Genomic DNA, 55,892 nt, shown 5'->3' on the forward strand with positions numbered 1-55,892 from the left:
GCTGGACCTGATACCCGTCCGCGAAGGACGGCGTGGGCTGCTCTCCTGCAGCCAGAGCCTCGACGAGGTCCTTGACCTGGTGCGAGAAGCCGTGCTCATATCCCAGCATGTGCCCTGGCGGCCACCATGCCTCGAGGTACGGGTGCTCCGCTTCGGTGACGTACATCCGTGTGAAACCCCGCTGATCGCTCGGCGCCGTCGCGTCGTAGTACTGCAGCGCGTTCATGTCCTCGAGGTCGAACAGGATCGCGCCCTTGTCGCCGGCGACCTCGATGCGCAGGGCGTTCTTGCGACCCGTCGCGAGGCGTGTCGCCTCGAACGTGCCGAGGGCCCCTGAGTCGAAGCGGCCGTAGAACGCCGCGAAGTCGTCGACGGTGACCGCACCGCGCCCGGACCCGGCAGTGCCGGACAGGCCCTGGCCTGCGGCGAGCACGGGACGTTCGGTGACGAACGTCTCCATCACGCCGGAGACCGCATCGAGGCTGAGCCCCGTGATGAACTGCGCGAGATCCACGGCGTGCGCGCCGATGTCGCCCAGTGCGCCCGAGCCCGCCTTGGACTTGTCCAGGCGCCACGTCAGCGGCGCCTCGGGATCCGCGAGCCAGTCCTGCAGGTACTGCGCGCGCACCTGGCGGATCTCGCCCACGGCGCCGCGCGCGACGAGGTCGCGGGCGAACGTCGCCGCAGGCACACGGCGGTAGGTGAAACCGACCATCGCGGACACTCCGCGCTGAGCGGCGGCAGCCGCGGCCTCGGACATCTCACGTGCCTCGTCCACGGTGTTGGCGAGCGGCTTCTCGCACAGCACGTGCTTGCCCGCGGCGAGCGCGGCGATCGCCATGTCGTGGTGCAGGTGGCCGGGCGTGACGATGTCGACCACGTCGATGTCGTCACGTGCAAGGACGGCGTCGAAGTCCTGCGAGGCCTCCGCCCAGCCCCACTTCTCCGCGAGGGCGGCGTTCTTGTCAGGGTCTCGACCGACCATCACGGCCATCTCGACCGGGACGGGAAGATCGAAGAATCGAGGGGCGGTCCTCCACCCCTGGGAGTGTGCGGCGCCCATGAATCCATTGCCGATCATGGCGACGCGCAGTGGCGCGGGCATCTGGCTCTCGCTTTCTGTGGTGAAGGAGCGGTCGTGAGACGGGGTGGCGATGCGGCGGCCGCGCGCAAGGACGCGGCCACCGCATCGTCGGTGGGATCAACCCGTCAGGACTCGAAGCCGATCGGCAGGTACTCGTCGACGTTGTCGGCAGTCACCACGGGGGCATCGAGGACGATGCGGTGCGGCACGCCGGGCGAGGCGAGGCCGGGCATGTTGCCGCCCTGCGCCACGAGGCGGGCCAGCGCGATGCCGTCCGCAGCCTGCGTCGATGGGTAGATGACGGTCGCCTTCAGGACCGAGTCCCCGGCCTTGATGGCCTCCATGGCGTTCAGCGAGCCTGCGCCGCCGACCATGAAGAATTCGTCGCGGTTGGCCTCCTCGATCGCCGCCAGGACGCCGATGCCCTGGTCGTCGTCGTGGTTCCAGATCGCGTCGATCTGCGGGTTGGCGGAGAGCAGCTGCTCGGTCACCGCCTGGCCACCGGCGATCGTGAAGTCTGCGGCCACGCGAGCCGAGACGGAGAGGCCGCACTCGGACAGAGCGTCGTTGAAGCCGCGCGTGCGGTCCTGCGTCAGCGGCAGCGAGTCGATGCCTGCGATCTCGGCGACCACCGCGTCGGGCTGGCCCTCGAGCTCGCCACAGATGTACTCGCCTGCGGCGACGCCCATGCCGTAGTTGTCGCCGAGGATCGTGACGCGGGCGGCATCGGTCGACGAGAACTCGCGGTCGACGTTGATCACGGGGATGCCCGCGTTCATCGCGTTGATCGCGGCCTCGGTGAGAGCGGCGCCGTCCGTGGGCAGCAGCACGATCGCGTCGACGCCCTCGTTGACGAACGTCTCGACCTGGCTGATCTGCAGGTTGGCGTCGTTCGTGCCCTCGGCGACGCGGAGCTCCACGTCGTCATACATGTCCGCCTGCGCGAGCGCCGCGGAGTTGATGGCGCCGAGCCAGCCGTGGTCGGCGGCGGGACCGGAGAAGCCGATCACGACCGTCTCGCCGCTGCCTCCGTCACCCGTGGGCGCCGAGGTCTCCTCGCCACCGTTCTCGCCGTCGTCGCCCGTGTCAGAGCTGCAGCCTGCGAGCAGCGCGATACCAGCGAGCGCTGCGCCCGTGGCGGCCAGCATGCGCTGGCGACGCGTCCGGAATGCGTACATGGGGGTTCCTCCTCATATGGTCACTGTCGTCATTGCCAGTGAGCTGAGTCACGCCTGCCGTGATCGCGCTGCGAATCGGCTCGTTGTCCACACTGACACCGTCAACGTAGCAGAGTGTGGCGACCGTTGCACGACTTTTGCATGGGCATCGTCATAACGGTTTGACATCGGGAGATGCCCACTCGCGCGCGCGGTACAGAGACGTGCCCACCCCAATAGGGACACACATCGCACCCGACTTCACGCCCTGTGGGTGCCACTGGGCCTGTGTTATGTTCATCGCGTGATCGAAGACGACCACCCCGTGTCATTACTCGAGGTCCGGGGCCTCGCGAAGAGTTTCGGCAGCGCTCGGGCGCTCAAAGGTGTCGACCTTGACGTCGTCGCCGGCGAGGTCCATTGCGTACTCGGACAGAACGGCGCCGGCAAGTCCACGCTGATCAAGACCCTCTCGGGAGCGCATCAGCCGGACGCAGGCGAGATCCGCTGGAACGGCCAACCCGTCGAGATCGACGGCCCCGTCGCCGCGCTCGAGCTCGGCATCGCCACCATGTACCAGGAACTCGACGTGGTCGACGGCCTGTCCATCGCCGAGAACATCTACCTAGGCCACGAGCTCGCCCGCGGCGGCGTGCTGAGCCGGCGCGAAGCCGCCAAGCGCACTCGTGAGCTCATGCAGCGGCTCGGCCACCCGGACCTCTCCCCCTCGCGCGAAGTCGGCACCCTCTCGCCAGCGAACAAGCAGATCGTGTCGATGGCCCGCGCGCTCTCTCACGACATCAAGCTGATGATCATGGACGAGCCCAGTGCCGTGCTCGACTCCGAGGAGGTCAACAACCTCTTCCGCGTGGTCGAGGACCTCACGCGACAGGGCATCGCCGTGATCTACATCTCGCACCGACTCGAGGAGATCGAGCGCATCGGCACGCGCATCACAGTGCTCAAGGACGGCGCCTCCGTGGGCTCCAACCTGCCCGTCGAGAGCACGCCCACGCGCGAGCTCATCCCGCTGATGACCGGATCCGACGTGGAGCACGCGTTCCCCGCACTCGCACCCGTCAGCGCCGACGCTCCCGTGGTGCTCAAGGTCGAAGACCTCTCGCTCGCGGGAGTCTTCACGGGAGTCAACCTCGAGATCCATGCGGGCGAGATCGTGGGCCTCGCAGGCCTCGTGGGCTCCGGACGCTCCGAGATCGTCGAGACCATCTACGGCCACCGCAAGGCGACGACAGGAACGGTCAAGGTGCACGGCAGGCCGCTCAAGCCGGGCTCGGTCGCCGCGGCGGTGAACGCCGACATGGGGCTGTCCCCCGAGGAGCGCAAGAGCCAAGGACTGCTGCTCGAGGAGCCGATCTACCGCAACGCGACCCTCTCGACGTTCACGCGCTTCGCCAACGCCGGCCTGCTCGACGAGGCAGCCGAGAAGCGCGCCGCCGAGGAGCAGATGAAGGCGCTCGAGCTGCGCCCCGCCGAGCCGCTGCGCATCACGCGCACGCTCTCCGGCGGCAACCAGCAGAAGATCATGCTCGCGCGCTGGCTCATCCACGGCACGCAGGTGCTCATCCTCGACGAGCCCACCCGCGGCGTGGACGTCGGCGCGCGCGTCGAGATCTACGGGCTGATCCGCGACCTCGCCGCCGCCGGCACCGCGATCCTCGTGGTCTCCTCCGAGATCGAAGAGGTGCTGGGACTGGCCCACCGCGCCCTTGTCATCGCCGACGGGCAGGTGCTCGCCGAGCGTCCCACCGACGAAATCGACGAGCACGGCGTGCTCGACCTGGTCATGAAGGGAAGTGCCGCGTGAGCGAGCAGACCACCACCCCCGACGCGAGCGCCGCTCCTGCAACGCAGCACGAGCCCACCGCGTCGGACGCCCCCAACCCTGTGAGGCGGTTCCTCGCGAGCCCCGCCGGCCGCAGCGTCGGGCTCTTCATCGCGGTGCTTCTCCTGGTGCTGATCGGCGCCGTCACCGCGGGCGAGAACTTCATGAACATCGACAACATGCTCGTCATCCTGCGCTATGCGTCGGTGATCGGCGTCGTCTCGATCGGAATGACCTTCGTCATCACCTCCGGCGGCATCGACCTGTCGGTGGGCTCCGTGCTCGGCCTCGCCTCCGTGGTCGCGACGCTGGGCGCGATCCAGACCGCCGCCGAGGGCTTCTGGCCGCTCATGGTGTTCGTCGCCGTCGCAGTCGGCGTGCTCGCGGGCCTCACGAACGGCCTCATCATCGCCTACGGCAAGGTCGTGGCATTCATCGCGACGGTCGCCATGCTCGCGTCGGCACGCGGGCTGGCGGAGCTGATCTCGCAGCGCCAATCGCAGATCGTCGACAACGACGGTTTCCAGGACTTCTTCCGCTACGACCCGCTCGGCGTCTCGTGGGTCGTGTGGATCTTCGCGATCATCTCGCTCGCAGGGTGGTTCGTGCTCAACCGCACCACGTTCGGGCGCCGCACGGTGGCGATCGGCGGCAACGAGACCGCCGCTCGCCTCGCCGGCGTGAACGTCAAGCGCCACACCGTGTACCTCTACATGCTGGCAGGCGGGTGCGCAGGCATCGCGGCGACGATGCTCCTGTCGCGCGCCCCCGCAGGCACCTCGACCCACGGCCAGCTGTACGAGCTGGACGCGATCGCCGCAGTCGTCGTCGGCGGCACCCTGCTGGTCGGCGGACGCGGCACCATCGGTGGCACCGTGCTGGGAGTGCTGCTGTTCTCGACGCTCACCAACGTGTTCACCCAGAACAACCTGTCGAGCTCCGTGCAGCTCGTCGCCAAGGGCGTCATCATCGTCGCGGCGGTCATGCTCCAGCAGCGATTCGCCAACCGCACCCCTGCAGGCGGAGCCCGCCTCAAGCAGACCGACGCCGCGAAGGCGCAGGCACAGACCCCCGCCTGATCGCCCCACCGACGACTCGGGCCCGCGCACCTGGTGCGCGGGCCCGAGTCGTGTCACGGGTGACTCAGGGCCTACGCCCGAGGACCAGACCCCGGGTGCTCGACCTGCGGGTCATCGAGGTCCTCGCCCGCGTGGGCCGGCGCCTCAGGATGGGGCACTGACGGGTCGTCGAACGCCACCGGCGTGTCCCCCGCCGGGGCGTGCACCGGATCGAGCGGCGGCTCAACGTCCTCGATGGGGGCCGCGAACTGCGCCTCGTAGAGCCGCGCGTACGCGCCCTTGGCCTCGAGAAGCTCGTCGTGAGTGCCCTGCTCGACGATCGCGCCGTGCTCCATGACGAGGATGAGATCGGCATCCCGGATCGTCGACAGGCGGTGCGCGATCACGAACGCCGTGCGGTCACGTCGCAGCTCCTCCATCGCATGCTGCACCAGCAGCTCGGTACGCGTGTCGACCGAGCTGGTCGCCTCATCGAGGATGAGCACCTGGGGCTTCGCCACGAAGGCGCGCGCGATCGTGATGAGCTGCCTCTCACCCACGGACACGTTGGTCGCGTCGTCGTCGAGCACGGTGTCATAGCCGTCAGGGAGCGAGTGAACGAAGCGGTCCACGTAGGCGGCCTTCGCCGCCGCGAGGATCTCCTCGTCCGTGGCGTCGTCACGGCCGTAGGCGATGTTGTCGCGGATCGTGCCCCCGAACAGCCACGCATCCTGCAGCACCATGCCGGTGCGCGAGCGCAGGTCGTCACGCGTCATCTTCGCGATGTCCACGCCGTCGAGCGTGATGCGGCCCCCGTTGAGCTCGTAGAAGCGCATCACGAGGTTCACGAGGGTCGTCTTGCCGGCTCCGGTGGGCCCCACGATCGCGACCGTGCGGCCCGGCTCCACCGTGAGCTCCAGGTTGTCGATCAGTGGCTTGTCCTCCACATAGCGGAAGGACACGTCCTCGAACACCAGTCGCCCGTGGTTGTCGTCCGGCGTGAGCGCCGGGTCCTCGTCGGGCGTCTGCTCCTCGGCGTCGAGCAACTCGAAGACGCGCTCGGCGCTCGCCACACCGGACTGCAGCAGGTTGGCCATCGAACCGAGCTGCGTGAGCGGCTGCTGGAACTGGCGCGAGTACTGGATGAAGGCCTGCACGTCGCCGATCGGGAGCGCGCCGTTGGTGACCATCACGCCACCCACGACCGCGACCGCCACGTACACGAGGTTCCCCACGAACATCGTGGAGGGCATGATGATGCCGGACACGAACTGCGCGCCGAAGCTCGCCTCGTAGAGCTCCTCGTTCTTGCGCGCGAACTCCTCCTGCGTCTCACGCTGGCGCCCGAAGACCTTGACCAGCGCGTGGCCCGTGTAGCCCTCCTCGATCTGGCCGTTGAGCGCGCCCGTGTGCTTCCACTGCTCCACGAACTTGGGCTGCGAACGCTTGGCGACCTGCATCACGATCGTGAGCGTCAGCGGGATGGAGACGATGGCCACGAGCGCGAGCCACGGCGAGATGACCACCATCATGACCAGCACGCCGATCACCGTCAGCAACGACGTGAACAGCTGGCTGAGCGTCTGCTGCAGCGACTGCGAGATGTTGTCGATGTCGTTGGTCACGCGCGACAGCAGCTCGCCGCGCTGGTGGCGGTCCACGTACTTGAGCGGGAGCCGGTGGATCTTCGCCTCGACGCGCTCGCGCAGCCGATACACGGTGCGCTGTGTGATTCCGTTGAGGATGTAGCCCTGCGCGAACTGCAGTGCGGCCGCGACCAGGTAGATCGCGACGAGCCACCCGAGGATCGTGTGCACGCGCGGGAAGTCCACGCCCGTGCCGCCAAGCAGGCCCTCGAAGACGATCGTGGTCGCATTGCCGAGCAGCTTGGGCCCGGTGACGTTCAACGCGACCGATGCGGCGCCCAGGATGATGACGAACACGACGAGGGACTTCTCGGGTCGCAGCAGGCCTGAGAGTCGCCGGACGGAGCCCTTGAAGTCGGAGGGCTTCTCCACGGGCGCGCCCATGCCGTGGCCCATGGGGCCGGGGCCGCCGCGCGGCTGGCGGGTCGGGGTGCGGGACTCGGTGCTCATGCCGCCTCCACTCGCAGCTGCGTGCTGACGATCTCCTGGTACGTCTCGGACGAGTCGAGCAGCTCGTCATGGGTGCCGCGCGCGATGATGCGACCGTGCTCGAGGACCAGGATCTGGTCTGCGTCGATGATCGAGGACACGCGTTGCGCGACCACGAGGACGGTCGTCTCCGTGAACTCTCGCGCGAGCGCCGCCCGCAGCGCCGCATCGGTCGCCGTGTCGAGCGCTGAGAACGAGTCGTCGAACACCAGGATGTCCGGCTGTCGCACCAGAGCTCTCGCGATCGCGAGTCTCTGCCGTTGACCGCCCGAGACCGAGGTGCCGCCCTGCGCCACCTCCGTGTCGAGGCCGTCGGGCATCGCGCGCACGAAGTCGGCTCCCTGAGCCACCTCGAGCGCGTGCCACAGCTCCTCGTCGGTCGCGTCAGGAGCGCCGTAGCGCAGGTTCGACGCGACGGTGCCGGAGAAGAGGTACGGCCGCTGCGGGACGATGCCCAGCCGCGCCCACAACGCTTCCATGCCGGCCTCCTGGACTTCCACGCCGCTGACGCGCACGCTTCCGGCCGTCGCGTCGTACAGGCGCGGTATCAGGCCCACCAGAGTCGACTTGCCGGCACCGGTCGAACCGATCACGGCCGTCGTCGTGCCCGGCTCCGCGGTGAACGTGATGTCCGAGAGGACCGGCTGCTCCGCGCCCGGATAGGAGAAGTCCACGTGCACGAACTCGAGCCTGCCGCGGCTCGGGAAGTCCACGACGGGGCTGTCGCTCTCCCGCACCGTCGACTCCGTCTCCAGGACCTCGCCGATGCGGTCCGCAGACACCGTCGCGCGCGGCAGCATGACGAATAGGAACGTCGCCATCATGACCGCCATGAGGATCTGGATCAGATAGGTGAGGAACGCCGTGAGCGCACCTACCTGCATCTGCCCTGCGTTCACGCGATCCGCGCCGAACCAGATGACCGCGACCGAGCTGAGGTTGAGCACCACGAAGACGATGGGGAACATCGCGGCCATGAGGCGGCCGGCCTTGAGCGCGGACTCCGTGACGTCCTCGTTCGCCTTGGCGAAGCGTCGCGTCTCCACGGGCTCGCGCACGAACGCTCGGACCACTCGAATGCCCGTGAGCTGCTCGCGCAGCACCTGATTCACGCGGTCGATGCGCTTCTGCATGCGCTGGAAGTGCGGAACCATGCGGGTGACGATCGCCATCACCGCCGCGAGAAGCACCGGGATCGCGACGACCATGATCCAGGACAGCCCGGCGTCCTGGTGGACCGCCATGATGACGCCGCCGATCGCCATGAACGGAGCGCTGACGAGCATGGTCGCGCCCATCAGCACGAGCATCTGCACCTGCTGCACGTCGTTGGTGGTGCGCGTGATGAGCGAGGGCGCCCCGAAGCGCTGCACCTCGGCCTCGGAGAAGTCACCCGCACGCATGAAGATGCGGTGCCTGAGGTCACGGCCGACGCGCATGGCGAGCTTGGCGCCGAAGTACACCGCAGCGATCGCGCAGCCGACCTGGAGCAGCGTGAGCGCGAGCATGATGCCGCCCACGCTCCAGATGTGCTCGAGATCGCCCACGGCCACACCGTTGTCGATGATGTCCGCGTTGAGGCTCGGCAGGTACAGGTTCGCGATCGACTGCGCGAGCTGGAATACCACGATGCCCGTGAGCAGGCCCAGGTACGGCCTGATGGAGCTGGTGAGGATCTTCCAGAGCATGTGTCAGTCCCCTTCCCGGGAGATTCCACGGAGGATGAAGTCGGTGAGCTCCTGCGGCGAGATGTCGCTTCCGGAGCGAAGGAACGGCATCGAGGTGCCGAAGACGAGGATTCGCAGGTAGTCGACGGCAACCGCCGGCTCGACGCGCAGCTCATCCCGGTGGGGCTCGAGGAGAGCTTCGACCACCCCCGTCGCCTCGCCCAGCGGCGGACCGCCGTTGTGTCCCGCATGGTGTCGCGCATGGTCGCGCGGCCCGAGCGCGGACATGAACCCCACCACGCCGCGCATGCGCGCGTGCAGTGCGGCGACGATTCGCTCGACCTTCGATGCGAGCGGGAGGTCAGGCTCGATCGCCCCGATGAGCGCGAGTGTGCCAGCGGGATCCATGACCCTGACCACCGCAGCGTCGATGAGCGCGTTCTTGTCCTCGAACACGCGGAAGATGGTGCCCTCCGCGATCCCGGCGACCTCGGCGATCTCGCGCGTGGTCACCTCGGCGCCGTGCTCGAGGATGAGCGGAATCGCGGCATCGACGATCTGCGCGCGCCGGTCCTCGGGCGACATGCGCGGGGCGCGGCCCGACTGCTTGTCACCGGCGAGACGCGTCGGGAGACCTTCCGCTCCCGCTGCGTCGACGACCGTCTTCTGTTCCACCCGCACACCATAAGTGAGTGAGTGCTCACTTAGCAATTCGTGTGCGTCTCCGCCTTCCCCCACCGGGTCGAACACGACTCAGGGCAGCCGCCGCGCCCAGGTGACAGACCCGTCATCCTCCGCGACCGCCTCGAAACCCACGCGGGGGTAGAAGGCCTGCGCACCCTCATTGGCGCGCTCGGCGACGAGGTGCACCCCCGCGACACCCGCGTCGGACAGGTGCGCGCACGCCGCCTCAATGAGACGCCGCCCCGCACCCTGGCCCTGCTGATCGGGGAGCAGGTCGATGTGAAGATGCGCCGGGTACTCGTCGACTGCGGGACCGAGCATGCGCGCGGGATCCGCTGCGGCGTCGTGCAGCCCGACGTCGTCCGCGCTCCGGCCCAGGTGACGCGGACCCACCCGCGTCCACCAGTCCTCGACGAACCACCGCTGGAAGGCGACCGTGTCCGACGTGCCGAGCACGTAGCCGTGCGGCTCGCCGTCCACGTCCCACACCAGACAGAAGCCCCCTGGGCCTTCGAGGTACGGCGTCGCATACACGTCGGCAAGCGCCGTGTCGTCGCCGAACACGCCCGTGGCGTCGCCCCCGCGGCGCCCCGTGAGCAGGCAGATGCGCGCGATCCGATCCCTATCGGCCTCGACGGCAGCACGTATGCTCATGCGCGCGACGCTACCCGACTGCGCCGCATCCTCGCCGGGGCCTCGTTCCGCCCCCCACACACCCGACAGATTGCGCTCGCCGTCGCGACTGCGAGACTCTCTGGCCTCAGATTGCATTCCGGGGCGTCGTCCACCGGGAGAGCGAGCACGCCCACTGTCCACAGCTCCCCCGAGGCGATGCGCGCGACCGCGCAGGATCGCGTTGCATCCGTCCCATGGCAGCGCCCCACCTCTCACCGCGTGTTCCCCCAGCGATCGCAACCTCGGTGCAGACTTTCACCTCTGAAGAGCTCCACCGTGAGATGACGCCCAGAGCTCTACGCACTGCGGTGGCGCACGGCGAGCTCGTGCGCGTGCTGCCGAATCGATACGCACCGGCAGCGCACGCCGAGTCAACGGTCGTGCGCGCTCACGCGGCGTGCATGTCGACCCGCGGCGTGCTCACCGGCAATACCGCGCTCGCCGCGTGGGGCGTGGCCACGAGCGAAGATCATGAGGTACTCGTCTCCGCCGCCCCCGGCACTCGCCCGCCCCACGCCGCATGGCTGCGCGCGATCAGAAACGGGCCCGCCCACGCGGCAGCATGGTGGCGTGGCGTGCCGGTGGCGTCGCCCGACATCGCAGCGGTCGACGCCTACGCCACGGCACGCGACCCATCGATCGAACCGTTGCTCGCAGTGCTTCGCGCAGGGCTCGCGACCCCGGACGACGTGGCCCGCGTCATCGGCGTACGCACCCAGATGCAGGGTCGCGCGCAAGCCTTCGAGGCGGTCGACGCGTTCCGACGTGGGCTGCACAGCTTCCTCGAGATCGCAGCCGATCGACGCGTGTTCACGGGGCCCGTCTTCGCACAGATGGTCCGGCAGCATCGAGTCCGTGCTGGCGGGAGGCTCTACCGCATCGATGCCTACGAGCCAGAGTCCATGACCGCCTTCGAGACCGACGGAACAGCATTCCATGGCAGTGCCGAGGCACGCCTGCGAGACTCCCGGCGCGATGCGGAGCTCGCGGCACTCGGGATACTCACGGTGCGCTTCCCGTATCCCGACGTGATGAGCAGGCCCGAGTGGTGCAATACGATCGCGCGCCGCGTGATCGAACGGAGGTTGCGCGGATCGGGATCGGCGACCGGTGCAATCTGTTGATCGAACTGCGGCAGTTGCAGACCGCCAGCGCAATCTGTCGGGTGTGGCGGGTGGGGGTGGAGTGGGGCCTCAGACCCCGACTGGCTCGCCAAGCGCGCCAGCCACGCGGCCCGCGGTGCGCACGCAGCGCCACACCTCGCCGCCGACGCCTTCGAGCGAGGCGGGAGTCCCCGTCTCGAGTCCGGCGGCATCCAGGCCTGTGCCGATCACCAGCACCGACGGTCCCGCGCCCGACACGACGGCAGCGAGCCCGCGTCCGCGAAGCTCCTTGAGCAACGCCTGCGCGGACGGCATCACCGCAGCACGGTAGTCCTGGTGCAGCCTGTCCTCCGTGGCCGCGAGCAGGAACTCCGGTCGACCCGCCAGGGCATGCACCAGCAGGGACGCACGCCCGACGTTGAAGGCAGCATGCACGTGCGGCACCTGGGCGGGCAGCACCGCGCGCGCCTCCCGGGTCGGGAGCGTCGCGGCGGGGACGAGCACTGCGGTCTCGATCTCGTCGGCGACCTCAAGCGCGGCCGCGTGCGGCACGCCGTCGTCCATCCATGCCACGGTCGCGCCGCCGTAAATCGCGGGGGCTGCGTTGTCGGGGTGGCCTTCGAAGGCCGTGGCGAGCCGCAGCGCCTCGGCGCGGTCGAGCGCCTCGGGCTCGGCGATCATGGCGCGGGCGGCGGTGATGCCCGCGACCACGGCGGCCGCGGAGGAGCCGAGCCCCCGCCCGTGCGGGATGCGGTTGACGGCACGGATCTCGAGCCCGGTCTGCGAAGCCCCGACGTGGTCGAGCGCCGCGCGGATGGCCTGGACTACCAGGTGCGATTCGTCGCGAGGAAGCGAGTCCTCACCCTCGCCCTCGATCTCGAGGGACACGGACGTGGACGCCACTGCGCGGACCTCGAGCTCGTCGAACAGGCCCAGCGCCATGCCGAGCGAGTCGAACCCGGGGCCAAGGTTCCCCGCCGTCGCGGGAACGGTCACGTGGACGTGGTCGGACGCGAGACGCATGGCTAGAGCCCCAGCGCCGCCGCCGCGGCCTCGGTGTCGACGGGGATCACGGTCGGCTCGACCTCGTGGCCCGCGAGCGCGGTCGCGGTGTCCTTGAGTCCATTGCCGGTGACGGTGCACGTGATGGTGGCGCCCTTCGGCACCTCGCCCAGCGCCGCAGCAGCGAGAAGCCCTGCGATGGGCGCGGCAGAGGCGGGCTCGACGAACACGCCGACGTCGGCAGCGAGGCGCGCCTGCGCGTTGAGGATCTGCGCGTCGGAGACGGCACGGATCCAGCCGCCGGACTCGTCGCGCGCGGCGACGGCGAGGTCCCACGACGCGGGCTTGCCGATGCGGATCGCGGTCGCCACGGTCTCGGGGTCCTTGATGGGGTGGCCTGCCACGAACGGCGCAGCGCCGGCGGCCTGCACGCCCCAGATCTTCGGGGTCCGGGTCGCAATCCCGGCGGATGCGTACTCCTGGAAGCCCATCCAGTAGGCCGAGATGTTGCCTGCGTTACCCACGGGGAGCATGTGGATGTCGGGCGCGTCGCCGAGCTGGTCCACGATCTCGAACGCCGCCGTCTTCTGCCCCTGCAGGCGGTAGGGGTTCACCGAGTTCACGAGCGCGATCGGGTACTTCTCCGAGAGGTCGCGCACGATGTCGAGGCACTCGTCGAAGTTGCCGTCGACCTGCACCAGGTCGGCGCCGTGCACGATGGCCTGCGCCATCTTGCCTGCGGCGATCTTTCCCTGCGGGATCATCACGACGCACCGCAGTCCCGCGTGCGCGGCGTAGGCGGCCGCGGAGGCGGAGGTGTTGCCGGTCGAGGCGCACACGACGGTGTGATCGCCGTCCTTCACGACCTGGGTCATCGCGGAGGTCATGCCACGGTCCTTGAACGAGCCCGTGGGGTTCATGCCCTCGACCTTGACGTACACGTCCGCGCCCACCTCGGCGGAGATGGACGGCGCCGGCACGAGCGGCGTGCCGCCCTCGCCGAGCGTAATGACGCGATCCTCCGAAGAGAACGGCAGGTGGTCGATGTACTCGCGGACGATGCCGCGCCAGACGTGGGCCATCACTCCCCCTCGATGCGCAGGACGGACAGGACGCCGTCGACGACGTCGGAGGACTCGAGCTCCGCGACGGTGGCGCGCAGGTCGCCCTCCGGCACGCGGTGCGTGGACAGAATGAGGCCCGCGTGGCTCTGGCCGGGCACCTGGCGCACGACCTCGATCCCGACGCCGTATGCCGCGAACGTCTCGGCGACCTTGGCGAGCACGCCGGGCTTGTCGATGACGCTCATGCGGATCGAGAAGCGCGTGCGCGCGGAGCCGATGGGCAGCACAGGCAGGTCGGCGTAGTTCGACTCGACGGGACCCTTGCCACCCTGGGCCTTGTGGCGGGCCACGGACACGACGTCGCCGAGCACGGCCGACGCGGTGGGCGTCCCCCCGGCCCCCTGCCCGTAGAACATCAGCTCGCCTGCGGACTGCGCCTCGATGAAGACCGCGTTGAAGCCGCCGTGGACTCCTGCGAGCGGGTGCGTCAGGGGCACGAGGGCGGGGTGGACGCGCACCGAGACGCCGGCGTCGGTGCGCTCGGCGATGGCGAGCAGCTTGATGACCTGCCCGGTCTCCTTCGCGGCGATCACGTCCGTCGCGGTGATCGCCTCGATGCCCTCGCAGTACACGTCGTCGATGTGGACGCGCTGGTGGAAGGCGAGCGACGCGAGGATTGCGGCCTTCGCGGCGGCGTCGTGGCCGCCGACGTCGGCGGTCGGGTCGGCCTCGGCGAAGCCGAGGTCCTGCGCCTGCTTGAGCGCGACGTCGTAGTCGAGGCCGCGGACCGTCATCTCGTCGAGCACGTAGTTGGTGGTGCCGTTGACGATGCCGAGGATCCGCGTGATGTGGTCGCCCGCGAGCGACTCGCGCACGGGCCGGACGAGCGGGATCGCGCCGGCGACGGCGGCCTCGTAGTAGAGGTCGGCGCCTGCGGCGTCGGCGGCCTCGTACAGCTCGGGGCCGTGGCTGGCGAGCAGCGCCTTGTTGGCGGTGACGACGGCAGATCCGCGCTCGAGCGCGCGCAGGATGAGCGTGCGGGCCGGCTCCTCGCCGCCCATCAGCTCGACGACCACGTCGGATCGGTCGACGAGCGCCTCGGCGTCCTCAGTCAGCAGCTCGTCCGGCACATAGGGGCCGCGGTCCTTGGACGCGTCGCGCACGTAGATGCCCGCGATCTGCACGGCGGCGCCGACGCGCGAGGCCAGGTCCTGGGCCTCCTCGGTGAGCAGTCGGACGACCTCGGTCCCGACGGTGCCGCACCCGAGGACGGCGATCTTGACGGGCTCGCTGGTGGTATTCGACACGGCCCCAGCCTAGCCGAGCGCTGTCGCGCTCCCGAGCGGCGGTGTCACGGCTCGAGCACGGTCGGCACACCGCGCTGCAGGTCCACGAGACGCTGTCCCACGCCACCGTCACGGAGGCCCGCCATGGAGGTCTCGCGGTCCTCGCTGAAGTGCGCCCAGTCCTCGACGTGCACGGGCACGACCAGCGCGTCGGGGAAGGCCTTCGCCACCGCCACGGCACGCGCCACGTCGAGCGTGAGAGGGTCGGGTCCGCGCGTGGCGACGCGCGCCGCTCCCATGCACAGAATCGCGAGGCGCACGTCGGGGTGCGCGGCGGCGACGGCGGATGCGACCGACACCTCCGAGTTGTCCCCCGAGAAGTACACCGCGGGACAGTCCGCCGCGCGCACGATGAATCCGATCACGGGCCCGGTCTGCTCGGCCACGCCCGGAGGGCCGTGCAACGCCGCCACTGCGGTGATGGTGACGGGGCCGTGGGCGATGGTGTCGCCCGGGTCGAGCCCCACGAGCCCCGGCACGCGCGCCGCTCCCGCAGTCGTGGTGAGGGCCAGCGCGGCTCCGAGCGCGACCTCGCGCCCCGCGTCGTCGAGGTTGTCAGGGTGGTGGTCGTGCGAGATCAGCGCGACGTCGATCGGCGGCAGGTCGCCTGGCTCGACGCCCGGCCCGTGCGTCTTCACGAGCCCACCGTGGTCGCCAGGCGGGTCGAAGGTCGGGTCGGTCACGAAGGTCAGGCCCGCGTACCGCATCAGCACGGTTGGGCCCCCGATGTAGGTGAGCTGGGGACAGTCCATCGGTCCAGAGTGGCACGGCATCCGCCCTACTCTGGACGCATGAGCCGTCCCGCCCGCATCCTCATGGTCTGCACCGGCAACATCTGCCGCTCCCCGTCGATGCACTACCTCGCGCAGCGAGAGTGGGGAGAGGCCGCCGACGTGCGGTCCGCTGGCACCTACGCCGAGATCGGCATGGATGTGCCGCACGAGATGCGGCGCAGCGCCCGGGACCGCGCGGGGCTCGACATCCCGCGTCACCGGCCCACGCAGCTCGACTCGGAGCTGCTCGCCCAGTCGGACCTGGTGCTCGTGGCCACGCAGCAGCACGCGCGGTGGATCGTGCAGTCCGAGGGCCTGCTTCCGGATCACGTGTTCGGCCTCAAGGAGGCAGCCGAGCTCGCAGGCCGCGCCCAGTCGCCTGCGGGTGACACCGCTGCGGACCGGCTCGTCGCCGCGGCCGCGACCCTGCACGCCGAACGCCTCTCGCGGGAGGCGCCGCTGCGCAGCCTCGACGACCCGTGGGCGCGCCCGCAGCAGGTCTATGACCGCGTGATGGATGAGATCGGCGAGGCGATCGACGCGCTGACGGCCTGGGTTCGCCTGTAGCCCGCCCGACGCGCGACTCACCCTGGTCGCGCGTCTCGCCCCAGCGTCGGGCATGCCCGACGCGGACGTCACCTCGCGTCGTACGCCGCCCTGGATTCGTCAAGAGTGGGCACGGCCGCCTGAAGCAGGTCGGCGAGCTCGCGAAGGCGACGTGCGATGTCGTCGCCGAGCGGGGTGAGCGCGTAGTCGACGCGCGGCGGTACCGAGCCGTGGTCGGTGCGCGTGAGGAGGCCCTCGCGCTCGAGTCCGTGGAGTGCCTGCGAGAGCATCTTCTCGCTCACGCCCTCGACGCGGCGGCGCAGTTCGCCGAAGCGATGCGGCCCCTCGGCGAGCGCGAGCAGCACAAGAGACGCCCACTTGCCGGTGATGGTCTCGAATGCGGCGCGCGAGCTGCAGGCGCTCGCGAACACGTCGGCGACGAGCGCGGCACTGGGGCCAAGCTCGGCACGGTCGACGGCATCGGTGGTCATGCGACCAGGATACGCGAACGCTGTGGAATGCATAGCGCTATCGAATAGTTAGTATGGGCGTCAGGGCGCTGAACACATCCGATCAGCGCACACGAGGGCCTCCGCCCGCCGATGAAGGGACACACCATGACCACCTACGCCGTGACCGGAGCCTCCGGCCAGCTCGGACGCAAGATCGTCCACGCCCTGCTCGATCTCCACCTCTCCCCGTTCGACGTCATCGCGCTCGCCCGCGACACCGACAAGGTCGAGGACCTCGCCGCACTCGGCGTCCGCACCCGCGTCGCGGACTACGACCAGCCCGAGACCCTCGAAGCCGCCCTCGAGGGCGTCGACCGCCTCGTGCTCGTGTCCGGATCCGAAGTCGGCAAGCGCGCCGCGCAGCACCAGGCCGTGATCGCCGCCGCGGAGAAGGCGGGAGTGCAGCGCATCGCCTACACCTCGATCCTCAAGGCCGACACCTCCACGCTGGGCCTCGCGCCGGAGCACGTCTCCACCGAGCAGGCGCTCGCGGCGTCCTCGATCGAGACAGTCCTGCTGCGCAACTCCTGGTACACCGAGAACTACACCGCGCAGATCCCCGGCTACCTCGAGCGCGGCGCGATCATCGGCGCCGCCGGAGACGCGGCCCTGTCGACCGCGACCCGCGACGACTTCGCCGAGGCGGCGGCCGCCGCCATCACCGCGGACGACGTGAAGCCTGTCTACGAGCTCGCCGGCACCACGTTCACCTTCCCCGAGCTCGCCACCGCGATCTCCGCCGCGACCGGCAAGGACGTCGCCTACACGAACGTGACGGTCGAGGAGCTCACCGCTGGCATGGTCGCTGCCGGGATGGACGAGGGCACTGCGGGTTTCTGGGCCTCGATCGACGCGAGCATCGCGCAGGGCGACCTGTACACCGAGTCGACCGACCTCGCCGAACTCATCGGTCGCGAGCCCACCTCGCTCGACGCGGCGATCAAGGCTGCGCTCTAGCAGCCGCGTGGCCTCCTGGCAGTCGTTGAGTGCCGGTATCGGATCACTTTCCGGCACTCAGCGACTGCTGGGGCGCACGCAATCAAGGCTGGAGCACGCGGATCAGGTCGCCGCGAAGCCCGTCCAGCGCCGACCCGAAGACGCCGCCGTGCACCACGTAGCCATCCGTGACGTGATAGACCGACTCCGCCAGCTCGCGCACGGGCCTGTCCGTTCGGACCAGACCCTGTTGCGCGAGCATGTGAATGAATACTTCGAGGTTGTCGATCCAACGCTCATAGAGGCCAGCGAGCGCCGCGAGCATCGGGGGCTTGTCACGCATCGCGAAGCGGAACTCTGACAGCAGCAGCGTGTCAGGAAGCCCCTCCCCCACGGTCAGCCAGCCAGCGGCGGCGGCGAGCCCCTCCTCGAGCGAGGCGAAGCCCCGCCCTGCGAGCTCGCGCCATGAACTCTCCATGAGGTCGCCGCGATAGCGCATCACCTCCAGGAAGTAGCCCTCCTTGGAGCCGAAGTGGAAGTACACGGCACCTTTGGTGTGAGTCGACCCCGCCACGATGTCGTCGACGCGCGTCGCGACGTAGCCCGTGAGTGGGAACCGCGCCGCGCCGAGAGCGAGCAGATCTGCACGGGTCGCCTCGCGGCGCTCATCGAACTTGGTGCGACGCGGCTCCTCGGTCATGGGCCCATCCTATGAGCGGAGGCTTGTCCGCCCTGATCGTCATCCAGTCGGGTTGCTTACATACTTGCCCGTACGTATTATCTCACCACGTGAGTCCGATCGCCCCCTCAGCCCACCTCTCCGCGTGGATCCGCACCGTCATCGCCATCACGCTGGCCGCAGTACTGTCTGCAGCGTCGGCAACGCACGCCCTCGCGGCCGGCCCCGGTGACCCGCCGGATGCGCCCAGCATCACCCTCGCCCTGCCAGTGGGGCCCTCGCTCGCGTCCGTCCAGTGGACGGCTGGCGCCTCGACGGGCGACGCTCCCCTCTCGGGCTACCGCGTCCAGCTCCGCGTCGCCGGGACCAGTGACTTCATAGATCACGTGGTCACCGACGGCGCCACCACTGCCGCGCTCTTCGCGTTGACGCCGGGCACCTCGTACGAGGCCCGCATCGTCGCGGTGAGCGAGATCGGCGACAGCCTCCCCTCCGCGACAGCGGCGTTCACGACCGATGCGACTTCCCCCATCGCCGCAGTGACCGACCTTGCGGCCACACCGGGTCCGGGTGAGGTCGCACTCACGTGGCGGCTCTCCTCCGCAGGCACCGCTCCCCAGGCCTACGTCATCGCGTATCGCAACGTCGGCGGCACGTGGACGCAGTGGTTCGGTGATTCCGTGGGCGAATCGGCAGTGGTGACCGATCTTGAGGTCGGAACGGAGTACGAGTTCCAGGTGGCCGGCATGGCGTTCGCGTCCTCGTATTACGCCTACGGTCAGGCGGATACTGCGAGCGCCGCCCCGTCGCTTTGCCGAACGCGCCTGTCGCCGCGCTGGAGACGGGCGTGGGCGAGGCTCACCTGTCGTGGTCGGTTCCGGACGGGAACGGCCTGGACATCGACGCCTACATCATCGAGCAGCTCGTCGCCGACGCGTGGGAGACGATCGATCGGATCCCGGCCACCGCCGCCGCGGGCACGAGCGTCGTCTACCGCGGGCTGACCAGCGGCGAGACCGTGACCTACCGCGTCTCCGCCGAGACCAGCGCCGGAGCGGGCGCGCCAAGCGAGGCAGTGTCCGGCGTGATCGCCTCGCCCGCCCCGAACGCTCCAGAGCTGCCAGAAACCGGCCCAGTCGGAGCCACGCTCACGTCGACGACGGGCGCCACCCTCGCCCTCCTAGGCGCCGCACTCCTCGGCGTTCGTGGCGCACGGGGGCGACAGCGACGCGTTGACCCCGCCCACCGCTGAGCACCGGAGCGCGCGACACCGGCGCTCGCGAGGGGTTCACGCGTCAGGCGCGACGTCCCAGCTGAGCAGGTCCTCGAGCGTGTCGCGCCGCACGTGCAGCGTCGCCTCACCGTCGCGCACCGACACCACGGCGGGGCGCAGCAGCGCGTTGTAGTTGTTCGACATCACACGGCCATAGGCACCCGTGGCCGGCACCGCAAGCAGGTCGCCGCGCGCGACGTCGGAAGGCAGGTCCACGGAGCGGACCACGATGTCGCCGCTCTCGCAGTGCTTTCCCACCACGCGGCTGAGCGCCGGCTCGGCCGACGATTCCCTCGCGGCGAGCGCCGCGGTGTAGTCCGCGCCGTACGTGATGGGCCGCATGTTGTCGCTCATGCCGCCGTCGACGGCCACATAGGTGCGAGTGCCGCCCTCGTCGAGCTCCACCCTCTTCACGACGCCGACGCGGTACAAGGTCATCCCTGCAGGTCCCGAGATCGCGCGGCCGGGCTCGATCGAGAACCGGGGCCACGACCCACCCGCTTCCGCGAGCGCGTCGGCTACGGCATCAGCGATCTCGAACGCCGCGGTGCGCGCTTCGAGAGCCTCCGCATCGGGCGTGTAGGCGATCGCGTAGCCGCCGCCCAGGTCCACCTCTGGCATCTCGACGCCGGTCTCCGCCGCGAAGGTCGCCCGCAGGCGCAGCATGCGCTCGGCCGACTCGCGGAACGCCTCGATCGACAGGATCTGCGACCCGATGTGGGTGTGAATGCCCTGCAGCTCCAGATGCTCCGCGGCGTGCACGCGTCGCAGCGCTTCGAGCGCCGCGCCGGTCGCGAGCGAGAGCCCGAACTTCTGATCCTCGTGCGCAGTCGCGATGTACTCGTGGCCGCCCGCGTGCACTCCAGTGGTGACGCGCACCATCACGGGAGCCACAGCCCCCAGCTCGCCCGCGATGGCGTCAAGCACGGCGATCTCGTCGAGCGAGTCCAGGACGATGCGCCCCACGCCGACCTCGAGCGCGCGCTGCATCTCCGCATCGGACTTGTTGTTGCCGTGCAGCGCGAGGCGCTCGGCTGGCATGCCTCCACGCAGCGCGATCTCGAGCTCACCGCCCGAGGCGACGTCCATGTTCACGTCCTCGTCGAGCATCCAGCGGGCGACGCGCGAGGACAGGAACGACTTGGAGGCGTAGAACACGTCGCACTTGGCGCCGTGACGTCCGAACGCCGCCGTGAAGTGGTCGCGGAAGGCGGAGACGCGCGCGCGCATGTCCACCTCGTCGATCACGTACAGCGGCGTGCCGAACTTGCCTGCGAGGTCGCGGACGTCGTAGCCCCCGACGACGATCGCTCCGTCCTCGCTGCGCGTCACCGTCGCGGACCACACGCTCATCGCTACATCCTCTCGGGGGCGCTCACGCCGAGCAGGTGGAGCCCGGTGCGCAGCACCATGCCCGTGGCGTCGTTGAGCCACAGGCGCGTGCGGTGAAGATCGGTGACCTCCTCGTCGCCGAGCGGCGTGACCCGCGTGCGGTCGTACCACTGGTTGAACGCGGAGGCGAGCTCCTCGAGGTAGCGGGCCACGCGGTGCTGCTCGCGGAACTCGACGGCCTGCGCGATGACGCGCGGGAAGTCGCCGAGCGCGCCGAGCAGCGCAGCCTCGCTCTCGTGCGTGAGGAGTGCGGCGTCGAAGCCGTCCTCGCGCGCGATGCCGTACTCCGCAGCGTTGCGCGCGACTCCCGCGGAGCGCGCGTGCGCGTACTGCACGTAGAACACGGGGTTCGCGTTGGTCGCGGAGGCGAGCAGGTCGAGGTCGATATCGATCGACTGGTCCGTGCTGGAGCGCGACAGCGCGTACCTCGCAGCATCGACGCCCACGGCGTCCACGAGGTCCTCCATGGTCACGACCGTGCCCGCACGCTTGGACATGCGCACCGGCTGGCCGTCCTTCACGAGGTTGACCATCTGGCCGATGATGACCTCGACGGACGCCGGATCGTAGCCGAGCGCCGCGGCCGCGGCCTTGAGCCGCGCGATGTAGCCGTGGTGGTCGGCGCCGAGCAGGTAGACGCACAGGTCCGCACCGCGCTCGTGCTTGTCGCGGATGTACGCGATGTCACCGGCGATGTACGCCGCGTTGCCGTCCGACTTGATGACGACGCGGTCCTTCTCGTCGCCGTGGTCGGTCGACTTCAGCCACCACGCGCCCTCGGACTCGTACAGGGCACCCGAGGCCTTGAGCTCATCGAGTGCACGCTCGACCTTGCCGCTGCTGTGCAGCGACTCCTCATGGAAGTAGACGTCGAACTCGACGCCGAAGTCCTTCAGCGAGTCCTTGATCTCGTTGAACATGAGGCGCACGCCGCGCTCGCGGAAGAACTCGATGGCTTCGTCGCGCGGGCGCTCGAGCGGGTCGCGGTCGCCCGCCTCCATGGCCTCGACCATGACCTCGTTCGCGATGTCCTGGATGTACTGGCCGCCGTAGCCGTTCTCGGGGGCGTCCTCACCCGCGACGACCGCATAGAGCGACTTCGCGAAGTTGTCGATCTGCGAGCCGTGGTCGTTGAAGTAGTACTCGCGGATCACGCGCGCGTCGTGGAACTCCATGAGACGCGCGAGCGAGTCGCCGACCGCGGCCCACCTGGTGCCGCCCAGGTGGATGGGACCCGTGGGGTTGGCGGAGACGAACTCGACGTTGACGACCTGGTCCTTGAGGCTGTCGCCGCGGCCGTACGCGCCGTTGGCGCGCACGATGGTGCGGGCCAGTTCCCCTGCCGCGCCCGCGGCCAGGCGGATGTTGATGAAGCCGGGACCCGCGACCTCGGCAGACTCGATGCCGTCGATCTCAGCGAGGCGTTCCACCAGCGTGGTCGCGAACTCGCGCGGGTTGGTGCCGGCCTTCTTCGCCAGCTGCATCGCGACGTTGGTGGCCCAGTCGCCGTGCTCGCGCTGGCGAGGTCGCTCCACCTTGACCTCGGGCACATCGAACGGGGACAGCTGGAAGTCGCTGTCGTCGATGCCGGCCAGGAGGGCGGCGCGGATGGTCTCGCTGAGCTGCTCGGGAGTCACCCGTCGAGTCTATCGGCGGTTGAGCGGGGGTACGCGCCCGACGCTGGGGCTGGCGGAAGCGGGGGCCCGGCCGACGATGGGGCCGGGCGGCGGGCGCTGCGGCGGCTACAGCGTCGGTCCTGTCCAGCGCACGGCAACGACGTCGCACTGGACGGGGAAGGACTCGGCGCAGGCCTCGGTCCAGACCTCCACCTCGGCGCCAAGCACGATCTCAGAGGCGTCGACGGACACGCCCTCGGGGCCGATCACCTCGACGCTGTCATCGACCCAGAACAGCGTGCCCAGGAAGTACTCATAGCCCGCATCGGGGACGAAGGACAGCACCGTCACACCGTCCGAGGTGGAGACCTCCCCCACGGTGCCGACCGCGTCGGGCTGGCGCGAGGGAAGCGCCGCCTCGCATCCGGCGAGCAGCGTCGCGCCGAGAGTGACGGCGGCAAGCGCCGCGAGGATGCGGGCGGGCGAGGTTCTCATGGCTCGACCATACGTCGTGGTGCGTCGCCGTTCGCGGCGGCGCGGACTGGCTAGGGTGAGGAGAATGAGCCCTGCGCCGACGGTGAGCGAACTCGAGGTCCCTGGCCCTGACGTACCAGTCCCGTGCCGCCTCTACTCTCCTCACGGTGAACCGGAGGGCTCCCTGGTGTGGGCGCACGGCGGCGCGTTCGCGTGGGGCGACCTCGACATGCCGGAGGCGCACGCGGTCTCGAGCTGGCTCGCCGCACATGGGTGGCTCGTGCTGTCAGTCGACTACCGGCTCGCGCCCGAGCCGCCGACGTCCGTCCCCTCGCGCCCGCCGGGCGGGCACCCCTTCCCGGCGGCCCATCGCGATGTGATCGCCGCGTTCGACTGGATGGTCGCGCGAGCGCGGGAGCACGGCATCGACCGGGTGTTCCTGGGCGGCGCGAGCGCGGGCGCCAATCTCGCCGCGGGAGCCGCGACGGCCCTGCGCGATCGGGGCGCGGCGACGCCCGCTGGGCTCGTGCTCGCCTATCCCCTGCTCCACGCGGCGATCCCCGCACCCGCACCCGCGACGGCGCCGGACCTCGAGGACATCCCTCGTGACCGCGCGTTCCCGCCTGAATTGGTCCGTGCGTTCAACCTCAACTACGTGGCCGACGACGAATCGCTGCTGACGGATCCGCGCGTGTACCCGGGCGAGGGCGACGTCGCGGGCCTGCCGCCGACGATCATCGTCAACTCGCAGTGGGACGATCTCAGGCCCTCGGGCGAGCGCTTCGCGGAGCAGCTCGAGGCAGCGGGAGTGCCCGTCGAGTGCTCGTTCGAGCCGGACACGTTCCACGGGCATCTCGATGTGCCGGAGGGCGAGGGGTTCGCACGGACGCTCGCGACGTTCCTGGTCTGGCTGCGCGCTGGCGCGTCGCGCTGACGCCACCTGAGGCCACCGATCAGGCGGCCCCAGGACTGATATCCTCTACCAGCCGCATCCGTGCGGCGGGCCCCCGTAGCTCAGCGGATAGAGCGCCGGTTTCCGGTACCGTAGGTCGCAGGTTCGACTCCTGTCGGGGGCACTTCGCGAGATATCGCGATGGCTCGCGCCACAGAGGCTCCTCCTGAGAGGGAGGAGCCTTTGGCGTCTCCGGGGACACGCCCGACGCGGCGGCCGCCCAGGTGCGCAAGGAGACGACGAAGGGGCGGGCCCGTGGGCCCGCCCCTATCGCCTCGCACCGACCGGGTGCGGCTCCCGGATCAGCCGAGCGTGATGGCCGATCCGGTGATCGTGAGGCCCATGTCAGCGCCGGTCACGGCGAACAGCAGGAACAGCGCGAGGGCACCGCCGATGAGCCCGAGGTTCTTGTTGAAGGAGATCTGCTCGGTCTGCTTGGCCTGGGCGTCCTCCTCCTTCCAGTGCGCGTGCATGAACAGGCTGATCGGGATCAGCGTCACGGCGATGAGGAGCGCACCGAGGTCGCCCCAGACGCCGAGCACGATCATGACGGCGCCGATGCCCATGGCCGCACCTGAGGCGATCACGCCCGCCTTGCCGCCGGGCGCGCCCTTGAAGGTGGCGTACTGCGCCATGGCGTTCGCCTGGGTGAGGTGGCCGATGGCCGAGAAGATGAAGATGAGCGCGAACAGGATGCGCGCGACGAGGAAGACGATGTCCATGACTGCTCCAGAGATATTGATGGTTCAAGTAACTCGAGGAACATTACTCAGCATTAGTTGAACTGTCAACGATGCATGCGGCGCGCGACGCAACCGACCCCTCGCCTCCCGGACATTTCGGACCCTACGATGGCGGCATGAGCGATCGGGGGGACCTGCGGTACGAGCCACGGCTCGGCCTCGCCTTGGGAGGCGGAGGCGCGCTCGGAGCCGCGCACGTGGGCGTGCTCCAGGTGCTCCACGAACGAGAGATCTGCCCCGACATCGTCGCCGGCACGTCCGCCGGCTCCGTGATCGGAGCCGCGTATGCCGCGGGCCTCGACCCCTACCGACTCGAAGAGCTCGTGCTCGCCGCTGACTGGGGCGACTTCGGCACCTTCTCCTTCAGTCCGGGCCTGGGCCTGCTGGACACCGAGGGCCTGCGCCGCACAGTCGAGCAGATCGCCGGCGGAGACACCCTCATCGAGGACCTGCCGATCCCCTACGCCGCCGTCGCGACCGATCTCACCACGGGAGCCGCCGTGCTCCTCGACCGCGGCTCCCTCACCGACGCGATGCGCGCCTCGATCGCGGTGCCCGGCCTGTTCCGGCCGCAGCGGCTCGACGGCCACGTGCTCGTGGACGGCGGCGTCGTCCAGAACCTCCCCCTCCAGGCGGCGTTCACGCTCGGTGCGCGGCACGTCATCGGCGTGCGTCTCGCGGCCGAGTGGGACGCCGTGCCGCAGTACCGCACAGGGCTCGAGGTGCACGAGTACGAGATCCGCGCGGACGTCACGGTGATCCGACCGCGCATCGGCCACCGCTCGCAATGGGTCGCGCGCGACATCCCTGGACTCATCGAGCTGGGACGCGAGGCGGCCGAGCTCGCCTTGGCCGACTACCCCGTGGTGCACCCGGCGCCGCGCAGCGAGGCACAGGCGGTCACCGCACGCGCGGCCGCAGACGAGGCCCGGGAGGCGCCCGCGAGCCCTCTGGATGCGGTGCGCAGGCAGTTGCGGGCGCGAGCCGCGTCAGCTCTGGGCGACGGCACACGCCGCGCGTCGGGTCTGACGTCGGAGGCGGCGGAACTGTTCAGGCGGCGAGATCGCCGAGATCGGAGCAGCTCAGGCGACTCTGGCGGCCCGAACGGACGCGACACCTTCGGCACCCACTGACGACGTGGGGTGCGGGCAGTGGGTCAGTCGCTCGTGCCGTCGGCACCGTAGAAGCCGGAGCCGTAGAGGTCCATCGCGTCGGTCGCGGGCTCGTACTCCCAGTGCCACGGCTCCCACTTGCGCGTCTTCGCCCAGGCCGGGTTCACCCAGCCCCAGGTCTCCGCGTTGTTGTCGAGCCACCGCTTCGCCGCGCCGGAGTCGTCCGTGCCGCACAGGTCGAACGCGAGGCCCCATCCATGGACGGACGTGCCGGGCGTTGCCGCGAGGTAGCCGCGCGACCGCTTGGTCGCATACTGCTTGGCGAGCGAGCGGTAGCCCTCGCCCACGCACATGTCGCGACCGAACGCGACCTTGAAGGCAGCGTTCATCTCGGCCCACGCGACCGCAGCGTCGGCGCGGAGCTCGACGCCGGGGGCCACGTCGCACAGGGCCGATGCGGCGAGCTTGCCGTTCGAGCCCGAGAGATCGCCGGTGGGGTCGCAGTCGGGGAGGTACTGGCTGACGGTGTAGCGGTCCGAGACGGCGATCGCGCTCGCCACCTCATCCACAGTAGGTGCCGCGAGCGACGACTCGACGAGCTGCGGGCCACGGCCGAGCAGCGCGTGCGCGGTCGACGGAGCCTCGCCGACGATCACGCCGGGCACCTCCTCGACCGCCGAGGCGTAGGGGATCACGTTGCCCATGATCGGGTACACCAGCATCGCGAGGCCGAAGCCAGCGAGCACGCCACCACGAGTGAGGAAGGTGCGACGGCGGTGCGAGGTGCGCACGCGGATCTCCTGCGTCTCCTGCAGGCGCTTGTGCCTGCGGTAGCGCGGACGACCGTGCTCGGAGCTGTGCCGCTGAGGCGTCGTGGACGTGTCAGTGCGCACGCTCACATCGTTTTCCACGGGGTATCCCTCAGTAGCCATCTAGATGAGCCCAACGATCAGCATCGGGCAGATGCTCCATGGTAACCGAATGGTAACGACGGTCAACCGCAGACGAGAGGAATCCCACACCCGCAGGAGCCCCGTCAGCTCCGTTCGCGCGCGATCGAGTCGCGCACCTCGCCCACGAGCTCCTCGATGATGTCCTCGAGGAACAGCAGCCCGGCGGTCACCCCGTCGCGCTTCACCGAGGCGACGTGGGCGCCCGTCGAACGCATGCGTGCGAGCACGTCCTCGATGTCCGCGTCGTGCTCCACGGACGGAAGATCGCGGACGCGCCAGGCCGGGATCGGGTCGTCCCGCTCGCCCGGGCGCGCATACAGCGCGTCCTTCATGTGGAGATAGCCGAGGCACACCCCGTCCTCCATCACCGGCAGACGCGAGAAGCCGCTCTCGGTCACGGCGCGCTCGAAATCATCGACGGTCACTCCGGACTGCACCGACGCCACCTGCGACATGGGCACCATGACGTCCGCCGCCACATGGTCCGAGAACTCGATCGCGCCCGTGAGCAGGCCCGCGGCGTCGGACAGCGTGCCCTCCTCGCTCGAGCGCTCCACGATCGAGTGGACCTCGTCCGCGGTGAAGGCGCTCGTGACCTCATCCCTGGGCTGGATCCCGATGAGCCGCAGCACGGCGTTGGCCATCCAGTTCAGCGCGACGATGATCGGCTTGACACCACGTGCGATCCACACGAGCGGTGGTCCGAACACGAGCGCCGCGCGGTCGGGGCTCGACACGGCGGCGTTCTTGGGCACCATCTCGCCGACGACCACATGCAGGCCGACGATCACAAACAGCGCGATGGCCACGGCGACGACGTGGGCGGTCCCCTCCGGAAGCCCCCACGCATGCAGTGTCGGCTCCATGGCGTGTGCGAGCGCCGGCTCGGCCACCACACCCAGGCTGACCGAGCACACGGTGATGCCGAGCTGAGCGGTCGCGAGCATGAGCGACACGTTCTCCATCGCCCACAGCACGGTCGCGGCGGCGCGCGAGCCCTGCTCCGCGCGCGGCTCGATGCTGGAGCGGCGCGCCGAGATGACGGCGAACTCGGCGCCCACGAAGAAGGCGTTGGCGGCGAGCAGGCCGACGATCAGCAAGACCATGCCGGCGCTCATGCGTCAGCCTCTTCCGCGAAGACGTCCAGCACGGAGACGCGCACGCGGTCCACGCGCCGTCCATCCATGCGCTCGACCCTGAGCTCCAGGCCCGCCTCGCGGACCTCGTCCCCGACGGCCGCGACGCGTCCGAGCCGGGACATGAGGAAGCCTCCGAGCGTCTCGTACGCGGGCGACTCGGGAAGCTCGAGCCCAGTCTTCTCCGCGATCTCGTCGGGGCGCAGGACTCCCGGCAGGATCCATGCGCCGCCCGCGGTTCGGTAGGCGTCGGCGCGGCGGCGGTCGTGCTCGTCAGCGACCTCGCCCACGAGCTCCTCGACGACGTCCTCGAGCGTCACGATGCCCGCCGTGCCGCCGTATTCGTCGACGACGATGGCGCACTGCGGTCCTGTCTCGCGCAGCTCGAGCAGCAGAGGCGCGAGCTCGAGCGTCTCTGGCACGCGTGGGATGTCGACCATGATCTGGCGCGCCGGCGTCGTGTCGCGCTCGTGCCCTGGCACGGCGATAGCCGCGCGCAGGTGCACCAGGCCGACCACGTCGTCGGGGCCGTCCGCGCACACCGGGAACCGTGAGTGCCCCGTCGCGCGCGCGAGCGACAGGACGTCGGAGACCGAGGCATCCAGCCCCACGATCTGCATGCGTGTGCGGTCCGTCATGACGTCGATCGCGGCGAGGTCCTCGAGCTCGATCGAGTTCTTGAGCAGCAGCGCCGTGCTCGGCGCGAGCGTGCCGGCCTCGGCGGAGCGCCGCACGAGCGCCGCGAGCTCCTGCCGCGAGCGCGCGCCCGAGAGCTCCTCCTTGGGCTCGATCCCCACGAGCCGCAGGATCGCGTTCGCGGCGCCGTTGAGCGCCGCGATCACGGGCCGCAGCGCAGTCGTGAAGCCTGCGTTGAGCGGTGCCGCGATGCGCGCCGTGGCCATGGGGTCCGCGAGCGCCGCGTTCTTGGGCACGAGCTCGCCGAAGACCATGGAGAACGCGTTGACGATGACGAGCGAGAGCGTCGCAGCGAGCGCCGCGACCGCACTGCGCGACAGCGGCGTCGAGGACAGCGGCAGGTCGAGCAGCCTCACCAGCGCAGGCTGGGCCGTGTAGCCCAGCAGGATGGTCGTGAGCGTGATGCCCACCTGGGCGCCGCTGAGCTGCGTCGAGAGCCGCTTGAGCGAGCGCCGGATGCGCTTGCCGCCGGGAGCTTCCTCGTCCACGTGCGCGGGATCGAGCGCGACGAGCGAGAACTCGGAGGCCACGAACACCGCGGTTCCGAGCGTGAGGAGGATGCCGACGCCGACGTAGATCCAGTCGGTCATCGGCGGCTGCTACTTCGGGGGCGACTGTCGCTTTCCATCGTGCCCACAGAATACATAGCGCGTGCACGACGCCGCGGGCGCGCGACGGCGATATCGTCGTCGGAGTCGACGATGAACGAAGGGGGAAACGTGGACGGTCCGCGGATCGCAGTGGAAGGTCTGACCAAGCGCTACGGCGGCGTCACGGCCGTGCAGGACGTGTCGTTCACGGCAGAGCCGGGCCGGGTCACGGGCTTCCTGGGACCCAATGGCGCGGGAAAGACGACCACGCTGCGCGCCCTCATGGGGCTCGTCAAGCCCACGTCGGGCCGCACGACCATCGGCGACGTGCCTTTCCCACGGATCCCCTCTCCCGCCACCGTGGTCGGCGCACAGCTCGAGGCCTCGTTCCACCCGGGTCGCACCGCGCGTGACCATCTGCGCACTCTCGCACCGCTCGCGGGCGTGCGCGAGGCGCGCTGCGACGAGGTGCTGCGCATGGTCGGGCTCGAGACCGCTGCCTCACGTCGCGTCGGCGGCTTCTCGCTGGGCATGCGCCAGCGGCTGGGGCTCGCGACGGCGCTGCTCGGCGACCCGCAGGCGCTCGTGCTCGATGAGCCCGCGAACGGTCTTGACCCCGCGGGCATCACCTGGATGCGCTCGTTCGTGCGCGCGTTCGCGGAGCGCGGCGGGACGGTGCTGCTCAGCTCGCACCTGCTGGGCGAGGTCGAGCAGACCGTGGACGACGTCGTGGTGATCGCCGCGGGGCGGATCCGTCACGCCTCGCCGCTAGCCGAGATGCGCGCGCTCGCCGCGCCGGAGGTCGAGGTGCGCTCGCCCGATGCGCAGGGACTGGCCGCGCTGGCGGCGCGCTGGGAGGGATCCCGGGCGGGCTCCGACGGCTCGGTGCACATCCTCGGCGCGACGGCCGCCGCGGTCGGGGCTGCCGCGCACGCGGCCGGCCTCGAGCTGCATGGACTGACCGAGCGCGGGGAGAGCCTCGAACGGCTGTTCCTCAGGCTCACGGAGGAACGGGCGCCCCTCGAGGGAACGGAGGCCGCCGCATGAGCGCCGTGATCCGCTCCGAGCTGCGCAAGGTCCTCACGACGCGTCTGTGGTGGATCCTGCTGATCCTCATGGCGGGCACGATCGCGTTCTTCGCGGGCGTCTTCGCGTTCGCGTTCGCGTTCGGCGACACCGGCACGGGCGTCGACGGGGAGCCCATCGCGATCGACCCCAAGTCGATGGCGATCACGGTGTACACCCTGGGCGTCTCGCTCGGATATGCGTTCCCGATGACCTTTGGCGCCCTCATGGTGACGGGCGAGTTCCGCCACCGCACGTTCGCGACGACGCTCGCGCTGCAGCCGAGCCGCCTGCGGTTCGTGCTGGGCAAGGCCGTGGCGGCGCTGCCGTTCGCGCTCCTGTACGGCGCGGTCTCGGCGGCGTCCGCCGTGGCAGTGGGCGTCGCGGCACTGTCGCTCGCGGACCAGCCGACGCTGCTCGATGACGCGTCCGTGTGGCGCTCGATCGGCCTCTCGGTGGTCGCGATGTCCGCCTGGATGCTCGTGGGCGTCGGCTTCGGCACCGCTGTGCCGAACCAGGTGGCGGTGATCGTCATCCTGCTGGGGTGGACCCAGCTGGTAGAGCCGATCCTGCGCGTGGCGCTGGGCTTCCTCGAGCCGGTCTCCGGCCTCGCGAAGTTCCTGCCCGGCGCCGCAGGCGAGGCGCTCGTGGGCAACAGCTTCTACGCCGCGTCGGGCCTGTCCGACCTGCTCGCGCCGTGGGCGGGCCTCGTCGTGCTGCTCGGATACGGCGTCGTGGCCGCCGTGATCGGATGGCTCACGACGCTGCGTCGCGACCTCACCTGACGGACTCGTGACCGGACTTTGACCACCGCGTGACCAGCCGGGGAGAAAGCCCTGATCATGGCCGTAACGATTTCCCAAAAACCCGGGACGAAAGTACCGGGCACCTGTCTCGCGGGGGGAAGATAGGACCACCCAACGCATCGATGCGACCACGTGAGAAAGTGAGCGGCCCCGACGTGTCCCCCGACACCAGCGCGCCTGACACCGACCGTACCTCCATCGTCCGTTCCGCTGGCGCCCCGTCGGTCGCCTCCCTCGCACTGGGAGGCGCCGCGCAGGCCGAGCACACGGACCAGGCCCCGGCAACGCCGCCGGCGCCCGAGGCGGCGGCAGTCCCCCCGTCCCCCGCGCAGTCCCCCACCGCACCGGCCCCGGCGGCTGAGGCCCCCGCGACGCCAGCCCCCGCACCGGCAGTCAGTCAGCCCGACGCGGCGGCCGCCACCCCGGCGACGCCCACCCCAGCGTCGGGCACGTCCCCGGCGGAGCCCGCGACGGACCGCGAGCCAACCGCCACCCAGCCGATCGCGACCGCCCAGGCGCCCACGGCGCTGTACCTCCAGAGGGCCGAGCACGAGGAGCGCGTCTCGCGCGACGTGCACCCGGGCATGGAGCGCCTGCGCGGACCCGCCGCGCGCGTGGTCGCGAACATGGAGGCCTCGCTCGAGGTCCCGACCGCGACCTCGGTGCGCCCCATCCCGGCGAAGCTCCTGCAGGACAACCGCGTCGTCATCAACAACCACCTCGCCCGCACCCGCGGCGGCAAGGTCAGCTTCACGCACCTCGTGGGCTACGCACTCGTGGAGGCGCTCGACGAGCTGCCCGCGATGAACGCCGCGTATGCCAAGGACGACGACGGCAAGCCAATGCTCGTCAACCCCGAGCACGTGAACCTCGGGCTCGCGATCGACCTCGCCAAGCCGGACGGCTCGCGCCAGCTGCTCGTGCCGAACATCAAGGACGCCGACCAGATGGACTTCGCGAAGTTCTGGACGTCGTACGACGAGGTCGTGAAGCGCGCCCGCACCGGCGCGCTCCAGGCCGCCGACTTCCAGGGCACGACCATGACCCTGACGAACCCCGGCACGCTCGGCACCGTCCACTCGGTGCCGCGACTCATGGGCGGCCAGGGCGCCATCATCGGCGTCGGCGCGATGGACTACCCCGCCGAGTACCAGGGAGCCTCGCCCGAGACGATCGCGCGCATCGGCGTCTCGAAGATCATGACCCTCACGTCGACGTACGACCACCGCGTCATCCAGGGCGCGCAGTCAGGCGAGTACCTCGCGATCGTGCACCGCAAGCTGCTGGGCCTCGACGGCTTCTACGACCGCGTGTTCGCGGCCCTACGCGTGCCCTATGAGCCCGTGCGGTGGATCCAGGACGCCGCCACCAACGACGAGGCCGAGGCCGCCAAGCCCGCCAAGATCGCCGAGCTCATCCACGCGTACCGCTCGCGCGGGCATCTCATGGCCGACGTCGACCCGCTCAGCTCGCGCCCGCGCAAGCACCCCGACCTCGACGTGCAGACCCACGGCCTCACGCTGTGGGACCTGGACCGCGTGTTCCCCACCGGCGGCTTCGCGGGTCAGGACCGCTGGGTCATGCGAGACGTGCTCAACCGGCTGCGCGACGCGTACTGCCGCACCATCGGCCTCGAGTACATGCACATCGCGGACCGCGCACAGCGCCTGTGGTTCCAGGAGCGGCTCGAGCACGGCTTCACGCGCCCCGCGCGCGAGGAGCACCTGCACATCCTCAAGCGGCTGAACTCGGCCGAGGCGTTCGAGGCCTTCCTGCAGACCAAGTACGTCGGCCAGAAGCGCTTCTCGCTCGAGGGCGGCGAGTCGCTCATCCCGCTCCTCGACGCCGTGCTCGCATCCGCCGCGCGCGCGGGCGTCGCCGAGGTCTGCATCGGCATGGCCCACCGCGGCCGCCTCAACGTGCTCGCGAACCTCGCCGGCAAGTCGTACTCGCAGATCTTCTCCGAGTTCGACGGCACCGCAGTGCCCGGCTCGGTGCAGGGCTCGGGCGATGTGAAGTACCACCTCGGCACGGAGGGCGTGTTCACCGCCGACACGGGCGAACAGACCAACGTGTACCTCGCCGCCAACCCCTCGCACCTCGAGGCCGTGAACCCGGTGCTCGAGGGCATCGTGCGCGCCAAGCTCGACGCGATGGGAGCCGACCCGGCGACCGACGGCTACCCCGTGCTGCCCGTGCTGGTGCACGGCGACGCGGCCTTCGCCGGCCAGGGCATCGTGCAGGAGACGCTCAACCTGTCGCAGCTGCGCGGCTACCGCGTCGGCGGCACCGTGCACGTGATCATCAACAACCAGGTGGGATTCACGACCGGGCCGCAGGACTCCCGTTCGACGCGCTACGCCACGGACCTGGCCAAGGGGTTCCAGATCCCGATCTTCCACGTCAACGGCGACGACCCGGAGGCGTGCGTGCGTGCTGCCCGCCTCGCGTTCGAGTACCGCGAGGCGTTCAACCGTGACGTCATCGTCGACATGGTCTGCTACCGCCGTCGCGGCCACAACGAGGGCGACGACCCGTCGATGACCCAGCCCCGCATGTACGACCTCATCGAGGCGAAGCGCTCGGTGCGCCACCTCTACACCGAGTCCCTCATCCGCCGCGGCGACATCACCACCGACGAGGCCGACCAGGTGTCGAAGGACTATCTCGCGCAGCTGGAGCGTGTGTTCCTCGAGACGCGTGACGGCTTCCAGTCGGACACCGAGTCGATCTCCGGGCTCGAGCTGCCGTCCTCACAGTCGTCCGATGCGGGCGTCATGTTCGGCTGGCGCACCTCGGTGGCCGCGAGCCAGATCGAGCGCATCGGGCGCGCGCACACGCGCCCGCCCGAGGGCTTCACGATCCACCCCAAGCTCGCGCAGCTCATGGAGCGCCGCGAGACGATGACGCGCGAAGGCGGCATCGACTGGGGCTTCGGCGAGATCCTCGCGTTCGGCACCCTGCTCCAGGAGGGCGTGCCCGTGCGGCTGTCCGGCCAGGACAGCCGTCGTGCGACGTTCGTGCAGCGCCACGCCGTCCTGCACGACCGGTCCACAGGCGCCGAATGGACGCCGCTGCTGTACCTCGCCGCCGACCAGGCGCGCCTGCACATCTACGACTCGTCGCTGAGCGAGTACGCGTGCCTGGGCTTCGAGTACGGCTACTCGGTCGAGCGCCCCGACGCGCTAACCCTGTGGGAGGCGCAGTTCGGCGACTTCGTCAACGGCGCGCAAACCATCATCGACGAGTTCATCTCGTCGGCAGAGCAGAAGTGGGGCCAGTCCTCGTCTGTGGTGCTGCTGCTGCCGCACGGCTACGAGGGCCAGGGCCCCGACCACTCGTCGGCGCGCGTCGAGCGCTTCCTCCAGCTGTGCGCGGAGGAGAACATGATCGCGGCCATGCCGTCCACGCCGGCGAGCTACTTCCACCTGCTGCGACGTCAGGCCTACGACCGGCCCCGCCGCCCGCTCGTGGTGTTCACCCCCAAGTCGATGCTGCGCCTCAAGGCCGCGCAATCCTCGGTGGAGGAGTTCACGACCGGCACGTTCCAGGAGGCGATCCCTGACACGATCGATCCCGAGAACGTGACGCGCGTGCTGCTGTGCGCGGGCAAGGTCTACTACGACCTCGTCGCGCAGCGCGACCGCACCGGCGACACCACCACCGCGATCGTCCGGCTCGAGCAGCTGTACCCGCTCGCGGCCGACGCGATCAAGGAGGCGCTCGCGCCCTACGACGGCGCCGAGGTGATGTGGGTCCAGGAGGAGCCGCAGAACCAGGGCGCCTGGTCCAAGATCTCGCTGTCGCTTCCGCAGCTGATCGACCAGAATGTGGGCGTGGTGTCACGCCCGGCCTCGGCCTCCCCCGCCTCAGGCCTCAGCTCGCGCCACAAGGCCGAGCAGGAGGATCTGGTGATGAGGGCATTCGCGCGATGAGACACGTGTTCTTCGTCGGGGACGAGCTGGTGGCGGGTCAGGGCGACCCGAAGGCGCTGGGCTGGACGGGACGGGTCGCCGCGCGCACCCTGCCCCTCGCACCCGATCTGGCGTTCCACTCCCTGGCCGTCCCCGGCGAGACCACGGGCGAGCTGACGAGCCGCTGGGACGAGGAGGCGTTGCGCCGCCTCGGCGCCGACGGTGCGCCCGGCGCGCCCAAGCACGTGCTGTTCGCGATCGGGCGGCACGACATCCACCGCAGGGTCTCCGCGACCATGACGCGTCTCAACCTCGCCAACGCGATCGACCGCGCGCACGCGCTCGGATTCACCGTGATGCTCGCCGGGCCGCCGCCGGGCCGCGAGGAGGACAACGCGCGGATCGCCGAACTCGCCGCCCTGTGCGAGGACGCCGCCGCCCGCCGCACGGTCCCGTACATCGACATGTACGGCCCGCTCGCGCGCCACGACCAGTGGCTCACGGACATGGCGACCGGACGCGACTCACTGCCGCTGCAGGCCGGCTACGGCCTCATGGCCTGGCTAGTGCTGCACTCGTCGTGGCATGACTGGCTGGGGCTCGAGCAGCCCGAGCTCTGACGCCGCGCGCGGGGCTCCCGGCGCCCCGCGTCAGACGATGACGCCCGCGTTGCGGAGCGTGACCGAGAGGTCGTGGGGACGCGACGCGATCGAGATCGCATCGTCGTACGCGACCTCGCCATCCCGCACCAGCACGAACAGGTGCTGGTCGAACGTCTGCATCTTGTAGTACTCGCCCTCGGCGATGAGGTCCAGCAGCGGCGGCTGCGTCGACGGGTCGACGATCGCCTCAGCCGTGCGACCGTGGTTGATCATGACCTCGGCGACGAGCTTGCGGCCCGAGCCGTCCGCCTTCTTGACGAGTCGCTGCGACACGATGCCGCGCAGCGTCTGCGACAGCGTCGCGCGGATCTGCCCCTGCTCGTGCGGGGTGAAGAAGTCAACGATGCGGTTGATCGTGTCCTGCGCGTCGACCGTGTGCAGCGTCGCGAGCACCAGGTGGCCCGTCTCCGCCGCAGTCAGCGCCGCACGCACCGTCTCGATGTCACGCATCTCGCCCACGAGGATCACGTCGGGGTCCTGACGCATCGCGCCACGCAGCGCGTTGGTGAAGTCCATCGTGTCGGAGCGCACCTCGCGCTGCGAGATGATCGCCTTCTTGTCCTGGTGCAGCACCTCGATCGGGTCCTCGATCGTGATGATGTTGACTTCCTTGTTCTCGTTGATGAGGTCCACCATCGAGGCCAGCGTGGTCGTCTTTCCGGATCCCGTGGGCCCCGTCACCAGCACGAGGCCGCGCGGCTCCATCGCGAGGTCGCCGATGACCTCGGGCAGGCCCAGCTCCTCCATGGGCTGCGCGCCCACCGCGACGCGGCGGAACACGAGCGCATCCGTGCCACGCGCCACGTAGGCGTTCACGCGGAAACGGCCGACGCCCGAGAGCGAGAACGCGAAGTCAGCCTCGTGGATGTCGCGGAACTGCGCGACGAGCTCCTCCGGCAGCACCTGCGCAACCATGTTGCGCGTGTCCTCGGGCGTGAGCGGCGGCACCTGGAGCTTGCGCAGGCGGCCGTCGACGCGGATGCGAGGCGCGGAGCCGACCTTGCAGTGCAGGTCGGAGCCACCCGTCGACGCCAGGGCGTGGAGGAACGGGATCACGGAGACAGGCTGTTCGCTCACGAGTGCTCCTTCGGCAGAATGTGCGGCTTGCTTGAGACGATCATGCGCAGGCTAACGCCTCCCGAGCACCCGGAGCCACGCGGTGTGGCGCACTCCATGCCAGCTCGACCCCAGCGTCGGGCGCGTCGCCGCGCGAGCCCCTCGTGTGGGACAATGGCGGGTCGATTCGTGTACCCGCGTCCCGGAAAGGGGGAAGCCATGAGCAAGCGAGGCCGCAAGCGCAAGTCGCGCGCCGGTTCCAGCGCCAACCACGGCAAGCGCCCCAACGCCTGACCCGGCGTCAAGACGCGAAGAGCCCGCCTCCGGCATCTGCCGGGGCGGGCTCTGTCGTCTCCGCACGCCCGACGCGGGGGCCGGGGTGCGTACGTCACTCCGCGGTGCGGGCCTCCCGGATGGTCGCGAGCACCTTGGTACGCAGGTCGCCTGGCGCGACCTCGCCGCCGGCGCCGTGCACCATCCGCTTGATCTTCTCGTTGATGCGATGCTCGGCCTCGCACGGCGGGCACGTCTTGAGGTGCTCGCCGATGCGCACGAGCTCGTCATCCGGGAGCTCGTTGTCGATGTATTCGAAGAGACGGTCCAGCGCCTCTTCACACTCAGCCTTGTGCGCCATCGCACACCTCCTGGTCCTTCTTGGGGGTGGCGCCCTCACGGCGGTCGTACATGCCGCGGTCGGCGGCGTATTCGCGCAGCTTCTCGCGAAGCAGCTTGCGTCCTCGGTGGAGCCGCGACATCACGGTGCCCACGGGCGTGTCCATGATCTGCGCGATCTCCTTGTACGCGAACCCCTCCACGTCGGAGAGGTACACGGCCATGCGGAAGTCATCGGACAGCTCGGCGAGAGCGCGCTTGACCTCCGTATCCCCCATGGAATCGAGCGCGGCGTCCTCGGCAGAGGCCAAGCCCGACGACGTGTGCTCGGCGGCGGCGGCGAGCTGCCAGTCCTCCACCTGCTCAGCGTCGGAGCGCTTCGGCTCGCGCTGCTTCTTCCGGTACGTGTTGATGAACGCGTTGGTCTGGATCCGGTACAGCCACGCCTTGAGGTTGGTGCCCGGAGTGAACTTGTCCTGCGCCGCGAAGGCCTTGGCGTACGTCTCCTGCACCAGGTCCTCGGCGTCGGCGCCGTGGCGCGTCATGCGCAGGGCGGCGGCGTAGAGCTGGTCCATGTAGGACAGCGCTTCGGTCTCGAAGTCGAAATCGGTGTCGGTCATCGTCCCCGAGCCTAGCGGCGCTCGCACGCGCCCGCGCCCAGGCGAACTCGCGGGAGCCGTCAGCATCGTGGTCATGTGTGCCGGAACGCTCGCGTCTCGCGCGATATTCCCGGGCCCCGGACCGCTGAGGCCGCGCCCGACGCCGTGATCGACGCCCCCCTGCACGTCCTCGCCCCCTGCACAAGGCGCCGAGGCGTGGGTAGGCTGAGAGGCATGGTTCGCGCACTCGCCCGCCCGCTGCTCGCCACCTGGTTCGTCTACGGAGGTGTCGAGTCCATGCTCGAGCCCGAGCGCCGCGCCGAGCGCGCCGCGCCCGTGGTGGATCCCCTGCTCAAGCAGGCCGGGGTCGACGAGGTCACCACCACCGACCTCGTGAAGATCCACGGTGCCGCCACCGTCGCGGCCGCGACGGTGCTCGCGTTCTCGCGCACCCCTCGCACCGCCGGTCTCGCGCTCACCGGGCTCGCCGCCCTCACGGTCGCGGCCGGACGCCCCTTCTGGCTCGTGGAGGACGAGGAGGAGCGCGCGGCTGAGCGCGACCAGTTCCTCAAGAACCTCTCGCTCATGGGCGGAGCCATGCTCGCCGCGAGCGCTGGCCACTCGGCGCGCCACGTCGCGCGCAAGAAGAAGGCGAAGGCGAAGGCCGCGCAGAAGAAGGTGGACGCGAAGGCCAAGCAGGTCGAGGCGAAGGCCAAGAAGGCCGGAGCCCAGGCGAAGGCGACCGAGCAGAAGGTCATCGCGTTCGGCCGAAAGCGCGCCGCGTGAGCGCAGCCCCCGCCGTCGGGCTCGGACCCGGCGAGGTCTGGGAGGCTCCTGTCGCATCGGGCCCGCTCGACGCCACGGTCGAGGTGCCAGGCTCCAAGTCGCTGACCAACCGCTATCTCGTGCTTGCCGCGCTCGCGGAGGCACCGGTCAGAATCCGCGGCGGCCTCCGTTCGCGCGACTCTGCGCTCATGATCGACGCGCTGCGCGCGCTCGGCGTGACGGTCGACGACTCCGGCCCCGAGTGGCTCGTCACGCCCGCGGCGATCCGTGGCGGCACGCATATCGAGTGCGGACTGGCCGGCACCGTGATGCGCTTCGTGCCGCCGTTGGTGCTGCTGGCCGGGACTGCCGGCGACATGCGGCCCGTGACGTTCGATGGCGACGAGGGGGCGCGCGTGCGTCCCATGGGACCGCTGCTCGACGCGCTGCGCGCGCTCGGCGCCACGGTCGACGACGACGGCCGCGGCACCCTGCCGTTCACGCTCACGCCGCCCGCCTCCGTGCCAGGCGAGGTCGTGATCGACTCCAGCTCCTCGAGCCAGTTCGTGACGGCGCTGCTGCTCGTCGCGCCGCGCATGCCTCAGGGCCTCACCGTGCGCCACGTGGGCGAGACGCTGCCGAGCCTGCCCCACATCGACATGACGTGCGAGACGCTCCGCGGCGCTGGGATCCGCGTCGACCAGCCCGACGAGCGCACGTGGATCGTGCACCCCGGAGCTCTGCGCCTCACGGAGGTGCGCGTCGAGCCCGACCTGTCCAACGCCGGCCCGTTCATGGCGGCCGCCCTCGTCGCCGGCGGCGAGGTCCGCATCCCCGGATGGCCAGCCACCACGACTCAGCCAGGCGCCTACTACCCCGAGCTGCTGATGCACATGGGCGGCGAATGCGAACTCGCCGGCGACGTCATGCGCGTGCGCGGGACCGGTCGCCTCGACGGAATTGAGGCTGACCTCTCCCCTGCGGGCGAGATCACTCCGACGATCGCGGCACTGTGCGCGCTCGCGTCCGGCGCCTCCCAGCTGAACGGCATCGGGCATCTGCGCGGTCACGAGACCGACCGCCTCGCCGCGATCGCCGCCGAGGTGGAGCGCCTCGGCGGTCAGTGCCACGCGGGCGACGACTCCCTGAAGTTCGCCGGATACCCACCCACGGACCTGCACGGCGCGGCCATGGAGACGTACCACGACCACCGCATGGCGACCTTCGCGGCGATCGTCGGGCTGCGAGTGCCGGGCGTGCAGGTGCTCCACGTGGGAACCACGTCCAAGACCATGCCCGACTTCCCGACCATGTGGCGCGCGATGCTCGGGCTGAGCGGCGACGGCACGGCGACCGACGCTACGGCCGCCGACGTCACGGGGGCCTGACGCGCGTGGCGCGACGCGAGTACGACGAATCCGACGCCCGGGTCCGCCCGAGCAGGCGGGGCTCGCGACCGCGCACGAAGATCCGCCCCTCGCACGAGTCGGCGATCACCGCGGTGGTCACCACGATCGACCGCGGCCGCTACACGGTCGAACTGCTGGAGGACGGCGACTCTCCCGCCGGCACCGTGGTGACCGCGGTGAAGGCCCGCGAGCTCGGCCGGCGGGGCCTCGTCATCGGCGACCGCGTCGCCGTGGTGGGCGACACGTCGGGCAGGCCAGACACGCTCGCGCGGCTCGTCCGACGCGAGGAGCGCCGCACCGAACTGCGCCGCACCGCGGACGACGCCGACCCCACCGAGCGCGTGATCGTCGCGAACGCCGACTCGCTCGCGATCGTCACCGCGCTCGCCGATCCTGAGCCCAACCCCCGCATGATCGACCGCTGCCTGGTGGCGGCCTTCGACGCGGGCATGGACGCGGTCCTCGTGCTCACCAAGGCCGACCTCGCCGACGCGACACCGCTGCGCGACGCCTACGAGCCGCTCGGCGTGCACGTCGTCGAGACCCAGGTGCTGCGCGACGGCGGGGCCGAGGCAGATCCCGGGTTCCGCGAGCTGCGTGACGCCGTGGCGGGGCGCGACACAGTGCTCGTCGGCTACTCCGGCGTCGGCAAGTCCACCCTCGTCAATGCGCTCGTGCCCGACGCCGGTCGTGCCGTGGGCCGCGTCAACGACGTGACAGGGCGCGGACGCCACACCTCGACCTCCGCGATCCGCTACGGCCTGCCGGAGGGCGGCCACATCGTCGACACTCCCGGCGTACGCACCTTCGGCCTCGCGCACGTGGATCCGCAGCACTTCGTCGCCGCGTTCCCTGACGTCGCCGAGGCAGCCGAGCGCCTGTGCCCACGGGGGTGCACGCATGAGTCGGCCGACGCAGGCTGCGCGCTCGACGCCTGGGCCGAGACCCCCGAGCAGCATGCGCGGGTCGACTCGATCCGTCGCCTGCTCGCCTCGCGCGCCGCCGCCGCGGAGTGGTGAGTCGGCCTCTCGTCACACACCTCGCGCGTCACGGGGCACCCCCCGACCGCCGGTAGCCTGACGGCATGGAGCCCCAGGGTCGCTACGCCGCAGATCTCTCGCTCGCGCTGGACATCGCCGACGAGGTGGACCGCCTCACGCTCGGCAACTTCGCCTCCGAGGACCTCACGGTCGAGATGAAGCCCGACGACACGCCCGTCACGGCGGTCGACCGCGCCGCGGAACGGCTCGTGCGCGAACTGCTGGGGCAGGCGCGACCCGACGACGCGATGCTCGGCGAGGAGTACGGCGAGACCGGCACGGGACCGCGGCGATGGATCGTCGACCCGATCGATGGCACCAAGAACTTCATCCGGGACCTTCCCGTGTGGGCCACGCTCATCGCCCTCGTGGACGACGGGCACCCCGTCGTGGGCGTCGTCAGCGCTCCCGCGCTCGGCCGCCGCTGGTTCGCCGCCGCCGGAGACGGCGCCTGGACCGGCCAGGACGCACGCGCGGCGAAGCCCCTCTCGGTCTCGCGCACCGCGTCGCTCAACGATGCGTCGCTCTCGTACTCGTCGCTCGGGGGCTGGGAGGAGCGCGGCCTGCTGCCCGCGTTCCTCGACCTCACGCGCGAGGTGTGGCGCACGCGCGCGTTCGGGGACTTCTGGAGCTACATGATGGTCGCCGAAGGCCAGGTGGACGTCGCGTGCGAGCCCGAGCTCGCGCTGTACGACATGGCCGCTCTCGTACCTGTCGTCGAGGAGGCGGGCGGCCGTTTCACGTCGCTCGCTGGGGAACGGGGTCCCTGGGGGCCCGATGCGCTGGCCAGCAACGGCGCCCTGCACGACGCGGTGCTCGGGCGCCTTCGCGGCTAGGCGTCGCCTGTCAGGTGAGCGGGATCGACGGGATCTCGCTCACGTCGTACCAGAGCAGATCGCGCGAGCTGAGCGCATCCTCGGCGCCCGGGTGGCCCTGGTGCGCCGCGCTCACGTCCTGCTCCGCCGCGGGCTCGTCGACGAAGACGCACGCGATCGAGTCTGCGGCCACCTTGCCGCTCACGCGCACCGCCGCAGGATGGAGCTCCGGCATGGGCGTCACGTCCGGCCGCGGGTAGTCGACGACTGCGACAGCGCGCAGCCGCGAGTCCAGCTCGAGCGCGGACTCCATGCCTGCCGCGTACAGGGCCTCCTCCGCGACTTCGTCGGGATCGAGGGCCTCGGAGATCTCGAGAAGCCGCTCGGTGACCGCGAAGCCCTGCGCGGGCTCCCACGATCCTGAGGCGACTGTGCCGAGCTCGTCCACCATGACGGGGATGTACACGCGCATGCGCTCAGTCTGTCACCTGGAGTTCGGCCGCGCCCTGCGACGCGCGCGCTTCCAGACCCAGTCGGACTGCGCCCGCGAAGCCCGCGATCGCGCGACGAGCGGACGAGCGCGGCGCACGCTCCCTGAGCATGCGGCCCTCGAGGGTCGCAGCGTCGCACGCCTTGGGATCGAACGGCACCGGCCAGATCTCGTGCACCTCGGCGAACCGTGCGAGCGCATCGGCAAGGGCTGTCTCCGGGGACGGCCCCACGACCGCGCTGCGCACGCGGTTCACGACGACCCTCGGGGACGCCCCAGGCCTCACGGTCTCTAGAGTGGCGAGCCCGTGCACCAGGCGCTGCACCGACAGCGGCTCGGAGCCTCCGACGGCGACCACGACATCTGCGGCCGCGAGCGCGGACAGCGTCGCGCCGTTTCGCTGAGGCGCACGCGTGTCGTATGCGAGAGCCTCGTCCGACTCGAGCCCGAATCCGCAGTCGACCACGATCGCCTCGGCCTCGGAGCGCAGCACCTCCCACATGGGATCGAGAGCGGCGGCGGGCAGCTCTGGCCACCGCTCGGCTCGCGCGATGCCGGTCAATACACGTAGCCGCGGCGCGACTTCGAGCGCATGTCGACGCACGTGCTGCGGGCTCAGACCGCCCGAGAGCGCCGCACGCGCGAGAGCAGCAACGCCGGGCGCCTCGTCGAGCAGCCCGAAGGCCTGTGCGACCGCGCCTCCGTAGGTGTCCACGTCCACGCACAGGGTGTGCGTGCCTGCTGCGGCGAGCTCCGCTGCCAGGTTCGTCGCAACCGTGGTTCGCCCAGGGGCACCAGTCGGGCCCCACACCGCGATGACCGCGCCGGCACCTCCGACCTGCACCGGCTGCGGCTCCTCCGGCACGAGCGGCGCTCCCCGCTCCGCCCCTGCGAGCACGGTGGCCGCGATCCGCACGGGATCCGCGCCGAGCGGGATGAGCTCACCGAGCCCGAGGGCCCGCAGACGTTCCTGTGCCTCGGGCGATCCCGGGGCGCCCACGACGGCGGCGCCGGCCGCACCGAACTCGGCGACGACGGCGCGATCCAGCTGAGGATGGTCGGAGAGCACGACGACGGAGCCGTGCCCCGCATGAGCGACCGCCAGAGCCTCAGTCAGGTCCGCGCACCGACGTGAGACGAGGATGCCCGGATGACGGTCGAGCGCCGTGGCGATCGCCGCCTCGTGGGGCCCTCGTACCGCCAGGATGACGGCAAGCGAACTCATCCCGCGAGCCCGACGACCGAGAGTTCCCCCTCTGTGGCCAGCGCGTCGAGGAAGCCCTCCATCTCCGCCTCCGGGACCACGACATACACGGTCTCGGAACCCGTGGCGGTGAACGCGCCCGAGGACGTCTGGACCGCGTCGACCACGAGCGACTCGCCCACCAGCGTCGAGGTCGGCGCGCCGTCGGCCCCCTCGACAGTGAGCCACACGTCGACGATCGCGCCCCTCCCGATCCCCTCGGCGAGCGGCCTCGCCGTGGTCACGGCCACCGGTCTCCCATCGAAGGCCTCGGGAGCGACCAGCGCAGCCATCGGCACGAGCTCGCCCTCACCCACGCTCCGGGACAAGACCCTTCCCCACGGTGGTGCCGCGGGCGCGGCATAGACCCCGTCCGCCACCCGCACCTGGACCACCACCACGTCGGACTCGTCCAGCACCGTCCCCGCCGGGAGCGGCCCGCGGGCCGCGTAGAACGGCTCCGTGCGATCCGCACCGCGAACGATGCTTGCCACGGCCGCAACGGACAGGGCGATGAGCACCAACCCGATCAGCAGTCGTGGGTCCCTCCAACTGGGACGGGTCAGCCGTCCCGCGACAGGCGATGCCTGCGTCGTCATGCGAGCCCCCTCGTGATCAACTCGCCCCATGGTGCCGGGAACGCGCGCGCTCCGCCAGCCCCTGTGGATGGGGGCAGTTTCAGGGCCCGCCGTGTCACAATGGCGCCATGCCGTCGCGATTCCTCACCCTCGCCGATGTGCAGGAGGTCCTCAACATCTCCTCGCCCCAGGCGTACGCGCTCGTGCGCTCAGGAGACCTCCCCGCGATCCAGGTCGGCGGGCGCGGCCAGTGGCGCATCGAGGCGAGCGAGCTCGAGTCGTACATCGAGCGGCAGTACGAGGCCAACCGGGCGCGGATCGCAGCCGACCACCCCTGACACGTCAGTCGGCCGAACGCACCTGAACGATCGCGCCGAACGGGACCACGACGGGCGCCTCCCCGACCCGCAGCACCACCTCGACGTGATCGGCCGCCACGGAGCCGAGCAGACCCGCCAGCTGTCCCGCATCCGTATGGACCACCACGCGTCGACGGTCGCGGGACAGCACGCGAAGAGCCGATCCCAGCGATAGCCGCCTCTCGACCTCGCCCAACGGAACGAGCCGGCCCGACAGTCCCGCATATGAGCTGACGGCTGCGGTCGGCACCAGGTGCTGGCGCGCGTGCGCCGCCACGAGCAGCCACTCGACCGCGCCGTCGGCGAGCTCACCGGTCACGGCTTGGCCGTCGCGAAGCATCACTGTCACCTCCCGGCCTCGATCGGCGCGCAGCCGGGCCGCCAGCTCGACCCCGGCCCGCTCTGCCCGTGTCAGCTCTGCGACGTCCCACTCGAATGCGCGGGAGGACTCCGCGGCGATCTGCCCCTCGAGATCCGCGAACAGTTGACTCCACCTCATGCGCCCACGGTAGCGATCCGGTACGCGTTGACGGCCACGAGTCCACATTCTCGGAGACGGAGTCGACAATCCCTCACGATTCGGATATATCTGTCGTTGTCAAACTGCATCAAACGACATCGCGGGGGATTCGATGACTGTCAAGTGGAGCGGTGCGGGGGCACCGACGCTCGAGCATCGCAGGTACGCCACCCGTTCACCCGGGACCTACGAGCCACCCGCCAGGCGCGCCGTGACCCGGGTCGGGGCGCTGCTCGCGATCGCGTCCGCGCCGGCGGGCGCCATCGCACTGGCGTCACTCACCCGCGCTCGCGCCTCCGAGCTCGACGCGGCCACCTGGCTGCCAGAGGACCTCGTGATCGTCGGCATCTGCGCCGTCGGCGCTGCGCTGTGCGCCTACCTGACAGTGATCGCCGTCGCGATGGCGATCGGCACCACACGTGGAGCGCTGCCGCGATGGTCGGCGCGCCTCGCGCCCCACACGTGGCGGCGCGTGGTCGCGCTCGGCATCGGCGTCACCCTCAGCTCGACGGCACCCGCCGCGATTGCGGCACCTCCCGACGCGCACCCGGGCTGGGTGACCTCCGAATCGTCGTACGCGCTCGTGGATGCGCTCGTGGCAGGCACGCCAGGCGGCTCACTCGCCGTGAGCGACCAGGACGGCACGGTCGCTCAGACGACCCTGCCGGCTCCGGCCGAGGACCCCGTCGCGCACGCGGGATGGACCACGGCCGGCACCGGAGGCACCACTCAAGCGACGGCGGGCGCGCCGACCGCGGATGCACTGACGGCCGCAGCAGCGACTGCAGCACCCCGGGACGCATCGGCACCGCTGTCGTGGACCGTGCGATCCGGAGACTCGCTGTGGAGCATCACCTCAGACCACCTCGCAGCCGACGCCACCGACGCCGAGATCGCCGAGGCGTGGCCGCTCGTGTACGAGGCGAACCGCGCCGTGATCGGCGACGATCCCGGCCTCATCCACCCCGGTCAGGTGCTGACGATCCCTGTCGAGGTGGCGCGGTGAGCGCCGCAGCGGGCGCCCCTGTCAGCGCACCCGGGCGCCTCGCCGGCGCGACTCGTCCGGTCGCGGCAACGGGAGCCGGGCGACGCACCGCTCGCACTCCGTACTCCCGTGAGAGGCAGCCGCTCGGCGACCCCTCGCCGCTGGCGTGCACGATCGCGAAGGCCGCGCTCGAGGCCGTTCACGGGGCCGATACCCTGTCATCACTGGTGCGATGGGTCGAACCGGACCTCCGGGCACGGCTCGCGCGCCAGCACTCGGTCGCGCGACGAGCGGGCAGGCACGGCGCGACGGCCCGCGTGCTCCGCGCTCGCGTCTGCCGCGTCGCCGCCGACGCCGCAGAGGTGAGCGTGGTCGCCTCCGTCGACGGGCGCAGCCACGCCATCGCGATGCGCCTCGAAGACCAGCACGGCCGATGGGTCGCCACCGTCATCGACATCGGTTGAGTGCGCCTCGCCTACGACGCAGAAGAGCCCGGCCCCAGAGATCGACTATCTGGGGCCGGGCTCTTCTCACACGTCGAGACCTAGGCCTCGTTCTTCCCGTGGCACATCTTGTACTTCTTGCCGGAGCCACACGGGCACGGAGCGTTCTTGGCGGTTCCGGGGAACGTCGCGCCGTCCGACTCCGCCTTCTGCGCGCCGCCTGCGGCGCCACCCTTCGCGCCCGACTCCTTCACGACCTGCGCCGAACCGTCCTCCGACGGACCCGAGTACGTCAGCGCCGACATCGTCATCTGCATGCCGCCGCCCGAGCCGGTCGACGTGTTCGGGCCCGCCGCGCGCCGACGAGGGGCGGCCGCCTGTGCAGTCGCCTGCTGCTGCGCGGTAGCCGCGGCAGAGTCGGCCGTCACGGTGCCTGGCTGCTGACCGGACTCCGGCGTCGCCTCGCGCTTCTCGACGCGGTACAGCACCTGGATCGACTGACGCTTGATCGCGTCGGTCATGCCCTCGAACAGCAGGAAGCCCTCGCGCTGATACTCGATCAGAGGGTCGCGCTGGCCCATCGCACGCAGACCGATGCCCTCCTTGAGGTAGTCCATCTCATACAGGTGCTCGCGCCACTTGGCGTCCAGCACCTGCAGGACGACCTGACGCTCGACGGTGCGCATGAGCTCCGAGCCGAGCGCCTCCTCCTTCGCGGCGTACTGCACGCGCGCATCCGCGACGAGCTCGCGCAGCAGGAACTCGGTGGTGAGCTGGTGCAGGCCGCCCGCCTCCTCGAGGATCTCCTCGATCGTGAGCGAGACGGGGTACACGGCACGCAGGTCCTTCCACAGCGCCTCGAGGTCCCAATCGTCAGGCGCGCCCACGAGGGTCGCGGACCGCACGAACTCGGACACGACGTCCTCGACGAACGAGTCGACCTGCTCACCGAGGTCCTCGCCCGCCAGCACCTTGCGGCGCTCGTCGTAGATGACGGTGCGCTGCGCGTTGAGCACATCGTCGTACTTGAGGATGTTCTTGCGGATCTCCGCGTTGCGGCCCTCGATCTGCGCCTGGGCCGAGCGCACGCCGCGCGTGAGCACCTTGGACTCGATCGGCAGGTCGTCGGGGATCGCGGACGAGTTCATCATCGTTGCCGCGAGGCCCGACTGGAACATCCGCATCAGGTCGTCCTCGAGCGACAGGTAGAAGCGCGACTCGCCCGGGTCTCCCTGGCGTCCGGAGCGTCCGCGCAGCTGGTTGTCGATGCGGCGCGACTCGTGGCGCTCTGTGCCGAGCACGTAGAGCCCGCCTGCGGCGAGCACCTTGTCGTGCTCGTCCGCGACCGCGGCCTTCTGCTCCTCGAGGACGGCGTCCCACGCCGCCTCATAGGCCTCGGGGTCCTCCTGCGGGTCGAGCCCACGCTCGGCCATGACCTGCACGGCACGGAACTCGGGGTTGCCGCCCAGCATGATGTCGGTGCCTCGGCCGGCCATGTTGGTCGCGACGGTGACGGCACCCCAACGGCCCGCCTCGGCGACCACGGCGGCCTCCGCCTCGTGCTGCTTGGCATTGAGGACCTTGTGCTTGATGCCGCGCTTGCGCAGCTCCTTGCTCAACCGCTCGGACTTCTCCACGGACACGGTTCCGACCAGCACCGGCTGGCCGTTCGCGTTGCGCTCGAGGATGTCAGCGATGAGCGCCTCGAACTTCGCCGCCTCGGACTTGTACAGCAGGTCCGACTGATCGTCGCGGATCATCGGCTTGTTGGTGGGGATCGGGATAACCCCCATGCCGTACGTCGCGTGCAGTTCGGCGGCCTCGGTCTGCGCCGTTCCGGTCATGCCGGAGAGCTTCGTGTACTGACGGAAGTAGTTCTGGAGCGTGATCGAGGCGTAGGTCTGGTTCTCCGCCTTGATCTTGACGCCCTCCTTCGCCTCGATCGCCTGGTGCAGGCCTTCGGAGTAGCGGCGGCCCTTGAGCAGACGACCGGTGTGCTCGTCGACGATGTCGACCTCGCCGTTCGTGACGACGTAGTCGCGGTCGCGGCGGAACAGCTCCTTGGCCTTCACCGCATTGTTGAGGAACCCGATCAGCGGGGTGTTCGCGGGGTCGTAGAGGTTCTCGATGCCGAGCGCTGCCTCGACCTTCTCGATGCCGGGCTCGAGCATGCCGACGGCACGCTTCTTCTCCTCGACCTCGTAGTCCTCGTCCACGGTGAGCGAGTTCGCGATACGCGCGAACTCGACGTACCACTTGCCGTTGTCGCCCTGGGCGGGGCCGGAGATGATCAGCGGTGTGCGCGCCTCGTCGATGAGGATCGAGTCGACCTCGTCGACGATCGCATAGTGGTAGCCGCGGTGCACGAGCTGCTGAGGGTCGAGCGCCATGTTGTCGCGCAGGTGGTCGAAGCCGAACTCATTGTTGGTGCCGTACGTGATGTCGGCCTCGTACTGCTTCTTGCGCACATCGGGCGCCTGGCCCGAGAGGATGCAGCCGGTCTCCATCCCCAGGAAGCGGAAGACGCGCCCCATGAGATCGGACTGGTAGCTCGCGAGGTAGTCGTTGACGGTGACGATGTGCACGCCCTTGCCGTCGAGCGCGTTGAGATACGCGGGCAGCGTGGCGACCAGCGTCTTGCCCTCACCGGTCTTCATCTCCGCGATGTTGCCTCCGTGGAGCGCCGCGCCTCCCATGATCTGCACGTCGAAGTGGCGCAGGCCGAGCGTGCGCCGCGAGGCCTCGCGCACGGCGGCGAAGGCCTCGGGCATGAGCGAGTCGAGGCTCTCGCCGTCGGCGCGGCGCTGGCGGAAGTCATCGGTGAGCTCCCGCAGCTCATCGTCCGACATCTCGGAGTAGACGTCCTCAAGGCTGTTGGTGAGCACCACGGTGCGCTCGAGCCGCCGGACCTGGCGCCCTTCGCCGAAGCGGATGACGCGATCGATGATGCTCACGGATTAGCTCCCTGCTGTCTTCGTGTACCCCTGCAAGAGTAGTCGCTCAGTGGAGGGACTCCGGCTCGTCTCGCTGTGGGCGCAACAGCACCACGGCGGCACCCAGCACCGCGCCGCCGACGAGCCCCGTCCAGCCCAGCCGCTCAGCGAAGACGAGCGCCGCCAGCAGCGCCGCAACCAGTGGCTCGAGCAGCGCGACGATCGTGGCGACGAAGGCGGGCACGGTGCGCAGCCCGGAGAAGTACGCGAGGTACGCGAGAGCCGTCACCACCACGCCCAGTGCGAGCGTGAGGCCCCAGCCAGCCGCGTCGGTCGCCCACCCCAGTCCGGTGAACGCCGCCGCGGGGATGAGCATGAGTCCGCCGGCAGCGAATGCCACGCCGGTGTGCGTGACCGGGTCGTAGCCCGGGACCTGCTCGCGGTTGACGACCGTCACGGCTGCGAAGGTCGCGCCTGCGCCCAACGCGACGAGCGCCCCGCCAAACGCGTTCTCGCCAGCGTCAAGGCTGCCCGAGAGCAGCACCGCGAGCCCGCCAAGCGCGAGAGCGAGCGCGATCAGCGTCAGCCGTGGGGGCGTGCGGCGCGACGCGAGCCAGTCCCACACGGCGACGAACACAGGAGCCGAGCCGATGCCGATCAGGGTCGAGAGCCCCACGGAGGACAGCGCAATGCCAAGGAAGTAGAGCGATTCGAAGACCGCGGTGAGTGCTCCCGTGACGAGCGACAGCCGCCACATGGCAGGCGTGAGCGACCGCAGGCGCAGCCGACGGAGGGCCGCGAGCACCAGCAGGATCGCGAAGCCTGCGACAAGCATGCGCCACATCGCGATCGAGAGCGCGTGCATGCCGGTGCGGTCCCCGAGGAGGGTGCCCACGACACCGCCGCCGCCCCACAGGGCGGCGGCGGTGACCACGAGGAGGAAGTCCCGCGGTCGCATCGTTGCGACCGCGGGACTCGTACTGCTCAGGCGCTCTCCCGTGCGGCATCCGCGGGCGCCTCGGGGTCGAGGTGGATGACGCCGTAGGTCCAGCCGCGCCTGCGGTAGACCGCCGAGGGATGGCCGGACTCGGAGTCGAGGAACAAGTAGAAGTCGTGACCGACGAGCTCCATCTGGTCGATGGCCTCGGACACCGTCATGGGCGTGCCTGCATGGGTCTTGGAGCGGATGACGATCGGGGTGCCGTCGATCGGCACCTCGCGGGTCGCGCCAGCGGGTGCGCCCTCCCACTCCTCGACGCTCGTCGGCGCCTCGGAGGAGTCGTCGACGGGCGCGACCGCGCCGTCTGGGATGGGGGCCGTCACCGTGGGCTCGACCGCGTGGAGACCGACCTTCCCCTGGTGACGGTGCGCCTTGCGCTCGTGCAGCTTGCGCAGCTGCTCGACGAGCCTCGCGGCGGCGGCATCGAGCGCGGCGACGCGGTCGACCGCCGAAGCTTCCGCGCGGACCACGCGCTGCTGACCGCGCACGGTGATCTCGACGCGTTCGCTCTCTCCGGAGAGCTTGGGATTCCGCTCATGGACCACATGCACCTCCGCGCGCAGAGCGCGGGGCGCGAGCGCCTCGACCTTCTCCATCTTCTCGGCGATGCGCTGACGCAGGTCGTCGTTGACCTTGGTGTGGCGTCCCACGATGGCAATGTCCATGTCGAATTCCTCCTTCTTGGGTGTGGCCTCGCGGCCGGGGCACGGTGTTGGCGGCGCCTGATGCGCCTGCGTCATCACCTCCCCTCGCAGAAGGGGTACGACGTTCGTCGTCCTTGGACTCCTCACCTTAGCCCCGTCCGGGCAGGGTCCGCCACACGCCGGGCGGCGGCGAGCACGAGCCCCGCCACCGCGTGCGATCCACGGTCCGCGAGCGCTCGCGCGCACGCGGCCAGCGTCGCGCCTGTGGTGACCACGTCATCCACGAGAACCACCGCAGCACCAGGCGCGATGGTGCCCACGGCATACACGGCGGCACGGCTCTCGCGCCAACGCGCGGCCGCGCTCGCTCCCCGCGACTCCCCCGAGCGAATCGCGAGCACCGGTGTGACACGGGAGGCCACTCCTGCCTGCGCGAGTCCGCGTGTCGCGGCGCGCGCGAGCAGCAGAGGGAGGTCCGTACCGCGCCGGCGCGTGCTCGCCGGACGCGCAGGCGCGGGCACGACTGCGATCGGCGCGGGCAGCGTCGCGAGCGCGGGTGCGATCTCGCGGGCTGCGCGTGTCATCGCGGCGGCCAGGCCTGCGTCGAGGTCGCGTCTACCGCCGTCCTTCCACGCGACCACCGCTCCGTGCGCGGGTCCATCGAGCGCGGCGATCGCCCAGACGGGCAGTGCTGACTCCCCGGCGACCACGAGGCGCGACGCCTCCTCCTCGCAGCGCCACGGCGGATCCCACCACGGGGCCGCGCAGGCCTCGCACCAGCGCACATCCTCGAGCCCGCATCCCGGGCACGCGACGGGCACCACGGCGCGCGCGGCGGTGCGCAGCGCCTCGCACACATGCTCGCCGCCTGCACGCCTGAGCGCCGCTTGAGCGTGTGGCACTCCGGGTGGCGCACCGTCCCGCCACCGCCGCGAGCCGAGTGGGGCGTCCATGGCGCCAGCGTGGCGGGCCGGCGGATGCCTCGAGTGCCGTGGACGCAGCGCCTGGGGAGGAAGTGATGCGACGCGACCCCTGGGGACGATGTCAGCCGGAGTAGGCCAGGTCGCTGACACCCTCGGCGCTGATAGCCCAGCTCGCGCCCGCGCGCACCTGCACCTCTCCATCCGCGGTGATGACGGTGAGCGTCGCCTCGCCGTGGCGCGACGACACGGCGACGGCGTCCGCGTCGGCCGTCAGGGCCTCCGTGAACCCTCCGACCGTGACGAGCCACAGCGGCGTCGCGGTCCCGTCGTCGCTTCGCCCGAGCACCGCGAGAGTCATCTCGTCGAGCCAGGACAGGCTCGCTCCCTCGCCCGCCTTCGCGCCTACCGCGATCGGTCCCGTCAGCGCCGTCGGCACCCCCGCGGGATCGCGCACCACACCCGCCACCTCAATGACTGTCTGACCGGCCGTGCGCGACGAGATCGCGAGCCGCGCGCCATCGCGGGACACGGCGATCGCGCGCACGTCCCGTCCGGCCAGCCACGGCGCATCGAGCAGCGCGCCCTCGCCCTCAACGCCCGCCGCAGGCACGGCAACCACTACTCCATCGCCGGCCGTCTCAGCGGTCCACAGCCATCCATGGCGGTCATACGAGGGGTCCACGAGGTCCGTCCCTGCATACACCTCGCGCATCTCCATCGGCGCCGACGGCGGCCCGCTGACGTCTCCTGCGGGGACGAGACTGGCCACACCCCCGGCGAGCGCGTCGGACACCACGAGGCGGTCGGAGCCGACCACCATCGCGACCTGTCCGCCGCTGTATGCGAGCGCGAGGCCGGACGCCGCGTCGGGCACGCGCCCCACGTCGTCAGGCGTGACTCGCAGCTGCTCGCCATCCCACAGCGCGAGGCGACCTCGCACGAGCGCCGCAGCCACCTCGTCGGGCGTCGGCGCCTGCGCCAGGTCGACAGCCTCATCGCCGTCGAGGGGCACGCCGCCCACGGTGACCTCGATGCTCGTCACCTCGGGCAGCGCGGTGAGCGTCGCCTCGAGCTGCGCATACGCGAGCGCGGACTCGGCGAAGGTGCCCGCTGCGGCCTGGCCGAGCCGCACGGCCGCGACCCCGTCGGTGACCACGACCGAATCCACCTCGAGCTCGGCTGCCAGGCCGAGGCCCGAGACCACCGCGTCAGCCAGCCACTCGGACGGGCCGGCGACGAGCTCCGACGCGGCGCGCGTCGCCGCGTTGAGCGCCGGCAGGAAGCGCGCCTCCTCGACCATGGTCACACCGTCCGATGCGGCGAAGACCAGGTCGACGCGGCGGAACAGGCGCGTGAAGTTCGCCTCCGCGATGAGCGACCCGTCCTCGAGCCCCGCGATGCGGTACTCGCCGTCAGCGTCCTGCGTGACGACGAACTGGAGCGTCGAATCGGCGCCGTCGGGGGCTTCGGTGAGGCGCCCGCCGGAGTCGACGGTCGCCGCCACCGGCACCGTATACGTGATCGCGCCCGTGCCCTCGTCGAGCTCGAGGGGGATCGCGCGCGAGTCGAAGATGGTGACCGTCGCGTAGGGGTCCCACTCGAGGCTTGCCTCGGGCGTCAGGAACTCGCGGGCGACCGTGAAGTCAGAGGCGAAGCCCTGCGGAATGGCCTGAAGGAAGCCCGTCACGATGGCCGTGGGACTGTCGCCAGGGCGCGGCCCCTCCGCGAACGGCACGAACGAGTCAGACTCCTCCACGACGCCCGCGCCCTCGCGCACCGGGCCCGAGGTGGGGATCGAGGCGCAGCCCGCCAGCGCGAGCACGGCACACATGAGCGCGATCCCGCGTCCCGCCCTCATCGCGCGGCCCCGTGTCCATCGAGCGCGGTGAACTCGTCCGCGCGCATCGCGAGCGGCAGGACGGGCTGCTGCCCGAGCCCTCGCGCGGTGCGCGGCAGCGTGAGCCTGAAGCTCGCGCCCTCGCCCGGCTGGCCCCATGCCTCGAGGCGACCGCCGTGCAGCTGCGCGTCCTCCCGCGCGATCGACAGACCCAGCCCCGTGCCGCCCATCGTGCGCGCCCGGGCCGCGTCCGCGCGCCAGAAGCGGTCGAACACGCGGTCCACCTGTGCGGGCGTGAGGCCGAGCCCGTAGTCCCGCACCACGACCGCGACGGCGCGCTGGTGCGAAGCCACGGCCACGTCCACCGCGCCGCCCTGCGCGTGCTCGACTGCGTTGGACAGCAGGTTGCGCACGATTCTGCCGACGCGTGGCCGGTCCATGGACGCCGTGTGGCGACCTGCCGCGACGTGCAGACGCACCTCGACACCCAGGCCCGAGGCGGCGTGACGGATCGCCTCGACCTCGTCCTCCACCACGTCGGCGAGGTCCACGGTCTCGAACTCGAGCTGCGCGGCGCCCGCGTCGATGCGCGACATCTCGAGCAGGTCCGAGAGCAGCACCTCGAAGCGATCGATCTGGTTCGCGAGCAGCTCGGCCGAGCGCGCGACCTCGGGCGCGAACTCCTCACGTCGGTCGTGCAGCACGTCGGATGCCATGCGGATGGTCGTGAGAGGCGTGCGCAGCTCGTGCGAGACGTCCGAGACGAAGCGGCGCTGGAGGCGCGACAGGTCCTCCATACGGGTGATCTGACGCTGCAGCGACTCGGCCATGTCGTTGAACGTGGTCGCCAGGGTCGCCATCTCGTCGGCGCCGCGCACGGTCATCCGCTCGGACAGCAGCCCGTCGGCGAGCCGCGACGCCACCTTTGCGGCGTGGCGCACGGGCCGCACGACCTGGAGCGTCACCGTCCAGGTCTGGATCAGCACCAGTCCGATCAGGACGAGTCCTCCACCGATGAGCACCTGCTGGATGAGCCCGAGCGTCTGTTGCTCATCCGCGAGCGAGTACACGAAGTAGAGCTCGTAGTCACCTGCGTCGCGGAACGGAAGGGTCGAGCCGACGACGAGGCCCGGCTCGCCGGTCCCGGGCATCGCGACGTACTGCCACGGCTGGGCGACGCCCTCGTCGACCGCGGTGCGCATCTCCGGTGTGATGACGCCGACGAGCTCGGGGCTCGAGACGCCTGCCGTGAGGATCACGTCCGAGTCGTTCTGTGGCGCCTGCAGGATCACGAGGCCGCGAGACTCGCCGCCAACGGTACGCAGGGACTCGTACAGATTGTTCATGAACTGCTGGAGATCGCCCGGGGTGGCGGCCGTCGCGGCCCCCACGAGGTCCGTGGCGCTCGCTGCGTCGCGCGCGGACTCGGCCAGGATGCGGTCCACGCGGGTCTCGATCAGCCCGTCACGGATCTGGCCGAGCACGAAGGCGCCCAGGACCAGGACCGTGCCGACCCCCACGACGAGCACGGTCGTGACGACCCGCAGCTGCATCGAGCGGCTCCAGCGCCGCACACCGCGCCGGACGGGGATCGCGAGACGCCGGGTGGCGCCCCGCAGCGAGCGTCTCACGACGCCTGGCCACCTGCCTTGTAGCCGACGCCACGCACCGTGAGCACGATCTCCGGGTTCTCCGGGTCCTTCTCGATCTTCGCGCGCAGGCGCTGGATGTGGACGTTCACGAGCCGCGTGTCAGCCGCGTGGCGGTAACCCCACACATCCTCGAGCAGCACCTCGCGCGTGAACACCTGTCCGGGAGCGCGCGCGAGCGTGACGAGCACGTCGAACTCGAGCGGCGTGAGCGGGATCATCTCGCCGTCCCGGCTCACGCGGTGCCCGGTGACGTCGATCTCGAGGTCGCCCACCCTGACGAGCCCCGGCGCCGCCGTGTCGTGACGGCGCAGGCGGGCGCGCACGCGAGCGATGAGCTCGCG

Annotated in this window: 54 protein-coding genes, 1 tRNA gene and 1 pseudogene (2 of these 56 running past the window's edge); 22 read left to right on the plus strand and 34 right to left on the minus strand. The window is 70.5% G+C overall.

Translation table 11 applies throughout. The features are described 5' to 3' along the window. Both B7K21_RS04125 and B7K21_RS04130 read right to left on the minus strand, forming a co-directional pair. Nucleotides 1-1,105: the 5' portion of a Gfo/Idh/MocA family protein gene (locus B7K21_RS04125; protein WP_234989172.1), read on the minus strand. Its footprint begins 65 nt before the window's first position; 1,105 of the gene's 1,170 nt are visible here — the first part of the coding sequence; it begins with the start codon at nucleotides 1,103-1,105; its stop codon lies beyond the left edge, outside the window. A 104-nt stretch (nucleotides 1,106-1,209) separates the two neighbouring features. After that, complete coding sequence (locus B7K21_RS04130; protein ID WP_084073946.1) at nucleotides 1,210-2,262, minus strand: substrate-binding domain-containing protein; 1,053 nt, start codon at nucleotides 2,260-2,262, stop codon at nucleotides 1,210-1,212. 283 nt (nucleotides 2,263-2,545) lie between these two features. On the opposite strand from B7K21_RS04130, the gene B7K21_RS04135 reads away from it, so the two are divergent. Continuing rightward, complete coding sequence (locus B7K21_RS04135; protein ID WP_234989173.1) at nucleotides 2,546-4,066, plus strand: sugar ABC transporter ATP-binding protein; 1,521 nt, start codon at nucleotides 2,546-2,548, stop codon at nucleotides 4,064-4,066. Then, nucleotides 4,063-5,163: an ABC transporter permease gene (locus tag B7K21_RS04140; RefSeq protein ID WP_084073947.1), complete on the plus strand. Its 1,101-nt coding sequence runs from the start codon at nucleotides 4,063-4,065 to the stop codon at nucleotides 5,161-5,163. The genes B7K21_RS04135 and B7K21_RS04140 overlap by 4 nt, the downstream gene beginning before the upstream one ends. Nucleotides 5,164-5,234: 71 nt before the next feature. Here the strand turns inward: B7K21_RS04140 and B7K21_RS04145 are convergent, their stop codons facing one another. The 4 genes from B7K21_RS04145 to B7K21_RS04160 form a co-directional block, all read right to left on the minus strand. Then, nucleotides 5,235-7,238 carry an ABC transporter ATP-binding protein gene (locus B7K21_RS04145; RefSeq protein WP_144016052.1) on the minus strand — a complete coding sequence of 668 codons (2,004 nt, stop codon included), beginning with the start codon at nucleotides 7,236-7,238 and terminating at the stop codon, nucleotides 5,235-5,237. Further along, entirely contained in the window at nucleotides 7,235-8,965 is a 1,731-nt protein-coding gene (locus tag B7K21_RS04150; protein ID WP_084073948.1) for an ABC transporter ATP-binding protein, read from the minus strand. Before B7K21_RS04150 ends, B7K21_RS04145 begins: the two co-directional genes overlap by 4 nt. 3 nt (nucleotides 8,966-8,968) lie before the next feature. After that, nucleotides 8,969-9,619: a TetR/AcrR family transcriptional regulator gene (locus tag B7K21_RS04155; protein WP_084073949.1), complete on the minus strand. Its 651-nt coding sequence runs from the start codon at nucleotides 9,617-9,619 to the stop codon at nucleotides 8,969-8,971. A 78-nt stretch (nucleotides 9,620-9,697) separates the two neighbouring features. Beyond that, a complete protein-coding gene (locus B7K21_RS04160; RefSeq protein ID WP_084073950.1) occupies nucleotides 9,698-10,282 on the minus strand; it encodes a GNAT family N-acetyltransferase in 585 nt (194 codons plus the stop codon). A gap of 422 nt (nucleotides 10,283-10,704) precedes the next feature. Between B7K21_RS04160 and B7K21_RS04165 the strand changes: the two genes are divergently transcribed. Then, nucleotides 10,705-11,427: an endonuclease domain-containing protein gene (locus tag B7K21_RS04165; RefSeq protein WP_144016053.1), complete on the plus strand. Its 723-nt coding sequence runs from the start codon at nucleotides 10,705-10,707 to the stop codon at nucleotides 11,425-11,427. Nucleotides 11,428-11,496: 69 nt separating this feature from the next. Here B7K21_RS04165 and thrB read toward each other — a convergent pair whose 3' ends face one another. From thrB to B7K21_RS04185, 4 genes are read right to left on the minus strand one after another with little or no spacing between them, the layout of a single operon-like run. After that, on the minus strand, nucleotides 11,497-12,429 hold the full coding sequence (gene thrB, locus B7K21_RS04170) for a homoserine kinase (RefSeq protein WP_084073952.1): 933 nt from the start codon (nucleotides 12,427-12,429) through the stop codon (nucleotides 11,497-11,499). 2 nt (nucleotides 12,430-12,431) lie between these two features. Next, nucleotides 12,432-13,490: a threonine synthase gene (gene thrC, locus B7K21_RS04175; protein ID WP_084073953.1), complete on the minus strand. Its 1,059-nt coding sequence runs from the start codon at nucleotides 13,488-13,490 to the stop codon at nucleotides 12,432-12,434. Continuing rightward, entirely contained in the window at nucleotides 13,490-14,779 is a 1,290-nt protein-coding gene (locus B7K21_RS04180; RefSeq protein WP_084073954.1) for a homoserine dehydrogenase, read from the minus strand. Before B7K21_RS04180 ends, thrC begins: the two co-directional genes overlap by 1 nt. 44 nt (nucleotides 14,780-14,823) lie before the next feature. After that, nucleotides 14,824-15,570, minus strand: coding sequence for an MBL fold metallo-hydrolase (locus tag B7K21_RS04185; RefSeq protein ID WP_084073955.1), 747 nt, complete (start codon nucleotides 15,568-15,570; stop codon nucleotides 14,824-14,826). 39 nt (nucleotides 15,571-15,609) lie between these two features. On the opposite strand from B7K21_RS04185, the gene B7K21_RS04190 reads away from it, so the two are divergent. Next, nucleotides 15,610-16,158 (plus strand): low molecular weight phosphatase family protein, encoded by a 549-nt coding sequence (locus tag B7K21_RS04190; RefSeq protein ID WP_084073956.1) that lies wholly within the window; start codon nucleotides 15,610-15,612, stop codon nucleotides 16,156-16,158. 68 nt (nucleotides 16,159-16,226) lie between these two features. Here the strand turns inward: B7K21_RS04190 and B7K21_RS04195 are convergent, their stop codons facing one another. Then, the gene (locus B7K21_RS04195; protein WP_084074801.1) at nucleotides 16,227-16,628 is read right to left on the minus strand and encodes a helix-turn-helix domain-containing protein; all 402 of its coding nucleotides are present in this window, start codon (nucleotides 16,626-16,628) and stop codon (nucleotides 16,227-16,229) included. Nucleotides 16,629-16,754: 126 nt separating this feature from the next. Between B7K21_RS04195 and B7K21_RS04200 the strand changes: the two genes are divergently transcribed. Then, nucleotides 16,755-17,606, plus strand: coding sequence for an NmrA family NAD(P)-binding protein (locus B7K21_RS04200; RefSeq protein WP_084074802.1), 852 nt, complete (start codon nucleotides 16,755-16,757; stop codon nucleotides 17,604-17,606). An 82-nt stretch (nucleotides 17,607-17,688) separates the two neighbouring features. On the opposite strand, the gene B7K21_RS04205 is transcribed toward B7K21_RS04200, so the two are convergent. Then, entirely contained in the window at nucleotides 17,689-18,285 is a 597-nt protein-coding gene (locus B7K21_RS04205; protein WP_084073957.1) for a TetR/AcrR family transcriptional regulator, read from the minus strand. An 11-nt stretch (nucleotides 18,286-18,296) separates the two neighbouring features. Between B7K21_RS04205 and B7K21_RS12915 the strand changes: the two are divergent. Beyond that, nucleotides 18,297-18,707 (plus strand): annotated as a pseudogene (locus B7K21_RS12915) (fibronectin type III domain-containing protein); the annotation flags it as partial. On the opposite strand, the gene B7K21_RS12800 reads toward B7K21_RS12915, so the two are convergent. Next, a complete protein-coding gene (locus B7K21_RS12800; protein WP_234989174.1) occupies nucleotides 18,647-18,850 on the minus strand; it encodes a hypothetical protein in 204 nt (67 codons plus the stop codon). The pseudogene B7K21_RS12915 and the gene B7K21_RS12800 sit on opposite strands and share 61 nt — an antisense overlap. 261 nt (nucleotides 18,851-19,111) lie before the next feature. On the opposite strand from B7K21_RS12800, the gene B7K21_RS12805 reads away from it, so the two are divergent. Next, nucleotides 19,112-19,516 (plus strand): fibronectin type III domain-containing protein, encoded by a 405-nt coding sequence (locus tag B7K21_RS12805; protein WP_234989175.1) that lies wholly within the window; start codon nucleotides 19,112-19,114, stop codon nucleotides 19,514-19,516. A gap of 36 nt (nucleotides 19,517-19,552) precedes the next feature. Here the strand turns inward: B7K21_RS12805 and lysA are convergent, their stop codons facing one another. The 3 genes from lysA to B7K21_RS04225 form a co-directional block, all read right to left on the minus strand. After that, entirely contained in the window at nucleotides 19,553-20,890 is a 1,338-nt protein-coding gene (gene lysA, locus B7K21_RS04215) for a diaminopimelate decarboxylase (protein WP_084073959.1), read from the minus strand. Between the two features lie 2 nt (nucleotides 20,891-20,892). Further along, nucleotides 20,893-22,566: an arginine--tRNA ligase gene (argS, locus tag B7K21_RS04220; RefSeq protein WP_084073960.1), complete on the minus strand. Its 1,674-nt coding sequence runs from the start codon at nucleotides 22,564-22,566 to the stop codon at nucleotides 20,893-20,895. A 105-nt stretch (nucleotides 22,567-22,671) separates the two neighbouring features. After that, on the minus strand, nucleotides 22,672-23,040 hold the full coding sequence (locus B7K21_RS04225; RefSeq protein WP_144016056.1) for a hypothetical protein: 369 nt from the start codon (nucleotides 23,038-23,040) through the stop codon (nucleotides 22,672-22,674). A 64-nt stretch (nucleotides 23,041-23,104) separates the two neighbouring features. Here B7K21_RS04225 and B7K21_RS04230 point away from each other — a divergent pair, with 64 nt between their 5' ends. Further along, a complete protein-coding gene (locus B7K21_RS04230) occupies nucleotides 23,105-23,953 on the plus strand; it encodes an alpha/beta hydrolase (protein ID WP_159448408.1) in 849 nt (282 codons plus the stop codon). A 69-nt stretch (nucleotides 23,954-24,022) separates the two neighbouring features. Next, nucleotides 24,023-24,095: transfer RNA gene (locus tag B7K21_RS04235), tRNA-Arg, on the plus strand. A gap of 178 nt (nucleotides 24,096-24,273) precedes the next feature. Here B7K21_RS04235 and B7K21_RS04240 read toward each other — a convergent pair. After that, nucleotides 24,274-24,693, minus strand: a complete 420-nt coding sequence (locus tag B7K21_RS04240; RefSeq protein ID WP_084073963.1) for a DoxX family protein — start codon at nucleotides 24,691-24,693, stop codon at nucleotides 24,274-24,276. Nucleotides 24,694-24,830: 137 nt separating this feature from the next. Here B7K21_RS04240 and B7K21_RS04245 point away from each other — a divergent pair, with 137 nt between their 5' ends. After that, a complete protein-coding gene (locus B7K21_RS04245; RefSeq protein ID WP_159448409.1) occupies nucleotides 24,831-25,847 on the plus strand; it encodes a patatin-like phospholipase family protein in 1,017 nt (338 codons plus the stop codon). A 23-nt stretch (nucleotides 25,848-25,870) separates the two neighbouring features. On the opposite strand, the gene B7K21_RS04250 is transcribed toward B7K21_RS04245, so the two are convergent. From B7K21_RS04250 to B7K21_RS04260, 3 genes are all read right to left on the minus strand, one after another. Beyond that, a complete protein-coding gene (locus B7K21_RS04250; protein ID WP_084073965.1) occupies nucleotides 25,871-26,719 on the minus strand; it encodes a D-alanyl-D-alanine carboxypeptidase family protein in 849 nt (282 codons plus the stop codon). Between the two features lie 143 nt (nucleotides 26,720-26,862). Beyond that, the gene (locus B7K21_RS04255; RefSeq protein WP_084073966.1) at nucleotides 26,863-27,897 is read right to left on the minus strand and encodes a hemolysin family protein; all 1,035 of its coding nucleotides are present in this window, start codon (nucleotides 27,895-27,897) and stop codon (nucleotides 26,863-26,865) included. Continuing rightward, nucleotides 27,894-29,201 carry a hemolysin family protein gene (locus B7K21_RS04260; protein ID WP_084073967.1) on the minus strand — a complete coding sequence of 436 codons (1,308 nt, stop codon included), beginning with the start codon at nucleotides 29,199-29,201 and terminating at the stop codon, nucleotides 27,894-27,896. The genes B7K21_RS04255 and B7K21_RS04260 overlap by 4 nt, the downstream gene beginning before the upstream one ends. Nucleotides 29,202-29,312: 111 nt before the next feature. On the opposite strand from B7K21_RS04260, the gene B7K21_RS04265 reads away from it, so the two are divergent. From B7K21_RS04265 to B7K21_RS04280, 4 genes are all read left to right on the plus strand, one after another. Then, the gene (locus tag B7K21_RS04265; RefSeq protein WP_084073968.1) at nucleotides 29,313-30,248 is read left to right on the plus strand and encodes an ABC transporter ATP-binding protein; all 936 of its coding nucleotides are present in this window, start codon (nucleotides 29,313-29,315) and stop codon (nucleotides 30,246-30,248) included. After that, nucleotides 30,245-31,051, plus strand: a complete 807-nt coding sequence (locus B7K21_RS04270; RefSeq protein WP_084073969.1) for a hypothetical protein — start codon at nucleotides 30,245-30,247, stop codon at nucleotides 31,049-31,051. Before B7K21_RS04265 ends, B7K21_RS04270 begins: the two co-directional genes overlap by 4 nt. A gap of 143 nt (nucleotides 31,052-31,194) precedes the next feature. Then, nucleotides 31,195-35,007: a multifunctional oxoglutarate decarboxylase/oxoglutarate dehydrogenase thiamine pyrophosphate-binding subunit/dihydrolipoyllysine-residue succinyltransferase subunit gene (locus B7K21_RS04275; RefSeq protein WP_084073970.1), complete on the plus strand. Its 3,813-nt coding sequence runs from the start codon at nucleotides 31,195-31,197 to the stop codon at nucleotides 35,005-35,007. Then, on the plus strand, nucleotides 35,004-35,606 hold the full coding sequence (locus tag B7K21_RS04280) for a GDSL-type esterase/lipase family protein (protein ID WP_084073971.1): 603 nt from the start codon (nucleotides 35,004-35,006) through the stop codon (nucleotides 35,604-35,606). Before B7K21_RS04275 ends, B7K21_RS04280 begins: the two co-directional genes overlap by 4 nt. 30 nt (nucleotides 35,607-35,636) lie before the next feature. On the opposite strand, the gene B7K21_RS04285 is transcribed toward B7K21_RS04280, so the two are convergent. Continuing rightward, a complete protein-coding gene (locus B7K21_RS04285) occupies nucleotides 35,637-36,725 on the minus strand; it encodes a type IV pilus twitching motility protein PilT (RefSeq protein WP_084073972.1) in 1,089 nt (362 codons plus the stop codon). 198 nt (nucleotides 36,726-36,923) lie between these two features. On the opposite strand from B7K21_RS04285, the gene B7K21_RS12920 reads away from it, so the two are divergent. After that, entirely contained in the window at nucleotides 36,924-36,998 is a 75-nt protein-coding gene (locus B7K21_RS12920) for a 50S ribosomal protein bL37 (RefSeq protein WP_373994281.1), read from the plus strand. A 94-nt stretch (nucleotides 36,999-37,092) separates the two neighbouring features. Here the strand turns inward: B7K21_RS12920 and rsrA are convergent, their stop codons facing one another. Together rsrA and B7K21_RS04295 are read right to left on the minus strand one after the other, a co-directional pair. Then, complete coding sequence (rsrA, locus tag B7K21_RS04290) at nucleotides 37,093-37,338, minus strand: mycothiol system anti-sigma-R factor (RefSeq protein WP_084073973.1); 246 nt, start codon at nucleotides 37,336-37,338, stop codon at nucleotides 37,093-37,095. After that, nucleotides 37,322-38,011, minus strand: a complete 690-nt coding sequence (locus tag B7K21_RS04295; RefSeq protein ID WP_373994277.1) for a sigma-70 family RNA polymerase sigma factor — start codon at nucleotides 38,009-38,011, stop codon at nucleotides 37,322-37,324. Before B7K21_RS04295 ends, rsrA begins: the two co-directional genes overlap by 17 nt. A gap of 138 nt (nucleotides 38,012-38,149) precedes the next feature. Between B7K21_RS04295 and B7K21_RS04300 the strand changes: the two genes are divergently transcribed. The 4 genes from B7K21_RS04300 to hisN all read left to right on the plus strand — a co-directional run bounded on the left by B7K21_RS04300 (nucleotide 38,150) and on the right by hisN (nucleotide 41,965). Continuing rightward, nucleotides 38,150-38,701: a hypothetical protein gene (locus tag B7K21_RS04300; RefSeq protein WP_084073974.1), complete on the plus strand. Its 552-nt coding sequence runs from the start codon at nucleotides 38,150-38,152 to the stop codon at nucleotides 38,699-38,701. Beyond that, nucleotides 38,698-40,068, plus strand: a complete 1,371-nt coding sequence (aroA, locus tag B7K21_RS04305) for a 3-phosphoshikimate 1-carboxyvinyltransferase (protein WP_084073975.1) — start codon at nucleotides 38,698-38,700, stop codon at nucleotides 40,066-40,068. Before B7K21_RS04300 ends, aroA begins: the two co-directional genes overlap by 4 nt. A gap of 5 nt (nucleotides 40,069-40,073) precedes the next feature. Beyond that, on the plus strand, nucleotides 40,074-41,108 hold the full coding sequence (gene rsgA / locus B7K21_RS04310) for a ribosome small subunit-dependent GTPase A (protein WP_084073976.1): 1,035 nt from the start codon (nucleotides 40,074-40,076) through the stop codon (nucleotides 41,106-41,108). Between the two features lie 65 nt (nucleotides 41,109-41,173). Further along, the gene (gene hisN / locus B7K21_RS04315; RefSeq protein WP_084073977.1) at nucleotides 41,174-41,965 is read left to right on the plus strand and encodes a histidinol-phosphatase; all 792 of its coding nucleotides are present in this window, start codon (nucleotides 41,174-41,176) and stop codon (nucleotides 41,963-41,965) included. A gap of 10 nt (nucleotides 41,966-41,975) precedes the next feature. Here hisN and B7K21_RS04320 read toward each other — a convergent pair whose 3' ends face one another. Genes B7K21_RS04320 through B7K21_RS04335 form a run of 3 tightly spaced genes read right to left on the minus strand, consistent with a single transcriptional unit; the run spans nucleotide 41,976 to nucleotide 44,276 of the window. Continuing rightward, nucleotides 41,976-42,416, minus strand: coding sequence for a hypothetical protein (locus tag B7K21_RS04320; RefSeq protein ID WP_084073978.1), 441 nt, complete (start codon nucleotides 42,414-42,416; stop codon nucleotides 41,976-41,978). Between the two features lie 4 nt (nucleotides 42,417-42,420). Further along, nucleotides 42,421-43,659, minus strand: coding sequence for a hypothetical protein (locus B7K21_RS04325; RefSeq protein ID WP_144016060.1), 1,239 nt, complete (start codon nucleotides 43,657-43,659; stop codon nucleotides 42,421-42,423). After that, entirely contained in the window at nucleotides 43,656-44,276 is a 621-nt protein-coding gene (locus B7K21_RS04335; protein WP_159448410.1) for an SAF domain-containing protein, read from the minus strand. The genes B7K21_RS04325 and B7K21_RS04335 overlap by 4 nt, the downstream gene beginning before the upstream one ends. 107 nt (nucleotides 44,277-44,383) lie before the next feature. On the opposite strand from B7K21_RS04335, the gene B7K21_RS04340 reads away from it, so the two are divergent. Continuing rightward, nucleotides 44,384-44,593: a helix-turn-helix domain-containing protein gene (locus B7K21_RS04340; RefSeq protein WP_084073982.1), complete on the plus strand. Its 210-nt coding sequence runs from the start codon at nucleotides 44,384-44,386 to the stop codon at nucleotides 44,591-44,593. Between the two features lie 4 nt (nucleotides 44,594-44,597). On the opposite strand, the gene B7K21_RS04345 is transcribed toward B7K21_RS04340, so the two are convergent. Next, nucleotides 44,598-45,113 (minus strand): hypothetical protein, encoded by a 516-nt coding sequence (locus B7K21_RS04345; protein ID WP_084073983.1) that lies wholly within the window; start codon nucleotides 45,111-45,113, stop codon nucleotides 44,598-44,600. Between the two features lie 232 nt (nucleotides 45,114-45,345). Between B7K21_RS04345 and B7K21_RS04350 the strand changes: the two genes are divergently transcribed. Then, complete coding sequence (locus B7K21_RS04350; protein WP_159448411.1) at nucleotides 45,346-46,140, plus strand: LysM peptidoglycan-binding domain-containing protein; 795 nt, start codon at nucleotides 45,346-45,348, stop codon at nucleotides 46,138-46,140. After that, nucleotides 46,137-46,583: an Rv3235 family protein gene (locus B7K21_RS04355; protein ID WP_084073985.1), complete on the plus strand. Its 447-nt coding sequence runs from the start codon at nucleotides 46,137-46,139 to the stop codon at nucleotides 46,581-46,583. Before B7K21_RS04350 ends, B7K21_RS04355 begins: the two co-directional genes overlap by 4 nt. An 80-nt stretch (nucleotides 46,584-46,663) precedes the next feature. Here the strand turns inward: B7K21_RS04355 and secA are convergent, their stop codons facing one another. The 7 genes from secA to mtrA all read right to left on the minus strand — a co-directional run. Next, entirely contained in the window at nucleotides 46,664-49,516 is a 2,853-nt protein-coding gene (secA, locus tag B7K21_RS04360; RefSeq protein ID WP_084073986.1) for a preprotein translocase subunit SecA, read from the minus strand. 46 nt (nucleotides 49,517-49,562) lie between these two features. Further along, nucleotides 49,563-50,453: a DMT family transporter gene (locus B7K21_RS04365; protein WP_084073987.1), complete on the minus strand. Its 891-nt coding sequence runs from the start codon at nucleotides 50,451-50,453 to the stop codon at nucleotides 49,563-49,565. Between the two features lie 26 nt (nucleotides 50,454-50,479). Beyond that, entirely contained in the window at nucleotides 50,480-51,160 is a 681-nt protein-coding gene (hpf, locus tag B7K21_RS04370) for a ribosome hibernation-promoting factor, HPF/YfiA family (protein WP_084073988.1), read from the minus strand. Nucleotides 51,161-51,282: 122 nt separating this feature from the next. Continuing rightward, on the minus strand, nucleotides 51,283-52,092 hold the full coding sequence (locus tag B7K21_RS04375) for a ComF family protein (RefSeq protein ID WP_144016062.1): 810 nt from the start codon (nucleotides 52,090-52,092) through the stop codon (nucleotides 51,283-51,285). Between the two features lie 91 nt (nucleotides 52,093-52,183). Then, complete coding sequence (locus B7K21_RS04380) at nucleotides 52,184-53,920, minus strand: LpqB family beta-propeller domain-containing protein (protein WP_144016063.1); 1,737 nt, start codon at nucleotides 53,918-53,920, stop codon at nucleotides 52,184-52,186. Further along, nucleotides 53,917-55,452: an MtrAB system histidine kinase MtrB gene (gene mtrB / locus B7K21_RS04385; RefSeq protein WP_084073991.1), complete on the minus strand. Its 1,536-nt coding sequence runs from the start codon at nucleotides 55,450-55,452 to the stop codon at nucleotides 53,917-53,919. The genes B7K21_RS04380 and mtrB overlap by 4 nt, the downstream gene beginning before the upstream one ends. 74 nt (nucleotides 55,453-55,526) lie before the next feature. Then, on the minus strand, nucleotides 55,527-55,892 hold the 3' portion of the coding sequence (gene mtrA, locus B7K21_RS04390) for an MtrAB system response regulator MtrA (protein ID WP_084073992.1). Its footprint extends 318 nt past the window's final position; only the last 366 of its 684 coding nucleotides appear in the window; its start codon lies off the right edge, out of view — the gene reads right to left on this strand; the stop codon is at nucleotides 55,527-55,529.

It is taken from the genome of Demequina sp. NBRC 110052 (genome assembly GCF_002090075.1).
Classification (GTDB): domain Bacteria; phylum Actinomycetota; class Actinomycetes; order Actinomycetales; family Demequinaceae; genus Demequina.

Excerpts from the sequence above, each read along its gene's own strand:
- B7K21_RS04130 (WP_084073946.1), bottom strand. The coding sequence starts at position 2,262 with ATGTACGCATTCCGGACGCGTCGCCAGCGCATGCTGGCCGCCACGGGC.
- B7K21_RS04145 (WP_144016052.1), bottom strand. The coding sequence starts at position 7,238 with ATGAGCACCGAGTCCCGCACCCCGACCCGCCAGCCGCGCGGCGGCCCC.
- B7K21_RS04150 (WP_084073948.1), bottom strand. The coding sequence starts at position 8,965 with ATGCTCTGGAAGATCCTCACCAGCTCCATCAGGCCGTACCTGGGCCTG.
- B7K21_RS04160 (WP_084073950.1), bottom strand. The coding sequence starts at position 10,282 with ATGAGCATACGTGCTGCCGTCGAGGCCGATAGGGATCGGATCGCGCGC.
- B7K21_RS04165 (WP_144016053.1), top strand. The coding sequence starts at position 10,705 with ATGTCGACCCGCGGCGTGCTCACCGGCAATACCGCGCTCGCCGCGTGG.
- thrB (WP_084073952.1), bottom strand. The coding sequence starts at position 12,429 with ATGCGTCTCGCGTCCGACCACGTCCACGTGACCGTTCCCGCGACGGCG.
- thrC (WP_084073953.1), bottom strand. The coding sequence starts at position 13,490 with ATGGCCCACGTCTGGCGCGGCATCGTCCGCGAGTACATCGACCACCTG.
- B7K21_RS04185 (WP_084073955.1), bottom strand. The coding sequence starts at position 15,570 with ATGGACTGTCCCCAGCTCACCTACATCGGGGGCCCAACCGTGCTGATG.
- B7K21_RS04190 (WP_084073956.1), top strand. The coding sequence starts at position 15,610 with ATGAGCCGTCCCGCCCGCATCCTCATGGTCTGCACCGGCAACATCTGC.
- B7K21_RS04195 (WP_084074801.1), bottom strand. The coding sequence starts at position 16,628 with ATGACCACCGATGCCGTCGACCGTGCCGAGCTTGGCCCCAGTGCCGCG.
- B7K21_RS04200 (WP_084074802.1), top strand. The coding sequence starts at position 16,755 with ATGACCACCTACGCCGTGACCGGAGCCTCCGGCCAGCTCGGACGCAAG.
- B7K21_RS04205 (WP_084073957.1), bottom strand. The coding sequence starts at position 18,285 with ATGACCGAGGAGCCGCGTCGCACCAAGTTCGATGAGCGCCGCGAGGCG.
- lysA (WP_084073959.1), bottom strand. The coding sequence starts at position 20,890 with ATGAGCGTGTGGTCCGCGACGGTGACGCGCAGCGAGGACGGAGCGATC.
- B7K21_RS04225 (WP_144016056.1), bottom strand. The coding sequence starts at position 23,040 with ATGAGAACCTCGCCCGCCCGCATCCTCGCGGCGCTTGCCGCCGTCACT.
- B7K21_RS04230 (WP_159448408.1), top strand. The coding sequence starts at position 23,105 with ATGAGCCCTGCGCCGACGGTGAGCGAACTCGAGGTCCCTGGCCCTGAC.
- B7K21_RS04240 (WP_084073963.1), bottom strand. The coding sequence starts at position 24,693 with ATGGACATCGTCTTCCTCGTCGCGCGCATCCTGTTCGCGCTCATCTTC.
- B7K21_RS04245 (WP_159448409.1), top strand. The coding sequence starts at position 24,831 with ATGAGCGATCGGGGGGACCTGCGGTACGAGCCACGGCTCGGCCTCGCC.
- B7K21_RS04255 (WP_084073966.1), bottom strand. The coding sequence starts at position 27,897 with ATGAGCGCCGGCATGGTCTTGCTGATCGTCGGCCTGCTCGCCGCCAAC.
- B7K21_RS04260 (WP_084073967.1), bottom strand. The coding sequence starts at position 29,201 with ATGACCGACTGGATCTACGTCGGCGTCGGCATCCTCCTCACGCTCGGA.
- B7K21_RS04265 (WP_084073968.1), top strand. The coding sequence starts at position 29,313 with ATGAACGAAGGGGGAAACGTGGACGGTCCGCGGATCGCAGTGGAAGGT.
- B7K21_RS04270 (WP_084073969.1), top strand. The coding sequence starts at position 30,245 with ATGAGCGCCGTGATCCGCTCCGAGCTGCGCAAGGTCCTCACGACGCGT.
- B7K21_RS04275 (WP_084073970.1), top strand. The coding sequence starts at position 31,195 with ATGCGACCACGTGAGAAAGTGAGCGGCCCCGACGTGTCCCCCGACACC.
- B7K21_RS04280 (WP_084073971.1), top strand. The coding sequence starts at position 35,004 with ATGAGACACGTGTTCTTCGTCGGGGACGAGCTGGTGGCGGGTCAGGGC.
- rsrA (WP_084073973.1), bottom strand. The coding sequence starts at position 37,338 with ATGGCGCACAAGGCTGAGTGTGAAGAGGCGCTGGACCGTCTCTTCGAA.
- B7K21_RS04295 (WP_373994277.1), bottom strand. The coding sequence starts at position 38,011 with ATGACCACGATGCTGACGGCTCCCGCGAGTTCGCCTGGGCGCGGGCGC.
- B7K21_RS04300 (WP_084073974.1), top strand. The coding sequence starts at position 38,150 with ATGGTTCGCGCACTCGCCCGCCCGCTGCTCGCCACCTGGTTCGTCTAC.
- hisN (WP_084073977.1), top strand. The coding sequence starts at position 41,174 with ATGGAGCCCCAGGGTCGCTACGCCGCAGATCTCTCGCTCGCGCTGGAC.
- B7K21_RS04320 (WP_084073978.1), bottom strand. The coding sequence starts at position 42,416 with ATGCGCGTGTACATCCCCGTCATGGTGGACGAGCTCGGCACAGTCGCC.
- B7K21_RS04325 (WP_144016060.1), bottom strand. The coding sequence starts at position 43,659 with ATGAGTTCGCTTGCCGTCATCCTGGCGGTACGAGGGCCCCACGAGGCG.
- B7K21_RS04335 (WP_159448410.1), bottom strand. The coding sequence starts at position 44,276 with ATGACGACGCAGGCATCGCCTGTCGCGGGACGGCTGACCCGTCCCAGT.
- B7K21_RS04340 (WP_084073982.1), top strand. The coding sequence starts at position 44,384 with ATGCCGTCGCGATTCCTCACCCTCGCCGATGTGCAGGAGGTCCTCAAC.
- B7K21_RS04345 (WP_084073983.1), bottom strand. The coding sequence starts at position 45,113 with ATGAGGTGGAGTCAACTGTTCGCGGATCTCGAGGGGCAGATCGCCGCG.
- B7K21_RS04365 (WP_084073987.1), bottom strand. The coding sequence starts at position 50,453 with ATGCGACCGCGGGACTTCCTCCTCGTGGTCACCGCCGCCGCCCTGTGG.
- hpf (WP_084073988.1), bottom strand. The coding sequence starts at position 51,160 with ATGGACATTGCCATCGTGGGACGCCACACCAAGGTCAACGACGACCTG.
- B7K21_RS04375 (WP_144016062.1), bottom strand. The coding sequence starts at position 52,092 with ATGGACGCCCCACTCGGCTCGCGGCGGTGGCGGGACGGTGCGCCACCC.
- B7K21_RS04380 (WP_144016063.1), bottom strand. The coding sequence starts at position 53,920 with ATGAGGGCGGGACGCGGGATCGCGCTCATGTGTGCCGTGCTCGCGCTG.
- mtrB (WP_084073991.1), bottom strand. The coding sequence starts at position 55,452 with ATGCAGCTGCGGGTCGTCACGACCGTGCTCGTCGTGGGGGTCGGCACG.